54 protein-coding genes and 1 pseudogene (1 of these 55 only partly in view) are annotated in these 55,525 nt (G+C 64.9%); 36 read left to right on the top strand and 19 right to left on the bottom strand.

Translation table 11 applies throughout. From position 1 onward, the window contains the following. Positions 1-19: 19 nt before the first annotated feature. The 4 genes from prpC (at position 20) to prpD (ending at position 6,870) form a co-directional block, all read left to right on the top strand. Positions 20-1,147 carry a bifunctional 2-methylcitrate synthase/citrate synthase gene (gene prpC, locus P5705_RS08275; RefSeq protein ID WP_277460357.1) on the top strand — a complete coding sequence of 376 codons (1,128 nt, stop codon included), beginning with the start codon at positions 20-22 and terminating at the stop codon, positions 1,145-1,147. A gap of 157 nt (positions 1,148-1,304) precedes the next feature. Further along, positions 1,305-3,893, top strand: coding sequence for a Fe/S-dependent 2-methylisocitrate dehydratase AcnD (gene acnD / locus P5705_RS08280; RefSeq protein WP_277460358.1), 2,589 nt, complete (start codon positions 1,305-1,307; stop codon positions 3,891-3,893). A gap of 151 nt (positions 3,894-4,044) precedes the next feature. Beyond that, positions 4,045-5,235, top strand: a complete 1,191-nt coding sequence (gene prpF, locus P5705_RS08285; protein WP_277460359.1) for a 2-methylaconitate cis-trans isomerase PrpF — start codon at positions 4,045-4,047, stop codon at positions 5,233-5,235. A 150-nt stretch (positions 5,236-5,385) separates the two neighbouring features. Then, positions 5,386-6,870, top strand: coding sequence for a 2-methylcitrate dehydratase (prpD, locus tag P5705_RS08290; protein WP_277460360.1), 1,485 nt, complete (start codon positions 5,386-5,388; stop codon positions 6,868-6,870). Positions 6,871-6,987: 117 nt separating this feature from the next. On the opposite strand, the gene acnB is transcribed toward prpD, so the two are convergent. Continuing rightward, a complete protein-coding gene (acnB, locus tag P5705_RS08295) occupies positions 6,988-9,597 on the bottom strand; it encodes a bifunctional aconitate hydratase 2/2-methylisocitrate dehydratase (RefSeq protein WP_277460428.1) in 2,610 nt (869 codons plus the stop codon). A gap of 409 nt (positions 9,598-10,006) precedes the next feature. On the opposite strand from acnB, the gene P5705_RS08300 reads away from it, so the two are divergent. Continuing rightward, positions 10,007-10,489: a DUF1289 domain-containing protein gene (locus tag P5705_RS08300; RefSeq protein WP_277460361.1), complete on the top strand. Its 483-nt coding sequence runs from the start codon at positions 10,007-10,009 to the stop codon at positions 10,487-10,489. A gap of 83 nt (positions 10,490-10,572) precedes the next feature. Here the strand turns inward: P5705_RS08300 and queD are convergent, their stop codons facing one another. Together queD and P5705_RS08310 are read right to left on the bottom strand one after the other, a co-directional pair. Further along, complete coding sequence (gene queD, locus P5705_RS08305) at positions 10,573-10,929, bottom strand: 6-carboxytetrahydropterin synthase QueD (protein ID WP_011533154.1); 357 nt, start codon at positions 10,927-10,929, stop codon at positions 10,573-10,575. A 53-nt stretch (positions 10,930-10,982) separates the two neighbouring features. After that, positions 10,983-12,062 carry a patatin-like phospholipase family protein gene (locus P5705_RS08310; RefSeq protein WP_277460362.1) on the bottom strand — a complete coding sequence of 360 codons (1,080 nt, stop codon included), beginning with the start codon at positions 12,060-12,062 and terminating at the stop codon, positions 10,983-10,985. A 216-nt stretch (positions 12,063-12,278) separates the two neighbouring features. On the opposite strand from P5705_RS08310, the gene P5705_RS08315 reads away from it, so the two are divergent. The 5 genes from P5705_RS08315 (at position 12,279) to P5705_RS08335 (ending at position 16,351) form a co-directional block, all read left to right on the top strand. Continuing rightward, positions 12,279-12,587: a PepSY domain-containing protein gene (locus P5705_RS08315; RefSeq protein WP_277460363.1), complete on the top strand. Its 309-nt coding sequence runs from the start codon at positions 12,279-12,281 to the stop codon at positions 12,585-12,587. Further along, positions 12,587-12,901, top strand: coding sequence for a PepSY domain-containing protein (locus P5705_RS08320; protein WP_277460364.1), 315 nt, complete (start codon positions 12,587-12,589; stop codon positions 12,899-12,901). The genes P5705_RS08315 and P5705_RS08320 overlap by 1 nt, the downstream gene beginning before the upstream one ends. After that, positions 12,902-13,570, top strand: coding sequence for a response regulator transcription factor (locus tag P5705_RS08325; protein ID WP_277460365.1), 669 nt, complete (start codon positions 12,902-12,904; stop codon positions 13,568-13,570). It begins immediately after the preceding gene. Further along, entirely contained in the window at positions 13,567-14,889 is a 1,323-nt protein-coding gene (locus tag P5705_RS08330; protein WP_277460366.1) for a sensor histidine kinase, read from the top strand. The genes P5705_RS08325 and P5705_RS08330 overlap by 4 nt, the downstream gene beginning before the upstream one ends. Positions 14,890-15,193: 304 nt before the next feature. Next, a complete protein-coding gene (locus tag P5705_RS08335; RefSeq protein WP_277460367.1) occupies positions 15,194-16,351 on the top strand; it encodes an HPP family protein in 1,158 nt (385 codons plus the stop codon). Here the strand turns inward: P5705_RS08335 and P5705_RS08340 are convergent. Together P5705_RS08340 and P5705_RS08345 are read right to left on the bottom strand one after the other, a co-directional pair. After that, positions 16,325-17,191 (bottom strand): LysR family transcriptional regulator, encoded by an 867-nt coding sequence (locus P5705_RS08340; RefSeq protein WP_277460368.1) that lies wholly within the window; start codon positions 17,189-17,191, stop codon positions 16,325-16,327. The genes P5705_RS08335 and P5705_RS08340 overlap by 27 nt on opposite strands. 62 nt (positions 17,192-17,253) lie before the next feature. Then, a complete protein-coding gene (locus tag P5705_RS08345; RefSeq protein WP_277460369.1) occupies positions 17,254-18,522 on the bottom strand; it encodes a leucine-rich repeat-containing protein kinase family protein in 1,269 nt (422 codons plus the stop codon). Positions 18,523-18,676: 154 nt separating this feature from the next. Between P5705_RS08345 and P5705_RS08350 the strand changes: the two genes are divergently transcribed. Next, on the top strand, positions 18,677-20,566 hold the full coding sequence (locus P5705_RS08350; protein ID WP_277460370.1) for a propionyl-CoA synthetase: 1,890 nt from the start codon (positions 18,677-18,679) through the stop codon (positions 20,564-20,566). A gap of 117 nt (positions 20,567-20,683) precedes the next feature. Here the strand turns inward: P5705_RS08350 and zapE are convergent, their stop codons facing one another. Beyond that, positions 20,684-21,757 (bottom strand): cell division protein ZapE, encoded by a 1,074-nt coding sequence (zapE, locus tag P5705_RS08355; protein ID WP_277460371.1) that lies wholly within the window; start codon positions 21,755-21,757, stop codon positions 20,684-20,686. A gap of 157 nt (positions 21,758-21,914) precedes the next feature. After that, complete coding sequence (locus P5705_RS08360) at positions 21,915-22,826, bottom strand: AraC family transcriptional regulator (protein ID WP_277460372.1); 912 nt, start codon at positions 22,824-22,826, stop codon at positions 21,915-21,917. A 102-nt stretch (positions 22,827-22,928) separates the two neighbouring features. Between P5705_RS08360 and P5705_RS08365 the strand changes: the two genes are divergently transcribed. Genes P5705_RS08365 through P5705_RS08385 form a run of 5 tightly spaced genes read left to right on the top strand, consistent with a single transcriptional unit; the run spans position 22,929 to position 27,365 of the window. After that, positions 22,929-23,489, top strand: a complete 561-nt coding sequence (locus tag P5705_RS08365) for a carboxymuconolactone decarboxylase family protein (RefSeq protein WP_277460373.1) — start codon at positions 22,929-22,931, stop codon at positions 23,487-23,489. A gap of 46 nt (positions 23,490-23,535) precedes the next feature. Then, entirely contained in the window at positions 23,536-24,600 is a 1,065-nt protein-coding gene (locus P5705_RS08370) for an acyl-CoA dehydrogenase family protein (RefSeq protein ID WP_277460374.1), read from the top strand. Next, a complete protein-coding gene (locus P5705_RS08375) occupies positions 24,597-25,418 on the top strand; it encodes an ABC transporter ATP-binding protein (RefSeq protein ID WP_277460375.1) in 822 nt (273 codons plus the stop codon). Before P5705_RS08370 ends, P5705_RS08375 begins: the two co-directional genes overlap by 4 nt. Then, a complete protein-coding gene (locus P5705_RS08380; protein WP_277460376.1) occupies positions 25,405-26,610 on the top strand; it encodes an ABC transporter substrate-binding protein in 1,206 nt (401 codons plus the stop codon). The genes P5705_RS08375 and P5705_RS08380 overlap by 14 nt, the downstream gene beginning before the upstream one ends. Then, positions 26,610-27,365, top strand: a complete 756-nt coding sequence (locus tag P5705_RS08385; protein WP_277460377.1) for an ABC transporter permease — start codon at positions 26,610-26,612, stop codon at positions 27,363-27,365. Before P5705_RS08380 ends, P5705_RS08385 begins: the two co-directional genes overlap by 1 nt. 314 nt (positions 27,366-27,679) lie before the next feature. On the opposite strand, the gene P5705_RS08390 is transcribed toward P5705_RS08385, so the two are convergent. The 4 genes from P5705_RS08390 to argC all read right to left on the bottom strand — a co-directional run bounded on the left by P5705_RS08390 (position 27,680) and on the right by argC (position 31,069). Then, the gene (locus P5705_RS08390) at positions 27,680-28,039 is read right to left on the bottom strand and encodes a hypothetical protein (protein WP_277460378.1); all 360 of its coding nucleotides are present in this window, start codon (positions 28,037-28,039) and stop codon (positions 27,680-27,682) included. Between the two features lie 34 nt (positions 28,040-28,073). Further along, positions 28,074-29,201: a hypothetical protein gene (locus tag P5705_RS08395; protein ID WP_277460379.1), complete on the bottom strand. Its 1,128-nt coding sequence runs from the start codon at positions 29,199-29,201 to the stop codon at positions 28,074-28,076. Between the two features lie 116 nt (positions 29,202-29,317). Next, on the bottom strand, positions 29,318-30,004 hold the full coding sequence (locus tag P5705_RS08400; RefSeq protein ID WP_277460380.1) for a GNAT family N-acetyltransferase: 687 nt from the start codon (positions 30,002-30,004) through the stop codon (positions 29,318-29,320). 138 nt (positions 30,005-30,142) lie between these two features. After that, positions 30,143-31,069, bottom strand: coding sequence for an N-acetyl-gamma-glutamyl-phosphate reductase (gene argC / locus P5705_RS08405; RefSeq protein ID WP_277460383.1), 927 nt, complete (start codon positions 31,067-31,069; stop codon positions 30,143-30,145). Positions 31,070-31,310: 241 nt separating this feature from the next. Here argC and P5705_RS08410 point away from each other — a divergent pair, with 241 nt between their 5' ends. The 5 genes and pseudogenes from P5705_RS08410 to P5705_RS08430 all read left to right on the top strand — a co-directional run bounded on the left by P5705_RS08410 (position 31,311) and on the right by P5705_RS08430 (position 34,601). Continuing rightward, positions 31,311-32,204, top strand: coding sequence for a LysR family transcriptional regulator (locus P5705_RS08410; protein WP_277460384.1), 894 nt, complete (start codon positions 31,311-31,313; stop codon positions 32,202-32,204). A 34-nt stretch (positions 32,205-32,238) separates the two neighbouring features. Continuing rightward, positions 32,239-32,484, top strand: a pseudogene (locus P5705_RS08415) (LysR substrate-binding domain-containing protein); the annotation flags it as partial. 101 nt (positions 32,485-32,585) lie between these two features. Beyond that, positions 32,586-32,855: a hypothetical protein gene (locus tag P5705_RS08420; protein WP_277460386.1), complete on the top strand. Its 270-nt coding sequence runs from the start codon at positions 32,586-32,588 to the stop codon at positions 32,853-32,855. Between the two features lie 70 nt (positions 32,856-32,925). Further along, positions 32,926-33,624 (top strand): MOSC domain-containing protein, encoded by a 699-nt coding sequence (locus P5705_RS08425; protein WP_277460388.1) that lies wholly within the window; start codon positions 32,926-32,928, stop codon positions 33,622-33,624. Between the two features lie 41 nt (positions 33,625-33,665). Further along, positions 33,666-34,601, top strand: coding sequence for a 5'-nucleotidase (locus P5705_RS08430; RefSeq protein WP_277460389.1), 936 nt, complete (start codon positions 33,666-33,668; stop codon positions 34,599-34,601). A gap of 101 nt (positions 34,602-34,702) precedes the next feature. Here the strand turns inward: P5705_RS08430 and P5705_RS08435 are convergent, their stop codons facing one another. Then, positions 34,703-35,353, bottom strand: a complete 651-nt coding sequence (locus tag P5705_RS08435) for a TIGR04211 family SH3 domain-containing protein (RefSeq protein ID WP_277460390.1) — start codon at positions 35,351-35,353, stop codon at positions 34,703-34,705. Between the two features lie 197 nt (positions 35,354-35,550). Continuing rightward, entirely contained in the window at positions 35,551-35,718 is a 168-nt protein-coding gene (locus P5705_RS08440; RefSeq protein WP_277460391.1) for a DUF6026 family protein, read from the bottom strand. 176 nt (positions 35,719-35,894) lie between these two features. Here P5705_RS08440 and gnd point away from each other — a divergent pair, with 176 nt between their 5' ends. The 3 genes from gnd (at position 35,895) to P5705_RS08455 (ending at position 40,346) form a co-directional block, all read left to right on the top strand. Then, entirely contained in the window at positions 35,895-36,899 is a 1,005-nt protein-coding gene (gene gnd / locus P5705_RS08445) for a phosphogluconate dehydrogenase (NAD(+)-dependent, decarboxylating) (RefSeq protein ID WP_277460429.1), read from the top strand. Then, positions 36,896-38,392 carry a glucose-6-phosphate dehydrogenase gene (gene zwf / locus P5705_RS08450; RefSeq protein ID WP_277460393.1) on the top strand — a complete coding sequence of 499 codons (1,497 nt, stop codon included), beginning with the start codon at positions 36,896-36,898 and terminating at the stop codon, positions 38,390-38,392. Before gnd ends, zwf begins: the two co-directional genes overlap by 4 nt. Positions 38,393-38,552: 160 nt before the next feature. Continuing rightward, a complete protein-coding gene (locus P5705_RS08455) occupies positions 38,553-40,346 on the top strand; it encodes a glycoside hydrolase family 15 protein (RefSeq protein WP_277460394.1) in 1,794 nt (597 codons plus the stop codon). Between the two features lie 64 nt (positions 40,347-40,410). On the opposite strand, the gene P5705_RS08460 is transcribed toward P5705_RS08455, so the two are convergent. After that, positions 40,411-41,487, bottom strand: a complete 1,077-nt coding sequence (locus tag P5705_RS08460) for a type I restriction endonuclease (protein ID WP_277460395.1) — start codon at positions 41,485-41,487, stop codon at positions 40,411-40,413. 637 nt (positions 41,488-42,124) lie between these two features. On the opposite strand from P5705_RS08460, the gene P5705_RS08465 reads away from it, so the two are divergent. From P5705_RS08465 to P5705_RS08480, 4 genes are all read left to right on the top strand, one after another. Beyond that, positions 42,125-42,334: a DUF1737 domain-containing protein gene (locus tag P5705_RS08465; RefSeq protein WP_277460396.1), complete on the top strand. Its 210-nt coding sequence runs from the start codon at positions 42,125-42,127 to the stop codon at positions 42,332-42,334. Between the two features lie 5 nt (positions 42,335-42,339). Further along, positions 42,340-42,573, top strand: a complete 234-nt coding sequence (locus P5705_RS08470) for a hypothetical protein (protein WP_277460397.1) — start codon at positions 42,340-42,342, stop codon at positions 42,571-42,573. Positions 42,574-43,018: 445 nt separating this feature from the next. Next, positions 43,019-43,297: a type II toxin-antitoxin system RelE/ParE family toxin gene (locus P5705_RS08475; RefSeq protein WP_277460398.1), complete on the top strand. Its 279-nt coding sequence runs from the start codon at positions 43,019-43,021 to the stop codon at positions 43,295-43,297. Between the two features lie 14 nt (positions 43,298-43,311). Beyond that, on the top strand, positions 43,312-43,599 hold the full coding sequence (locus P5705_RS08480) for a HigA family addiction module antitoxin (protein ID WP_213660449.1): 288 nt from the start codon (positions 43,312-43,314) through the stop codon (positions 43,597-43,599). Between the two features lie 56 nt (positions 43,600-43,655). Here P5705_RS08480 and glpT read toward each other — a convergent pair whose 3' ends face one another. Beyond that, the gene (gene glpT, locus P5705_RS08485) at positions 43,656-45,008 is read right to left on the bottom strand and encodes a glycerol-3-phosphate transporter (protein WP_277460399.1); all 1,353 of its coding nucleotides are present in this window, start codon (positions 45,006-45,008) and stop codon (positions 43,656-43,658) included. 185 nt (positions 45,009-45,193) lie between these two features. Here glpT and P5705_RS08490 point away from each other — a divergent pair, with 185 nt between their 5' ends. After that, a complete protein-coding gene (locus P5705_RS08490; RefSeq protein ID WP_277460430.1) occupies positions 45,194-45,619 on the top strand; it encodes a GTP pyrophosphokinase in 426 nt (141 codons plus the stop codon). 6 nt (positions 45,620-45,625) lie between these two features. Here P5705_RS08490 and P5705_RS08495 read toward each other — a convergent pair whose 3' ends face one another. From P5705_RS08495 to P5705_RS08505, 3 genes are all read right to left on the bottom strand, one after another. Then, entirely contained in the window at positions 45,626-46,315 is a 690-nt protein-coding gene (locus tag P5705_RS08495) for an endonuclease (RefSeq protein ID WP_248919506.1), read from the bottom strand. Positions 46,316-46,321: 6 nt separating this feature from the next. Next, complete coding sequence (locus P5705_RS08500; RefSeq protein ID WP_248919507.1) at positions 46,322-46,564, bottom strand: DUF1654 domain-containing protein; 243 nt, start codon at positions 46,562-46,564, stop codon at positions 46,322-46,324. A gap of 230 nt (positions 46,565-46,794) precedes the next feature. Next, a complete protein-coding gene (locus P5705_RS08505) occupies positions 46,795-47,883 on the bottom strand; it encodes an asparaginase (protein ID WP_277460400.1) in 1,089 nt (362 codons plus the stop codon). A gap of 344 nt (positions 47,884-48,227) precedes the next feature. Here P5705_RS08505 and P5705_RS08510 point away from each other — a divergent pair, with 344 nt between their 5' ends. From P5705_RS08510 to P5705_RS08540, 7 genes are all read left to right on the top strand, one after another. Next, positions 48,228-49,175, top strand: a complete 948-nt coding sequence (locus tag P5705_RS08510; protein ID WP_277460401.1) for a sugar ABC transporter substrate-binding protein — start codon at positions 48,228-48,230, stop codon at positions 49,173-49,175. 130 nt (positions 49,176-49,305) lie between these two features. After that, positions 49,306-50,859, top strand: coding sequence for a sugar ABC transporter ATP-binding protein (locus P5705_RS08515; protein ID WP_277460402.1), 1,554 nt, complete (start codon positions 49,306-49,308; stop codon positions 50,857-50,859). Further along, positions 50,856-51,848: an ABC transporter permease gene (locus P5705_RS08520; protein ID WP_277460403.1), complete on the top strand. Its 993-nt coding sequence runs from the start codon at positions 50,856-50,858 to the stop codon at positions 51,846-51,848. Before P5705_RS08515 ends, P5705_RS08520 begins: the two co-directional genes overlap by 4 nt. 4 nt (positions 51,849-51,852) lie before the next feature. Continuing rightward, positions 51,853-52,875, top strand: coding sequence for a LacI family DNA-binding transcriptional regulator (locus P5705_RS08525; protein WP_277460404.1), 1,023 nt, complete (start codon positions 51,853-51,855; stop codon positions 52,873-52,875). 9 nt (positions 52,876-52,884) lie between these two features. After that, a complete protein-coding gene (rbsK, locus tag P5705_RS08530; protein WP_277460405.1) occupies positions 52,885-53,793 on the top strand; it encodes a ribokinase in 909 nt (302 codons plus the stop codon). Next, positions 53,790-54,194 (top strand): D-ribose pyranase, encoded by a 405-nt coding sequence (gene rbsD, locus P5705_RS08535; protein WP_277460406.1) that lies wholly within the window; start codon positions 53,790-53,792, stop codon positions 54,192-54,194. The genes rbsK and rbsD overlap by 4 nt, the downstream gene beginning before the upstream one ends. 146 nt (positions 54,195-54,340) lie before the next feature. Further along, entirely contained in the window at positions 54,341-55,351 is a 1,011-nt protein-coding gene (locus P5705_RS08540) for a nucleoside hydrolase (RefSeq protein WP_277460407.1), read from the top strand. On the opposite strand, the gene P5705_RS08545 is transcribed toward P5705_RS08540, so the two are convergent. After that, on the bottom strand, positions 55,323-55,525 hold the 3' portion of the coding sequence (locus tag P5705_RS08545; protein ID WP_277460408.1) for a hypothetical protein. It continues 10 nt past the right edge of the window; only the last 203 of its 213 coding nucleotides appear in the window; the start codon falls outside the window, past its right edge; it ends in the stop codon at positions 55,323-55,325. The genes P5705_RS08540 and P5705_RS08545 overlap by 29 nt on opposite strands.

Raw genomic sequence — 55,525 nt, forward strand, 5'->3', positions numbered from 1 at the left:
TCAAGAAAGGAGAAACACCATGGCCGAAGCAAAAGTACTCAGTGGCGCAGGCCTGCGCGGCCAGGTGGCCGGGCAGACCGCGCTGTCGACCGTCGGCCAGGCCGGTGCCGGCCTGACCTACCGCGGCTATGACGTGCGCGACCTGGCCGCCGGCGCCGAGTTCGAGGAAGTCGCCTACCTGCTGCTGTACGGTGAGCTGCCGAGCAAGGCCGAGCTCGCCGACTACAAGCGCAAGCTCAAGGGCTTGCGTGACCTGCCGCAAGCGCTGAAGGAAGTCCTCGAGCGCATCCCGCGCGATGCCCACCCGATGGACGTGATGCGCACCGGCTGCTCGGTGCTCGGCACTCTGGAACCGGAGCTGGCCTTCGATGCCCAGCACGACAAGACCGACCGCCTGCTGGCGCTGTTCCCGGCGGTGATGTGCTACTGGTACCGCTTCACCCACCACGGTGTACGCATCGATTGCACCAGCGATGAAGACACGATTGGCGGCCACTTCCTGCATCTATTGCATGGCAAGAAACCAAGCGACCTGCACGTCAAGGTGATGAACGTCTCGCTGATCCTGTACGCGGAGCACGAGTTCAACGCCTCGACCTTCACCGCCCGGGTCTGCGCCTCGACCCTGTCCGACCTGTACTCCTGCGTGACCGCCGCCATCGGTTCGCTGCGCGGCCCGCTGCACGGTGGCGCCAACGAGGCGGCGATGGAGCTGATCGAACGCTTCCAGACGCCACAGGAGGCCACTGCCGAGCTGCTGCGCATGCTCGAGCGCAAGGACAAGATCATGGGCTTCGGCCATGCGATCTACAAAGAGTCCGATCCGCGCAACGAGGTGATCAAGGGCTGGTCGAAGAAGCTCGCCGACGAAGTGGGCGACAGCGTGCTGTACCCGGTATCTGAAGCCATCGACAAGACCATGTGGGAGCAGAAGCGCCTGTTCCCCAACGCTGACTTCTACCATGCCTCGGCGTACCACTTCATGGGTATCCCGACCAAGCTGTTCACCCCGATCTTCGTTTGCTCGCGCCTGACCGGCTGGGCCGCGCACGTGTTCGAACAGCGCGCCAACAACCGCATCATCCGCCCGAGCGCCGAGTATGTCGGCGTCGAGCAGCGCCAGTTCGTGCCGATCGAGCAACGCTGAGCCAGCCCGCGATCCTTGTAGGAGCCAGCCTTGCTGGCGAACCCTGGCGACGCCGGGGCTGGGGGTGCTTCGCACCCCATCGCCAGCAAGGCTGGCTCCTACAGGAAGCAGGGCGGCCGCAACAGCACCGACCTTACCGTGATTGAGTCCCTGTGCCATGAATACAGAATTCCGCAAGCCCCTGCCAGGCACCGCCCTGGACTATTTCGACGCCCGCGCCGCGGTCGAGGCGATCAAGCCCGGCGCTTATGACGGCCTGCCGTACACCTCCCGCGTGCTGGCCGAAAATCTGGTGCGCCGCTGCGCCCCAGCCACCCTCAACGCCTCGCTTGAACAGCTGATCGAGCGCAAGCGCGACCTCGACTTCCCCTGGTTCCCGGCCCGCGTCGTGTGCCACGACATCCTCGGCCAGACCGCGCTGGTGGACCTGGCCGGCCTGCGCGACGCCATCGCCGACAAGGGCGGCGACCCGGCCCAGGTCAACCCGGTGGTGCCGGTGCAACTGATCGTCGACCACTCGCTGGCCGTGGAGTGCGGCGGCTTCGATCCGCAGGCATTCGAGAAGAACCGTGCCATCGAGGATCGCCGCAACGAGGACCGTTTCCACTTCATCAACTGGACCAAGCAGGCGTTCAAGAATGTCGACGTGATCCAGCCGGGCAACGGCATCATGCACCAGATCAACCTGGAAAAGATGTCGCCGGTGATCCACAACGACCATGGCGTCGCCTACCCGGACACGTGCGTCGGCACCGACAGCCACACCCCGCACGTCGATGCCTTGGGTGTGATCGCCATCGGCGTCGGTGGCCTGGAGGCCGAGAACGTGATGCTGGGGCGTGCTTCGTGGATGCGCCTGCCGGAAATCGTCGGCGTCGAGCTGACGGGCCGCCTGGCTCCCAACATCACCGCCACCGACCTGGTGCTGGCACTCACCGAGTTCCTGCGCAAGCAGAAAGTGGTCGGCGCCTACTTGGAGTTCCACGGTGCTGGCGCCAGCGTGCTGACCCTGGGCGACCGCGCCACCATCTCCAACATGGCCCCGGAATACGGCGCCACCGCGGCGATGTTCGCCATCGACCAGCAGACCATCGATTACCTCAAGCTCACCGGTCGCGACGAGCAGCAGGTGCAGTTGGTGGAGACCTACGCCAAGGTTGCAGGCCTGTGGGCCGACAGCCTGGCCAAGGCCGAGTACGAACGCACCCTGAGCTTCGACCTGTCGAGCGTGGTGCGCAACATGGCCGGCCCGTCGAACCCGCACGCCCGGGTGTCCACCAGCGACCTGGCGGCCAAGGGCATTGCCGGCCAGTGGCAAGAAGTGCCGGGGCAGATGCCGGATGGCGCGGTGATCATCGCCGCCATCACCAGTTGCACCAACACCAGCAACCCGCGCAACGTGATCGCCGCGGGCCTGCTGGCGCGCAATGCCAACAAGCTCGGGCTTGCCCGCAAACCCTGGGTGAAGTCGTCACTGGCGCCCGGCTCCAAGACCGTGCAGTTGTACCTGAAGGAAGCGGGGCTGGAGCAGGAGCTGGAGCAGTTGGGCTTTGGCATCGTCGCCTTTGCCTGCACCACCTGCAACGGCATGTCTGGCGCGCTGGACCCGGTGATCCAGCAGGAGATCATCGACCGCGACCTGTACGCCACCGCTGTGTTGTCGGGCAACCGCAACTTCGACGGGCGCATCCACCCCTACGCCAAGCAGGCCTTCCTGGCCTCGCCACCGCTGGTGGTTGCCTACGCCATCGCCGGCACCATCCGCTTCGATATCGAGAAGGATGTGCTGGGCGTGGTCGATGGCAAGGAGATCCGCCTGAAGGATATCTGGCCGAGCGATGAAGAAATCGACGCCGTGGTGCGTGCGTCGGTGAAGCCGGAGCAATTCCGCCAGGTGTACATCCCCATGTTCGCCATCGAAGAGGACAGGGGGCCGAAGGTCGCGCCGCTGTATGAGTGGCGTCCGATGAGTACCTATATCCGCCGCCCGCCCTATTGGGAAGGCGCCCTGGCCGGTGAGCGCACCTTGCGCGGCATGCGCCCGCTGGCGGTGCTGCCGGACAACATCACCACCGACCACCTGTCGCCGTCCAACGCCATCATGCTCGACAGCGCCGCTGGCGAGTACCTGGCGAAGATGGGCCTGCCGGAGGAGGACTTCAACTCCTACGCCACCCACCGCGGCGACCACCTGACCGCGCAGCGCGCCACCTTCGCCAACCCCAAGCTGTTCAACGAGATGGTGCGCAAGGACGACGGCAGCGTGAAGCAGGGTTCGCTGGCGCGCATCGAGCCGGAAGGCAAGGTGACGCGCATGTGGGAGGCGATCGAAACCTACATGCAGCGCAAGCAACCGCTGATCATCGTCGCCGGTGCCGACTACGGCCAGGGCTCGTCCCGCGACTGGGCGGCCAAGGGCGTGCGCCTGGCGGGGGTCGAGGCGATCGTCGCCGAAGGCTTCGAGCGCATCCATCGCACCAACCTGGTGGGCATGGGCGTGCTGCCGCTTGAGTTCAAGCCGGGCACCGACCGCAAGACCCTGGGGCTGGACGGTAGCGAGACCTATGACGTGCTTGGTGAGCGCACGCCGCGTTCAACCTTGACGCTGGTGGTCACGCGGCGCACTGGCGAACGTGTCGAGGTGCCGGTGACCTGCCGCCTGGATACCGCCGAAGAAGTGTCGATCTACGAGGCGGGTGGGGTGCTGCAGCGCTTTGCCCAGGACTTCCTGGAAGGCGTGGCCTGAGGAGCGGGGGCCGCTTCGCGGCCCTTTCGCGGCACAAGGCCGCTCCTACAGGCGATCGCGTGTCTCTGTAGGAGCGGCCTTGTGCCGCGAAAGGGCTGCGAAGCAGCCCCGGGGATGTTCGCCGAAACGAAAAGATCAGGAAATCACAACAATGGCACACGTACCTCAAATCAAAATCCCCGCCACCTACCTCCGTGGCGGTACCAGCAAAGGCGTGTTCTTTCGCCTCCAGGACCTGCCCGAACAAGCCCAGGTCCCTGGCCCATCCCGCGACGCTCTGCTGTTGCGGGTGATCGGTAGCCCCGACCCATACGGCAAGCAGATCGACGGCATGGGCGGCGCCACCTCCAGCACCAGCAAGACAGTGATCCTGTCGAAAAGCATCAAGGCCGACCACGACGTCGACTACCTGTTCGGCCAGGTGTCGATCGACAAGGCCTTTGTCGACTGGAGCGGCAACTGCGGCAACCTCTCCGCCGCGGTCGGCTCGTTCGCCATCGCCAGCGGCCTGGTCGATACCGCGCGCCTGCCACGCAACGGCATCGCCACCGTGCGTATCTGGCAGGCCAATATTGGCAAGACCATCATCGCCCATGTGCCGATCACCGAAGGCGAGGTGCAGGAAACCGGCGACTTCGAACTTGACGGCGTAACCTTCCCGGCCGCCGAGGTGCAGCTGGAGTTCCTCGACCCTGCGGCCGACGAAGACGGCGACGGCGGGGCGATGTTCCCCACCGGCAACCTGGTGGACGACCTCGAGGTGCCGGGCGTCGGTACCTTCAAGGCAACCCTGATCAACGCCGGCATCCCGACCATCTTCGTCAATGCCGCCGACCTCGGCTATTCCGGTACCGAGCTGCAGGAAGCCATCAACGGTGATGTTGTCGCATTGCAGCGTTTCGAGACCATCCGCGCCCATGGCGCGGTGCGCATGGGCTTGATCGAACACGTCGATCAGGCTGCCGGGCGTCAGCACACACCCAAGGTGGCCTTCGTCGCGGCGCCGACCACCTACACTGCTTCCAGTGGCAAGGCGGTCAATGCCGAGGAGGTCGACCTGCTGGTGCGCGCGCTGTCGATGGGCAAGCTGCACCACGCGATGATGGGCACCGCTGCGGTGGCCATCGGCACGGCGGCGGCGATTCCCGGAACGCTGGTCAACCTCGCGGCCGGTGGGGGAGCGCGCAGTGCCGTGCGCTTCGGGCATCCATCCGGCACGTTGCGGGTCGGCGCCGAGGCGCGGCAGGTGGACGGGCAGTGGACCGTGACCAAGGCCATCATGAGCCGTAGCGCTCGGGTGCTGATGGAGGGCTGGGTGCGCGTGCCTGGCGACAGCTTCTAACGCAGCATCGGCGCACGGCTTTCGTTGAGCGGGGCCGCTGTGCGGCCCTTCGCGGGGCAAGCCCGCTCCTACAGGATTTGCGCGGATCTGTAGGAGCGGGCTTGTCCCGCGAAGGGCTGCACAGCAGCCCCCGTTATCAAGGAGCCGCCAATGAGCGCCAATGTCGACTTCAACACTCGCCCCGACTACGACCAGATCCTGCAGGCTATCGCCGACTACGTCCTCGACTATCAGGTCGACTCCCGCGAAGCCCTCGACACCGCCCGCAACTGCCTGATGGACACGCTGGGCTGCGGCCTGCTGGCCCTGCGCTTCCCCGAGTGCACCAAGCTGCTGGGCCCGCTGGTCGAGGGCACCGTGGTCCCCCATGGCGCACGGGTGCCCGGCACCAGCTACCGCCTGGACCCGGTCAAGGCCGCCTGGGACATCGGCTGTACCGTCCGCTGGCTGGACTACAACGACACCTGGCTAGCTGCGGAATGGGCCCACCCCTCGGACAACCTTGGCGGCATCCTCGCCGTCGCCGACCATCTTTCGCAAAAGCATGTGGCCGCTGGCGAGGCGCCGCTGACCATGCGCAGCGTGCTCGATGCGATGGTCATGGCCCATGAGGTCCAGGGCGTGCTGGCGCTGGAGAACGCGTTCAACCGGGTCGGCCTGGATCATGTGTTGCTGGTCAAGGTGGCTTCCACGGCGGTCTGCGCCAAGCTGATGGGCGCCAATCGCGAACAACTGCTGTCGGCACTGTCCCATGCCTTCGTCGACGGCCAGGCCTTGCGCACCTACCGTCACGCGCCCAATGCCGGCTCGCGCAAGTCGTGGGCGGCGGGGGATGCCTCCAGTCGTGGCGTGCGCCTGGCCGATATCGCCATGCGTGGCGAAATGGGCGTGCCCAGCGTGCTGACGGCGGCGCAATGGGGCTTCTACGACGTGTCGTTCAGCCACACCAACAAGGACCTGGCGCTCAAACCTGACGAGCAGCAGGCACTGCGCCTGCCCCAGGCCTTTGCCAGCTACGTGATGGAGAACGTGCTGTTCAAGGTCAGTTTTCCCGCCGAGTTCCACGCGCAGACCGCCTGCGAGGCCGCGCTGGTCCTGCACCCACAGGTGCGCAACCGCTTGCATGAAGTCACGCGAATCGTCATCACCACCCAGGAGTCGGCGATCCGCATCATCTCCAAGGAAGGCCCGCTGGCCAACGCCGCCGACCGTGATCATTGCCTGCAGTACATGACCGCCGTGCCGCTGATCTTCGGCAGCCTGGTGGCCGAGCATTACGAGGATGCTTTCCACGCGGCGCACCCGAGCATCGACCGTCTGCGCGAGAAGATGGAGGTGGTCGAGGAGCCGCGTTTCAGCCGCGAATACCTCGAGCCCGACAAGCGTTCGATCGCCAATGGCCTGCAGGTGTTCTTCAAGGATGGCAGCCATACCCGGGAGGTGGTGGTGGAGTACCCGGTCGGCCATCGTCGGCGCAGGGCAGAGGGGATACCGTTGCTGGAGGCCAAGTTCAGGGAGAACCTGGCGACACGGTTTGTTCGGCAGCGGTGTGAGCAGATTCTGGCGCTGTGCAAGGACCAGGCTGCGCTTGAAGCCATGCCGGTGCACAGCTTCGTGGATCTGTTCGTGATCTGAAAAGCTTCGCCGGCAAGCCGGCTCCTACAGGTGGGAGCCGGCTTGCCGGCGAAGGGGGCGGAACGAAAAAGCCCCGGTATTGCTACCGGGGCTTTCTTTTACAGCGTACTGCTCAGCTTACGCCTGGACCACCGGGATCTTGGCGTTGGCCGCGGCTTCGCGGAACTCGGCGATCTGGTCGAAGCTCAGGTAGCGGTAGACGTCGGCAGCCATGCTGTCGATGTCTTTCGCGTACTGCATGTACTCCTCGACGGTCGGCAGCTTGCCGATGATCGAAGCGACTGCGGCCAGTTCGGCCGAGGCCAGGTACACGTTGGTCGCGTCGCCCAGGCGGTTCGGGAAGTTACGGGTCGAGGTGGAGACCACGGTCGAACCGGTCTGCACACGTGCCTGGTTACCCATGCACAGCGAGCAGCCTGGCATTTCCATGCGCGCGCCAGCCTTGCCGTAGATGCCGTAGTAGCCTTCCTCGGTCAGCTGGTGGGCGTCCATCTTGGTTGGCGGGGCCAGCCACAGGCGGGTCGGGATACCGCCCTTGACCTTGTCCAGCAGCTTGCCGGCGGCGCGGAAGTGGCCGATGTTGGTCATGCACGAACCGATGAACACTTCGTCGATCTTCTCGCCCTGTACCGAAGACAGCAGGCGGGCATCGTCCGGGTCGTTCGGTGCGCAGAGCACAGGCTCTTTCACGTCGGCCAGGTCGATCTCGATGATCTCGGCGTATTCGGCGTCTGCGTCAGCCGACAGCAGCTCAGGCTTGGCCAGCCAGGCTTCCATCGCTTGCGCGCGGCGCTCCAGGGTGCGGGCATCGCCGTAGCCTTCGCCGATCATCCAGCGCAGCAGGGTGATGTTGGACTGCAGGTACTCGGCGATGGCCTTCTCTGGCAGCTTGATGGTGCAACCGGCGGCGGAGCGTTCGGCCGAGGCGTCGGACAGCTCGAAGGCTTGCTCGACGGTCAGGTCGTTCAGGCCTTCGATCTCCAGGATGCGGCCGGAGAAGGCGTTCTTCTTGCCTTTCTTCTCGACGGTCAGCAGGCCTTTCTGGATGGCGTAGTAAGGGATTGCATGCACCAGGTCACGCAGGGTGATGCCAGGCTGCAGCTTGCCCTTGAAGCGCACCAGGATCGACTCCGGCATGTCCAGCGGCATGACGCCGGTGGCGGCGGCGAAGGCCACCAGGCCGGAACCGGCCGGGAACGAGATGCCGATCGGGAAGCGGGTGTGCGAGTCGCCACCGGTACCGACGGTGTCAGGCATCAGCATGCGGTTCAGCCAGCTGTGGATGATGCCGTCGCCCGGGCGCAGCGACACGCCGCCACGGGTGCGGATGAAGTCTGGCAGGGTGTGGTGGGTGGTGACGTCGATCGGCTTCGGATAGGCCGCGGTGTGGCAGAACGACTGCATCACCAGGTCAGCGGAGAAGCCCAGGCACGCCAGGTCTTTCAGCTCGTCGCGGGTCATCGGGCCAGTGGTGTCCTGGGAGCCGACGGTGGTCATCTTCGGCTCGCAGTAGGCACCTGGGCGCACGCCCTGGCCTTCCGGCAGGCCGCAGGCACGGCCGACCATCTTCTGCGCCAGGGTGAAGCCCTTGGTCGAAGCGGCAGGCTGCTCGGGTTTCTTGAACAGGTCCGAAGCACCCAGGCCCAGTTCGGCGCGGGCTTTCTCGGTCAGGCCACGGCCGACGATCAGCGGGATACGGCCACCGGCGCGGACTTCGTCCAGCAGTACTTCGGTCTTCAGCTCGAAGCTGGTGACCAGTTCGTCGCTGCCTTGACGGCGCACTTCGCCCTTGAACGGGTAGACGTCGATGACGTCGCCCATGCCCAGGTTGGTGCAGTCGAATTCGATCGGCAGGGCGCCGGCGTCTTCCATGGTGTTGTAGAAGATCGGGGCGATCTTGGTGCCGAAGCAGAAGCCACCGGCGCGCTTGTTGGGGACGTACGGGATGTCGTCGCCGAAGAACCACAGCACCGAGTTGGTGGCGGATTTACGCGAGGAACCGGTACCGACCACGTCGCCGACGTAGGCGACCGGGAAGCCCTTGGCTTTCACGGCTTCGATCTGGGCCAGCGGGCCGACCGAACCAGGCTGCGAAGGCTCGATGCCGTCGCGGGCCATCTTCAGCATGGCCAGGGCGTGCAGCGGGATGTCAGGGCGCGACCAGGCGTCCGGAGCAGGGGACAGGTCGTCGGTGTTGGTTTCGCCAGGCACCTTGAACACGGTCAGGGTGTACTTGTCGGCGATGGCCGGGCGGGCGGTGAACCACTCGCCGGCGGCCCAGGATTCCAGCACGGCCTTGGCGTGGACATTGCCAGCCTTGGCTTTTTCAGCCACGTCGTGGAAGGCATCGAACATCAGCAGGGTGTGCTTGAGCTGTTCGGCCGCGACGGCGCCCAGTTCGGCGTCGTCCAGCAGCGCGACCAGCGTTTCGATGTTGTAGCCGCCCTGCATGGTGCCCAGCAGTTCGGTGGCGCGCTTGCGGTCGATCAGCGGCGACTTGGCTTCGCCCTTGGCGACGGCGGAGAGGAACGCGGCCTTGACGTAGGCGGCTTCGTCCACCCCTGGCGGAACGCGGTTGGTGATCAGGTCTACGAGGAAGGCTTCTTCGCCGGCCGGCGGGTTTTTCAGCAGCTCGACCAGGCCTGCGGTTTGTTCGGCGTTCAGCGGCTGGGGCACGATACCCAGAGCGGCACGCTCTTCGATGTGTTTGCGGTAGGCTTCAAGCACAGTTATTACCCTCATCAGTGGTCCCTAAAGGGAGTCCGGGACGCTCATCCAGCATTCCCATGCACCCATGCGCTAATGGCGGCTTTTTGGGCCGGCAAGCCAGGGTCGCAGAGAATCCTTACAGAAGCTGCTTTCAAAGTTTTACGCCTGTAGAACGGAAGGCTGATGAGGGGTTGGCCATGGACATGCGCGTTTGCATGGACAGGGCCAACGCCGTTCTACCGGATGAACTGTGCTCGTGACGCTTTGAAAACAGCTTCCAACGGACATTGTTGCCTTGAAAAGGCGGAGTGATTCTACGGTAAAAATCAGCCGAAGGTAAGGCGGCGAAGATGACTTTAACGGGTGACCCTGGTTAGACAAAGGGCTAACATGAACCGGTGTTCCCCCGCCAAGCCGTTGTTTCTACATGTCCAACCAATCCATCAAGACGCCTTGCGTCGGCCTCTGCTCCACGGTGTACGGAGACCTGGTGTGCCGCGGCTGCAAGCGCTTCCACCACGAAGTGATCCACTGGAACGGCTACGACGACGCGCAGAAGCGCGCGGTCTGGCTGCGCCTGGAGCAACTGCTGGTGCAGGTGATGATGGCCAAGCTGGAGGTGTTCGACAAAGCGCTGCTGCGCCAGCAGCTGGAGCAGCGCTCGATCCGCTTCGTGGCGCAGCAGTCGGAGTACTGCTGGGCGTACCAGCTGATCGCCCGAGGGGCGCGGGTGATCCGTGATCTGGAGGCCTATGGGATGGCGTTGCTGCCGGAGTTCCGCGACTGGGACCTGCCGCAGTTGCGCGATGCCATCGACCGGGAGTTTTTCTTGCTCTCGGAGGCGCATTACCAGCGCTATATCGCCCCGAGCTTCCTGCGGGATGCCCTGGAGAGCGGGCAGCGGGGCTGAGGCTTTGCGGCCCTATCGCGGATCAATCCGCTCCTACAGGCAGGCGCGTGTAGGCGCGGATTCATCCGCGATAGGGCATTCGATCAGTCGCCGGTGTACTCGCAACCGCTGGTGCAGGTCTCGTGGATGCGCACCTTCGACAGCTCCGGCAGCAACGGCTTGACCTGCTCCCAGATCCACTTGGCGATCACTTCGCTGGTGGGGTTCTCAAGGCCTGGAATGTCGTTCAGGTAGTTGTGGTCGAGCTGCTCGTAGATCGGCTTGAAGATCGCCTTGATCTCGGAGAAATCGCGGATCCAGCCGGTGTGCGGATCGAGCGGGCCGGTCAGGTGCAGGGCGACCTTGAACGAATGGCCATGCAGGCGGCCGCACTTGTGCCCAGCCGGGACGTTAGGCAGGCGGTGAGCCGATTCGAAAGTAAACTCTTTGAAGATTTCCACGCTGGCATAACTCTGTGTGAATCAATGATGCGCGCAGTCTACCAGCATGCCCGCTACAAGGCTTGCAGGCGATCCTGCAACCGCCCGGTGGCGATCAGTTCGAGCAACTCGTCGCCCAGGCGCCGGCTTTCGGCGATGGCCTGGTACCAGTAGCGCTTGCGGCTGGGGGCATCGCCCATGAAGCGCTTGAAGTCGTTGCGGTCGGGCAGCTTGCCGTAGGGCAGGGCGGCGAGGTACTGCGGCGAGGGTGTCATCAGCAGCACGTTGCGCAGGCGCGTGGCGTCGCCCTTGCGCCAGGGCAGGGCCTTGTCGAACCAGCCGGGCACCACCTTGTCGGTGAAATGCGGGTAGAGCACCAGGTCGTCGCCGCGGTAGGGCAGGTCGAGGTGGTAGTCGAGCAGGCCGCCGTCGCGGTAGGTGCCGGCACCCGCGCCGGGGATGTCGCGCACGCCTTCCATGACCATCGGGATCGAGCCTGAGGCGAGCAGGGCGTGGCGCAGGTTGGCCAGGTCCAGCGGCAGGTTGCGCGAGGGGAAGTCGGTGAGCGCCTCCAGTGGCGGGGCCTCGCGTACATCATGCAGGATGACTCTTTCGAAGTGCCGCCCAAGGCGCTCGCGCCCCAGCAGGTTGCTGGCGATCACCGAGCCAAGCCCCATGCCCAGGCGGCCACGGTGGTCGTGGGCCAGCTGGCCATGGCTCTTCACCACCAGGATGTTCAAGCGGTAGTGCGGGTTGCCGAGGATTTGCCCATCGCGGCCTTGCAGCAGGTCGTCGAGCATGCGTTGGCTGCTCTGGCTGATCTCTTTGGGTGTCACGCCCTTGGCGAAATCCTGTTCGGTGTACAGCTCGCCGAGGCGGCGCAGGCCAGCGACCGGGTCGTCGAGGCAGGCGCTGGCGAAGCGCCAGGAGCCAATCGAAGCACCGATCAGCGCGCGCTGGCGTGGCGCCGACGGTAGCCATTCACCGAACAAAGCCAGGTCCAGGCCCTGGATGCCCAGGGGCTTGGGGCCGCCGGCCGCGCCCGGCAGCACGCCGACATCGGCCGCCCGCAGGCCGCGCTCGCGGATCTGCCGCAGCGCGCGGTGGCCGGCCTTGAAGGTCAGGGCGGGGTACTTGATGTGGATGGCGCTCATGGCAGGGTCTCGAGCAATACAGGCGGCTCATTATAGGGGCAGATGGCCCATCGCGGATGAACACGCCCCGTAGGAGCGGATTCATCCGCGATGAGGCCGGTACAGGCCTGCCAGCCAACTGCGCTATCATGCGGCCAGCTGTTTTCAGGTTGAGTTAAGGACCCCTGGTTAGTCTTGATCCCGTAGACAACTTGCACACCCCGATGGAGTGACCCCATGAAAACTTTGACTGCCCTGTTCACCGCCGCCACCCTCGCTTTCGCTGCCAACGCCGCCCTCGCCAAGGACGTACAGCCCGATGAAGTGGTCAAGCTGGTCAACGCCAAGACCATCAAGTCGCTGGACGAGCTGAAGGCCGCCGCCGTGGCCAAGCACCCGGGCGCCACCGTCACCGACAGCGAGCTCGAAGACGAGTACGGCCGCTACATCTACAAGGTCGAACTGCGCGACGCACAGAACGTCGAGTGGGATGTCGACCTGGACGCCAAGACCGGTGAAGTGTTGAAGGACGCGCGAGACAACTGATGCGTGAGCTACCGCGAACGGCGCGCTACCTGGCCCTGGTCCTGATGGCCGCCTGTTCGCTGGCCGCCGCCCGCGACCTGGACCAGGACGAGGCCTTGGCGCTGCGCCAGCAAGGCATCATCCTGCCCCTCGAGCAACTGCTCGAGGCCGCCCTGGGGCGTTACCCCGGGGCGCGCCTGCTGGAGGCGGAGCTGGAAGAGAAGCACGAGCGCTACGAATACGAAGTCGAACTGTTGACCCCCGAGGGCGTGGTGCGCGAGATCAAGCTCGACGCGCGCACGGGCGCGCTGCTCAAAGACGAGGAAGACGACTGAATGCGCCTGCTGCTGGTCGAAGACAATGTGCCCCTGGCCGACGAACTGACGGCCGCGCTGCAGCGCCAGGGCTATGCCGTGGACTGGCTGGCCGATGGCCGCGACGCGGTGTACCAGGGCCAGAGCGAGCCCTATGACCTGATCGTGCTCGACCTCGGCCTGCCGGGCCTGCCTGGGCTCGAGGTGTTGGCGCAATGGCGTGCCGCGAACCTGGTCACCCCGGTGTTGATCCTGACCGCGCGCGGTTCCTGGGCCGAGCGCATCGAAGGGCTCAAGGCCGGGGCCGACGACTACCTGACCAAACCCTTCCACCCGGAAGAGCTGCAACTGCGCATTCAGGCCCTGCTGCGCCGCGCCAAGGGGTTGGCCAACCAACCCACGCTGGAGGCCGCCGGCCTGCACCTGGACGAGTCGCGCCAGTGCGTCAGCCGCGAGGGTGTCGATATCCAGCTGACCGCCGCCGAGTTTCGCCTGTTGCGCTACTTCATGCTGCACCCGGGCCAGGTGCTGTCCAAGAGTCACCTGGCTGAGCACCTCTACGATGGCGAGACCGAGCGTGATTCCAACGTGCTCGAAGTGCACGTCAATCACCTGCGACGCAAGCTCGGGCGCAGTGTGATCGAGACCCGTCGCGGCCAAGGCTACGTGTACGCCGGGAGTGCGGCGTGAAGTCGATCCAGGCGCGGCTGAGCCTGGGGCTGGTGGCGGTGCTGGTGGTGGTTGGCGTGGCGTTGGCGCAACTGACCCTGTGGCTGTTCGAGGCCGGCCTGCAACGTTACCTGGAAACCGGCCTGCGCCAGGAAAGCGAAAACCTGCTGGTGGCGCTGGTGCGCGGGCCGTCCGGTTTGCAGCTGGACGAGCGGCGCATCTCCTCGGCGTACCAGCGGCCGTTCTCGGGCTATTACTTCCGCATCGACTTCGACCAGGGCACCTGGCGCTCACGCTCGTTGTGGGACCTGGACATGCCCAAGCCCGGCAAGCCCGGGCTGGACGATGGCCATGAACTGGGCCCGGAAGGCCAGCAGTTGTTGGCCTATCGTGGTGATTACCGACGCCTGGGGCAGGATATTTCCATCAGCGTCGCCCAGGATTATTCCCCCGTGCGCGAAGGCTTCCGGCGCATGCAGCAGATCGGCCTGGGCATGGGGCTGGTGGCGCTGTTGCTGGTGCTGGTGCTGCAGCGCATCACCGTGACCCGCTCGTTGCGCCCGCTGGAGCGGGCACGCCAGCAGATCGCCCAGTTGCAGCAGGGGCAGCGTTCGCAACTGGATGCCGAGGTGCCCAGCGAGCTGCAACCGCTGGTCGACCAGATCAACCATCTGCTGGCCCATACCGAAGACAGCCTGCGGCGTTCGCGCAATGCCCTGGGCAACCTTGGGCATGCGCTGAAAACGCCGCTGGCGGTGCTGCTCAGCCTGGCGTCCAGTGAGCGTTTGCAGGCGCTGCCCGAGGTCCGCGCGCAGATGCGCGAGCAGCTGGAGCAGATCCAGCAGCGCCTGGCCCGCGAGCTCAACCGCGCTCGCCTGGCGGGGGATGCGTTGCCCGGCGCGCAGTTCGATTGCGACGCCGAGCTGCCGGGGTTGCTGGCCACCCTGGGCATGATCCATGGCGAAGGCTTGTTGCTCGAACGTGACGTGCCGCCAGGCCTGCTGTTGCCCTGGGACCGCGAGGACCTGCTGGAACTGCTCGGCAACCTGCTGGACAACGCCTGCAAGTGGGCCGACAGCGAGGTGCGGGTGGGCATTGCACCGACGCAAGCGGGCTACCGGTTGTGGGTTGATGACGATGGTCCGGGCATCCCCGAGTCGCAGCGCCTGCAAGTGCTCGAACGGGGTTCGCGGCTGGATGAGCAGGTTGATGGCCATGGTCTTGGGCTGGGGATCGTGCGCGACATCGTCGAGGCCTGGGGCGGGCAAATCGCGTTGCTGGAAAGCCCGCAAGGCGGCTTGCGGGTCAGTATCGAATTGCCGCGCAAGGGTTCTCTGTAGGAGCGGCTTCAGCCGCGATAGCGGCTCCCCCCGGTGATGTGTGGCACCCGCTGCACGGGTGATCGCGGCTGAAGCCGCTCCTACAGGGACGCGGATCAATCCTGCAAAAAAATTGCAGTACAGCCGCAGTTTTTTGAATTGGCCGTCCCGGCACCTGCCCGGCAAAATCCGCTGCCATGAAACCTTCCGGTTTCCATCTCTCCATGGACGGAGCCCCTTGCGCCACTGCATTGCGCAACACAGGGCCCAGGCCGGTCGCGCTGGGCTTTCTTTTTAATCAGAAGAACACGACCCGAATACCCCGATGCCTGCCTCGCGTCCCGAAACCCGCTTGCAGCGCCTGCTCCCGGCGCCCTTGAACATCCCCCCAAAAGAATGGTTGCGCGCCGGCATTGGCGCGCTGCTCGGCCTGTTCCTCGCCGGTTACCTGTGCAGCCTGGCCTATGGCCCGTCCATCGCCTTGCACCTGCTCGGCCCGCTGGCGGCCTCGGCGGTGCTGGTGTTCGCCGTGCACTCCGGGCCCTTGGCCCAGCCCTGGCCGGTGCTGGGCAGTTACGCCCTGGCCGCTGTCGTGGGGTTGGCCATGCGCCAGGGTTTTGGCGACGGACTATGGGTGGCGGCGGCTGCGCTGGGCATCGCGATCCTGGTGATGTGCCTGTTGCGCTGCCTGCACCCGCCCGGTGGTGGCGTCGCCGTGAGCGCGGTGCTGGCCGACCCGGGGCTGGTGGCACTGGGTGACCATCTGCTTGAGCCGGTGCTGCTCAACGCGTTGGTGTTGGTCGCCGTGGCGGTGCTCTACAACCGCCTCACGGGTGTGCGCTACCCCAAGGGCGCGGCGCCGCGCAAGGATCTGCACCACACCCGCGACCCACTGCCCAGCGAACGGGTCGGTATCAGCAGTGCCGACCTCGACCTGGCCCTGGCGGAAATCGGTGAGTTCGTCGATGTCACCCGCGACGAGCTCGAACGTATTGTCCTGGCCACCGAGCAGCATGCCTTGCAGCGCAGCCTGGGCGGCATCGATGCCGGGGCGCTGATGTCCCGCGATGTGCAGGTGGCAACGCCGGGCACGACCCTTGAACAGGCCTGGAAGCTGCTGGCCAGTCATCACCTGCAGACCTTGCCGGTGCTGGACGAGGGGCGCCTGGTGGGCCTCGTCGGTGTTGCCGATCTGGTCGAGGCGGCCATGGCCCGTGGCCGCCTCCGCTGGCGCAACCTGTTGCGACGCCAGCCCGTGCGCCTGGAGCAGGTGATGAACCGCCAGGTGGTCAGCATTACCCCCCGGCACCCGCTGGAACGCCTGTTGCCCTTGCTCGGTGAGCAGGGCCGGCACTGCCTGCCAGTGCTGGACGGCGAGCGTCTGGTCGGGGTGATCACCCAGACCGACCTGATCGCCGGCCTCAAGCGGCACCTGCTTACGGCCGCCGCGCAGGGCTCAGATCAGCGGGTCCCAGCGTTGTGACCAGTCGCTCTCGCCGGCCGCGACCAGCCGGCGCAGGATGGCGAAGGCCTGTTGCAGGGCCGCGCTGTCACGCTCGCGGGCATAGACCAGGTAGGTCGGGTAGGTGAACTCCGGCGCCTGGGGCACCCGCTCGAACACCCCGTTCTGCAGGTAGGCCTGCACCACGCGCGTGCGGAAGTAACCGCTGCCGCCACGGTCGAGGATGAACTGCAGCGCCAGCGGCCCGAGGTTGAAGCTTAGCGGCGCGCGCGCCAGGTCGGGCAGGGCGGCGTCGTGGCGGCGGCGGAAGGCGGCGCCCCAGTCGATGTAGACATACGGCTCGGGCTGGTCGACCCGGCGGATGCGGATCAGCTTTTCCTCCATCAACTGCTCCACCTGCAGGCCCGGGCCGTACGTTGGCTGGTAGACCAGCGCGGCATCCAGCAGGCCCATCTCCACCTTGCGCAACAGCGACTCACCGTCGCTGACTTCGCTGCGGATGGCATGGTTGGGCATCTCCTGGTGCAGGGCGCTGACCCAGTCGAGCATCATCGGGTTGCCCAGGCTCACCTCGCCGCCCACATGCAACACCTGCTGGCATCCCTGGGGCAGCGGCAGGTCGCGGCGTGCGGCTTCCCAGGTCTGCACCAGCTGGTTGGCGTAGCTGACGAATGCCTCGCCGTCGGCGGTCAGGCTGGCGCCGCTGCGGCTGCGCACGAACAGCTGGCAGCCCAGTTGCTGCTCCAGGCGCTGCACGCGGGCGGTGATGGCGGTCTGCGACACGAACAGGCGTTCGGCGGCGGCCACCAGGCTGCCGCAGCGGACGATTTCCAGGAAAGTACGCGCCTGATCGATGTCCATGGCGGGCTCTAGAGGGGAGGGGCATCCATTCTAGAGGGTTTGCCCCGAAATGGGGCAGGCAATCAGTCCGACAGCTTTTCCAGCAGTTCGCTGAACAGCGGCCGATGCGTTACGTCGGGGTGCTGGCAACGCCGGGCCAGGGCGTGCAGCACCTTGTCGTTTTCCGGGCAATGCGCCAGCAGCTCTTCCAGCAGGATGCCAAAGGCACGGACTTCCAGGCGCTCAAGGGCCTGCGCCTGGGGGTGAAAAGACGCCGCGCCGAAGTCGCCCAGAAGGCACTGGCCGTCGTCGTCGAACAGTATGTTGTGGGCATACAGGTCGCCATGGCTCAGGCCGCGCCCGTGCAGGTGCGCGCACACCGAGGCGATGCCGCTGGCCAGTCGACGCACACCGGCCAGGGGCAGTGTGATCGTTTCGGCATAGCGGTCGCGAGTGCAGCTGTCGAGGCTCGGTGGGCCGGCAAGGTTGCGCCAGTGCGGCGCGATCAGGTGCATCACCAGGGCCGGCAGCTGTTGTGGATGATCATCGATGCGGCCAGCCAGGCGCACCAGGTTCGGATGATCGCCGGCAGCGATGCAGGCGCTCATTTCCGCCAGGGGCGAGCCATCGCTGGTGAGCGCGCCCTTGTACAGCTTGACCGCCATCGGCGCATCCTGGCACATGGCACGGTGGATCACGCCGGAAGCACCTTGGCCCAACACCTGTTCGAGGTGAACATCCCGCCAGGCGATCCGTGGGCAGTGGCCCTCGTCGGCGGGCGCGACGAAGCCCTCCGGCATCGGGTTGTCGGCATAGGCCAGCCAGGCCAGGCTGGGCATGCGCAGCAGCCAGTCGGGCAGGGCCGGCAAGCGATTGCTGGCGATGCGCAGCAGTTCAAGCCGTTCGCAACGGGCGAGGCCCTTGGGCAGGACGCCGAGGCGGTTGCCGGCGAGCATCAGCTTTTGCAGCCAGACGCAGTCGCCCAAGGCATCCGGCAGTGTCTCCAGTGCGTTTTCGGTGAGGATCAGTGCCCGCAGGTTGGCAGGCAGCGCCTGCGCGGTGACGAGCTGGATCTGGTTGTCGCGAAAACCCACCGTTTCGAGGTTCGCGCAACGTCCCAGCGCCGATGGCAGCTCGGTGAAGCGATTGCCGGAGCAAAACAGCACCTTCAGCCGCGTCAGGCGATGCAGGTCGTCGGGCAATTCGCTCAGGGCGTTATTGCTGAGGTTGAGCACCTCCAGGCTGTCGGCCAGCGTGAAGATTTCGCGGGGGAATTCGCTCACGCCCAACTCAAGGTCAAGGCGGGTGATGCCGCGCAGGCGGCCGGCGCGGAGGTCGTCGAGGTTGTGCATGGAACGGGTCTGGAATCGGCGGGCGGCCATTCTAGCCAGATGACCACTGCAAATCTGCATATGGGTTGCGACTTAAGTCAAATGGCGGCTCGCAGGCACCGGTCCATACTCAAGGTTCGCCCTTCTATAACAACAAGTACCGGGTTGCGAACCAATGACCTACCAGCACAGCTACGCCCGCTCCATCAGCGATCCCGCCGCCTTCTGGCAAGCCCAGGCCGAACAGCTGGCCTGGCAGCGCAAGCCCTCGCTCACCCTGCAGGAAAACCCCGACGGTACCCACCGCTGGTTTGCCGACGGCCGGCTGAACTGCTGCCACCTGGCCCTCGACCACCAGATCGAGCAGGGCCGTGGTGAGCAACTGGCGCTGATTTACGACTCGCCCGTGACCGGCGTGCAGCAGACGTTCACCTACAACCGGTTGCGGGACGAAGTCGCGCGCCTGGCTGGCCTGCTGCGCTCGCTGGGTGTGAACAAGGGCGATGGGGTGATCATCTACATGCCCATGGTGCCGCAGGCGGCGATGGCCATGCTCGCCTGCGCGCGAATCGGCGCGGTGCACTCGGTGGTGTTTGGTGGTTTTGCCGCCAACGAACTGGCCCTGCGCATCGACGATGCGCGGCCGACGTTGCTGCTCACGGCCTCGTGCGGGCTGGAGTTTGACCGGGTCATCGAATACAAGCCGCTGGTCGACCGCGCGCTGCAACTGGCCCGGCACCAGCCTCGGCAGGTGCTGGTGCTACAGCGGCCCCAGGCGAAGGCCGAGCTGCAAGCGGGGCGCGACCTGGACTGGGCGTCGGCATTGACGGGCGTCGCGCCGGTCGCCCCGGTGGAGCTGGACGCGGGCGACCCGCTGTACATCATGTATACCTCCGGCACCACCGGAAAACCCAAGGGCATCGTGCGTGAGAACGGCGGCAACGCCGTGGCCCTGTGCTATGCCATGCGCCACGTCTATGGCATGCAGGCGGGCGATGTGTGGTGGGGGATTTCCGATGTGGGCTGGGTGGTCGGCCATTCGCTGATCGTCTATGGGCCGCTGATGAGCGGCTGCACCACGGTGTTCTACGAAGGCAAGCCGATCCGCACCCCGGACGCCTCGGCCTATTGGCGGGTGGTGGAGCAGTACAAGGTCAATGGCTTGTTCTGCGCGCCCACCGCGATGCGGGCGATCCGCAAGGAAGACCCGGACGGCGAGCTGCTCCGCCGTCACGACCTGGGGTCGCTGCGCCAATTGTTCCTGGCGGGCGAGAAGCTCGATTCCAGCACCCATGAATGGCTGGAGCGGGTCAGCGGCAAGCCGGTGCACGACCATTGGTGGCAGACCGAGACCGGTTGGCCGGTGACCGCGCCCTGCGTGGGGTTGGCGGGCAGTGCCGCCCGGCCAGGGTCCAGCAACCGTGCGGTGCCGGGGTACCACGTGCAGGTGCTGGATGACGAAGGCAAGCTTCTGGGGCCCAACCAGCAGGGTGCCATCGTGATCGCCTTGCCGCTGCCGCCCGGTTGCAGCCAGACACTCTGGGGCGATCACCCACGCTATCTGGAAGCCTACCTGCGCAGCTATCCGGGCTATTACCACACCGGCGACGGTGGCTACCTGGATGACGACGGTTTCGTCTACATCATGGGGCGCACCGATGACGTGATAAATGTCTCCGGCCATCGCCTGTCCACGGGCGAGATGGAGGACCTGGTGGCGCGTCATCCGGCGGTGGCCGAGTGCGCGGTGATCGGTGTGCATGACGAAATCAAGGGGCAGGTGCCGCTGGCGCTGGTGGTGCTCAAGGACGGGCAGGGCATCAGTGAGGCACAGTTGCAGGGCGAGCTGGTGGCCGGTGTGCGCGAGCAGATCGGCGCGCTGGCCTGCTTCAACCGCGTGCGGCAGGTCAAGCGCCTGCCCAAGACCCGCTCGGGCAAGATCCTGCGGGCGGTGCTGCGCAAGATAGCCGACGGGCAGGACTATGTGGCGCCCTCGACCCTGGACGACCCGGCGGTGCTGGGGGAGATCGAAGGGGTGCTGGCGGATTTGCCGAGGGCGGGTTGAACCCTTTGGCCTGATACGACCTCTGTAGGAGCGGCTTCAGCCGCGATCACCCGCGAAGCGGGTGCCAGGCACCGCGATGCCTGCATCGCGGCTGAAGCCGCTCCTACAGGGATGAAGTCAGGTCGGGCCAATCCGATGCAGCTGCCCCAGTCGGCTTCGTGTACGCATCAAATCGGTGAGCGCCCCGCCAAGGCTCTGCTCCAGCGGCCGCTGGCTGATCACTGTCACCTGGCGATCCTGGTCATACAGCACATCCACCAGGTTGACGAACCGCTGCTGCGCGGCGAGCGAGCACTCGGCCAGGTCGTCCAGGCCATCGATGATCCAGTGCTCGTAACGTTCGGCCAGTGCCAGGTAGTCGATCACTGCGGTGGGCTGCTCGCACAGGTCGTCGAAGGCGAACATCACTTGCCGATCTTCGCAGGCCAAGACGCGCAGCGGCCGTTTGTTGATGTCCAGCACACATGGCGATGTTGTCGGCAGCGCCAGTGCCTGGCGCTGCTCCGGGGTGCCAGGCCAGACGTAATGCCCCCGGGTGAAGCGCTGGTGTTCACGGTTGGCCGGCAAGCTGCGAAAATCCGTGGCGCCCCCGACTTCCAGTACCTGCATGCGGCTGTTGATCAGGCGGATCACCGGCAGGAAGCGTTCGTGGTACAGCGGGTTGGGCAGCAGCCCTTCGGGGGCGTAGTTGGAGGTCACCAGCAGGAGCACGCCGCGCTGGAACAGGGCGCTGAACAGCCGGGTGAGGAGCATGGCATCGCCGATATCGTGCACATGGAACTCATCGAAGCACAGCACCCGGCAATCACCCAGCAACACGTCGAGCGTCGCCCCCAGCGCATCGTCCAACGCCCGGTGGCGGTGCATGCCCTGGTGCAGGCGAGCGAAGAAGTCATGGAAGTGCAGGCGTCGCTTGGCGGGCGTGGGCACCGCCTGGAAGAAGCCATCGAGCAGCCAGCTCTTGCCGCGCCCCACCGCGCCATGCAGGTACAGGCTGCGCGGCTGATCGGTGTCGAGCGTGGCCAGTGTGCGGGCCATGGCCTCGATCACCCGGTTCTGGCTGTCGCTCAGGGTGTAGCCGCGCTCGATCGCTTTTTGCCGGAAGTGGCCCGGCAGCGCGCTGTTCACGACGGACTCGCTGCGCCAGCGCTGGCTGAATTGGCGCAGTGGAGCGGGAAGCCAGGTGGGCAAGGGGCAGGTTCCTCGAACAGGTACGGGCAGGGCGCAGCTTGCGCGAGCGCGGGCATTTTGACCAATCGAGAATGTGCCGGGCAATGATCGTGAAATGCGATAGGTAGCCGGCGTGTTTCAGCCTTCGTCAAAATCCAACCGCTGAAAGCCGAAGCCTTCACGGCTCATTGCGCTGCCTGCGATAAGCGCCCGGTTGCACCCCCACCGCCTTGGCAAACGCCCGCGTAAACGCGGCCACCGATTGATACCCCACCTGCGCCCCCACCTGCTCGACGGTACTCCCCGCCTTGAGCAACTGGCAGGCATGGCGCATGCGCAGCGCCAGCAGCACCTGCCCCGGCGACTGCCCGGCCAGTTCGTTGAAGCGTTTGAAGAACGCCGAGCGTGAAAGCCCCGCGCAGGCCGCCATGCTCTCCAGCGTCCAGGCCCGCCCAGGCTGCTCGATCATCTGCTCCAGCAACCCGGCGAAGGCCGGCTGGCGGGCGAGGGCGACCAGGCCACCGAGCGCGAGCCCTTCATGCACCTGCTGGCGCAGCACGTAGAGGAACAACAGGTGAGTCAGCCGTTCGAGCAACGTGGCCGACGGTTGAGGCGCGCGCCGACACTCTTCCAGGATCAGCTCGAACAGCGCCCGCGCAGCGCTTCCGGCCGGGTCCCCGGCACGGAGCAGGACCCAGCCCGGCAGCCCCTCGACGATCAGCGTCGACAGCCCTGTCTGGAAATGGAAGAACCCGCACACCAGCCCGACGCCATCACCCGCTTCCAGCTCCAGCCCCTGCATCGTCTGGCGTGGTTGTGCGCAGGCATCGGTTGCGTTGCGGTCACTTGACAGTCGATAGCCCAGGTCACGCAGCAGGAACACCGCGTCGCCGCTTTCCAGCCGCAGCGCCTCGGGCTGGCCATCGATATGCAGCCAGCAATGCCCCTGCACCACCAGGTGGAAACTGGCCCGGCCCATGCCCTGGGTGCTGGCATGCCAGCCACCGCAGTAGCGGCCGACATGGAACAGGCTGGCGTCGAGTTCCAGGCCTTCTAATAACCAATCGACGAGGTGGCTGGATGAAATCATCTAATGCAAGGACTCTGGAGCAAGGAAAGGCGACTGATGAATATGGATGCTACTTCTTATAACCAACAGACTGTAGCGACCTACATCAAAGGAGACCACTCCATGTCCGCGCGCATCACTCTACACAGCCTGCAGACCGCTCCGGAAGCCGCGCGTCCGTTCCTCGAGAACGCGCAGAAGAACTCAGGCTTCATCCCCAACCTGCTGGGCATCCTCGCCAACGCCCCCGCCGCCCTGGAAACCTACGTCACGGTGTCGGCGCTCAACGGCAAGTCGGAACTGACCCTGGCCGAGCGCGAAGTGGTGCAGTTGATCGCCGCCACCCAGCACGGTTGCGACTTCTGCGTGGCCGGCCATACCGCCGTGGCGCTGAACAAGGCCAAGCTGCCGCAAGAGGTGGTCGATGCGCTGCGCGCCCGCGGTGAATTGCCGGATGCCCGCTTCGAGACCCTGGCCGAGTTCGCCCGTGAAGTGATCGCCACCCGCGGCAATGTCAGCGATGCCACCTACCAGGCCTTCCGCGACGCCGGTTTCACCGAGGGCAACGCCCTGGAAGTGATCCTTGGCGTGAGCCTCGCAACCCTGTGCAACTTTGCTAATGTGTTCGCCCAGACGCCGCTCAACGACGAGCTGGGCAAGTACCGCTGGCAGCCTTCGGCGTAAACCACGCCCGGTGCCGGCGTGGCCGGCGTTTCAAAGGAGTAGGGACATGCTTGATTCCGCATTTCGCCACTGGCTGGATGCCAATGCCGAGGCCATCGACCAGGGCCGGTGCGACCCGCACCTGGTGCTGGCGCACATCGCCGAGTCGCAACTGTTGCGCGTCGGCGTCGACCCAGCCCTCGGCGGCTCGGGCGGCGACGTCACCGAGGCGGTGGAAGCCATCGCCGCCATCGCCAGCCGCTCACTGGCCGCGGCCTTCGTCTGCTGGGGGCAGCGCGCCTTCATCGAATACCTGTTGCAAAGCCCCAACCAGGCCGTGCGCGAGCGCTTGCTCCCCGACCTGCTCAAGGGTGAGCTGGCCGGCGCCACGGGGTTGTCCAACGCCATGAAGTTCCTGTCCGGCATCGAGGCCCTGCAAGTACGTGGACGGCCCACAACGGATGGCTGGACCCTGGAAGGCCGCCTGCACTGGGTGACCAACCTGCGCAAATGCGGCTTCGTGGTGGCCGCGGCCATCGAGGACGATGCCGGTGGCCCGCCGTTCGTGGTCGCGATTCCGTCCACCGCTACTGGCCTGGAACGTTCCGACGACCTGCAACTGATGGGGCTGCAATCGAGCAACACCGCGGCACTGGCCTTCCACCAGGTGGGATTGGCCCGCGACTGGCTGCTGCACGACAATGCCCGCGAATTCCTGCCCAAGGTACGCCCGGCGTTCCTCGCCTTGCAGTGCGGCATGGCCATCGGCCTGGCACGGCGCGCCCTGGACGAGGTACAGGAGCACCTGCAAGGCCGTGGCTCGTTCCTCGAAGAGGCCCGCCTGGTGCTCAAGGAGCGCCTGGAAAACACTGTTGGTGAGCTCAAGCAGGGCCTGCTCGACGGGCGCTTCCTCAAGCAGCCGGCAGCCCTGTTCAAGCTGCGCATCACCCTCGCCGAAAGCGCCGCCGACGCCGTGCAGCTGGAACTGCAGGCCAGCGGTGGCAAAGCGTACCTGACGGCCTATGGCGAAGGGTTCGCCCGCCGCTGGCGCGAGTCGGCGTTCGTGCCGATCGTCACCCCGAGCCTGGTGCAACTGCGCGCCGAGTTGCAACGCCAGGCGGCCACGGCATGAGTGAAGCGTTGCTCGAGGCCCGGGACATCAGCCTTGGCTACCCCCGCGAGGGTGGCTGGCAGGCCGTGTTGGCGCAGTTCGACCTGACCCTGGCCGCTGGCGAGGTGGTCACCCTTCTCGGCCCCAGCGGGGTGGGCAAGTCCAGCCTGCTGCGGGTGCTGGCGGGTTTGCAGCAACCGCGTGGCGGCGTCGTCACGTTGCATGGCGAGGTGTTGCAGGGGCCGCACCCGCGCCTGGCGGTGGCGTTCCAGGACCCGAGCCTGCTGCCCTGGCTCAGCCTGGAAAAGAATGTCGCCTTCGGTCTCGATTTCGCTCGCCAGCCCAAACTCTCGAGCAGCGAACGCCGCGCGCGGATCGAGCATGCCATCGACGCCGTCGGCCTGGCCCATGCACGCGGTCAGTATCCGGCCCAGTTGTCCGGTGGCATGGCCCAGCGCACCGCGCTGGCCCGTTGCCTGGCCCGCCAACCTGAAGTTTTGTTGCTCGACGAGCCGTTCGGTGCGCTGGACGAGGTGACCCGTGCCGATATGCAGCAACTGCTGCTGCAACTGATCGCCACCCACAACACCGCCGCCGTGCTGATCACCCACGACATCGACGAAGCCCTGCTGCTGTCCGATCGCGTGCTGCTACTGGGCGACCACCCGGCGCGCACCCTCGGCCAGTGGCGTATCGACCTGCCGCAGCCGCGCGCGCAGCGGGTCGAGGAGCTGGGCGCCTTGCGTATCGACATCCTGAAAACCCTGCGGCGGGCAAGCCGTGTAGCCGAACCCACCCCATCCCCCTTGCCCTCGGAGGCTGTCCATGTGCATGGATGACTGCTGTTCCTCGACGTCCCGTCGCGATTTTCTCAAGTTGAGCGCCATGCTCACCGCCGCCGGTGCCGTGCCGTTGCTGTCCAGCCTGCAGGCCCGCGCCGCCGCCGAACCGGATGCGCCGGTGCGCATCGGCTACCTGCCGATCACCGACGCCACGCCGCTGCTGGTGGCGCACAACAACGGCCTGTTCGAGGCCGAGGGCATCAAGGCCGAGCGCCCGGTGCTGCTGCGCAGTTGGGCCCAGGTGATCGAGGCGTTCATCTCCGGCCAGGTCAACGTCATCCACCTGCTGTCGCCGATGACCGTCTGGGCGCGTTACGGCAGCAAGGTGCCGGCCAAGGTCGTGGCGTGGAACCACGTCGGTGGCTCGGGCCTGACCGTGGCCCCGGACATCACCGACATGAAACAGCTTGGCGGCAAGACCGTGGCCATTCCGTTCTGGTACTCGATCCACAACGTGGTGCTGCAGCAGATGCTCGCCGACAACGGCCTGAAGGCGGTGTCGAAGCCTGCCACCGCGCAGCTGGCCGCCAACGAAGTCAACCTGTTGGTGCTGCCGCCCTCGGACATGCCACCGGCCCTGGCCAGCAAGCGCATCGCCGGCTACATCGTCGCCGAGCCGTTCAACGCTCTGGCCGAGAACCTCAAGGTCGGCCGCGTGCAGCGTTTCACCGGCGATGTCTGGCGCAACCATGCCTGCTGCGTGGTGTTCATGCATGAGCACGACCTCAACAACCGCCCCGAGTGGTCGCAGAAGGTGGTCAATGCCATCGTCAAGGCCCAGCAATGGACCCGCGAGCACCGCGCCGAGGCGGCCGCGTTGCTGTCCAAGGCTGGCCCCAACAAATACACCCCACACGAGCCGGCGGTGCTCACCCGGGTGCTGGCACCGTCTGCCGACGACCGCGCCGGCTATATCGCCAGCGGCGCCATCCAGCACCAGCAGTGGGATGAAAAGCGCATCGACTTCCAGCCGTACCCATACCCCAGCTACACCGAGGAGCTGGTCAAGCGCCTGAAGAACACCCTGATCGAAGGCGAGAACGGTTTCCTCGCCGATCTTGACCCGGCCCATGCCGCTCGCGACCTGGTCGACGACCGCTTCGTGCGCAACGCCATTGCGGCTGTCGGCGGCCCGGCGACGTTCGGCATCGCCGAGAACTTCCAGCGTAGCGAGGAGTTCGCGGTCTGATGCGCAAGCACGTCGTACATGGTGCCCTGGGCCTTGCCGGCCTGGCAGTGCTGTTGTTGCTGTGGTGGCTGGGGGTGCGGGTGTTCGGCGAGGCCGACGGTTTGTCTGCGCGCTTTTCGCCCCAGGCCACCTTGCACAGCCTGGTGGAGTTGCTGGGGCAGGGCGAGGTGTACGGGCATGTCTGGGTGAGCCTCAAGCGCATCCTGGTCGGCCTGGTGCTGGCGCTGCTGATCGGTGTGCCGCTGGGGTTGCTGGTGGGCAGCTACCGGCACCTGGAGGCAGCGACCACGCCAGCGTTCCAGTTCCTGCGCATGATCTCGCCGCTGTCGTGGATGCCGGTGGTGGTGATGCTGATGGGGGTGGGCGACCAGCCGATCTATTTCCTGCTGGCCTTTGCCGCGCTGTGGCCGATCCTGCTCAACACGGCGGCGGGCGTGCGTCAGCTCGACCCGCGCTGGTTGCAGTTGAGCCGCAGCCTCAGCGCCACGCGCTGGGAGACCTTGTGCAAGGTGATCGTTCCCGGGGTGATCGGCCATGTGCTGACCGGGGTGCGCCTGGCCATCGGCATCCTGTGGATCGTGCTGGTGCCGTGCGAGATGCTTGGGGTGAGCGCGGGGCTGGGCTACTTCATTCTCGATACCCGTGATCGGCTGGCGTACTCCGAGCTGATGGCGATGGTGCTGCTGATCGGCGTGCTCGGCTTCATGCTCGATGCAGCTGCGCGGGGGCTGCATCGTCGCTGGGTGCATGCCTGAGCAGACCGATCCTGGGGGCGGTTCAGCGATTTGCCGCGCCCTGGATCGATTCGATCAGTTGCTGGGTTGTCTTGTCGTCGCTTTTCACAAGCTTGGCCGCATCAGCGGCTTTTTCCTTTTGCAGCTTGTTGGCCGAGGTAGCGTCTGGTCGATGATCAAAAGCTGCGCGCTCCAGTCTATAGGGGCGGCATTCGCTTTGGAGATTTCATTCAGCGACACAAGTGCTCCCAGTTGAGAGCGATAAGTGGCTTCGGGCTTCTGAGGTTCGGTGAGTAATGGGAGTAATGGCCTTATGGCGGAGATGCCCTGCTGACCTAGACACCAATGACGCCAATGGCAATCAGCGCTTTCAGGATGACATCGACTATTCCAAGCGCTTGAGTGACCTTTTCTGTGATCTTGGTTGCCTCGGCCATTTCCCGACGGACCTTGACCAACTCCTGGACTTGCACGCTCAATTGGTTGAGCGTGTCGCGGACTGACGCACTGTCAATCAGCGTTCTGATATCGGCGACAATGAGTTTTTCCTGCTTTCTTGAAAGGCGCTTATATTCATTGAGTAGTGCCTCGCGCTCAGAGCCCACGGCTGTCAGCGCACGACTTCGAATAGTGGCCATTGCCATACCCAATTCGTCGCTTGCACTGGTTACGATGTCATTCGAGGAAAACGTCATGCGGGTCTCCTTGTGCCAGTAAAGCGCCTGGTTATCAGGACGCCGCGGCCTTGGCCTTTTCAGCGGCATCCCGAGCCGATCTTATTGCCTGGGCTTTTTCGGCGAAGTTGGCGATTGCTGCCTGCACGGATTCGTATTGGGTCGAAGGGTCTGCCAGCGCATTGGCAAGGGCGTGATGCGCATCAGCCATAGCCTTCAACGCAGCGCCGGGGTTGTTGTCGAAGCGTGCCAGGTAGTTATCGCGAACAGCGCGTGTATTTTCATATTGCAACTGCCAGGCCTTGGCGTCATTGGTGGGTTGCCCTGGGGGGTGGGCGAAGAGCGCGTCAGCAGCGAACTTGAGTTCGAGTTGTGTCATGTATGCGCCAATATTCGAGAGTTCGACAGCGGCTTGAGTAACGACGCCATCGGCGGCGGCAGTCACTTTTTTGAGCGCCTCGGTTCGACGTGCTTCCAGCAGCGCTGTGAGCAATGACTGTCCCAGTGTTACTACTGGGCCTGCCACTGCGGTGCGGGCAGACGTCTTGCCATCGCGTTCGTCTATCGATTTTGCGAGTTGCTCTATTTGCGCTTTAGACTTATCGAAAGATTTTTGTAGTGCTTCTTTGTCCGTGGCATCGACGATACCCACCAAGGCATTGGAATATGCTTGCAGCCCAGCAAGCAATTGCCCGTCATCCAAAGGTGCTGGCTGGGCCTCGGAATAGTGAAGTTTTCCATTGATCAGCATGCCAAGCTGGCAGTGCTTGGTTTCTTTTGCTTTCAATTCATCTATTGAGTAAATGCGTGGTTGGCCATCTTTTACCTGAGCGGAAGCGTTCTGGCACGTTGCCGGCATCACAGAAGAGGCGGGGTGTTGCTCGCGCGATGCAGACCAGGCAAGGAGGCAGGCTCTGTCCTGATTGAGCTGGCCTAGAGTCGCACCACCCGTGCAGTCAGAGGGAATAGTAAAGGGTGTGGTGGCTGTCGCGCGCTCCTCTATCCAATGGGTATATAGCGTATCGTTTACACGTTTCTGCTGCGCAGTTATTGCCCGTGCGGTTTCTTTTATCGAAGCATCGAAGTCTTGGATGTCTTGCTTGTAAGGAGTGGTGGAACACCCTGCAAGAAACAATATGGACATGACAATGCCCGCCGTCATTCCCTCGATACGGTTATGCATGTTTGCTGGCCTGCTGCTGTGTTTAGTGGGCAGTTTTATTTTTTCAGGCTAGCAGTGTGATATCACCTTGCAAGGTGGGCTAAATAACATTGCGCAATAAATTACCAGCCAACCCTTCAATGTATGTTCTTACGCTGGCGCATCACGGCTTGCGCTTGCAGTTGGAGTTCATCCAGCCGCTGATCTCGTTGCCGCTCCGCCTCGACCATCGCTTCTTCCCCGTGCTGTTTGAGCAGGTACGCATGAATCTGCCTTACTTCGACGGTCTGGTAGATCGGCGCGATGTCCAGCCGCCCGATCAACGCTCCGCTGGCCCGCCCGGTGCTGCTCATCAATACCTGCGGCCCGGCGCTGGCCACCACTTGCAGGCCCATGGCTTCGAACCACGGTACCTGTGCGGCGAAGGCGCTCAGCTCGACACAGCCATAACGTGCGCGCAGGTCTTCCAACAGGCCGCGGGCGATGCCTTGGCGGCGATGGTGAGGATCCACGGCAAGATAGGCCAGGGCACAGGCTTGTGGGTTGTCTTGTGCCGGTAGCACCAGGGCGAAGCCCAGCAGTTGGTCCGGGGCCTCGGCGTCCAGCGCCAGGGTCAGCTCCACGGCCAGGCCACGGGTACCGTCCAGGGCCATCAGGTATTGGTGCACCTCCAGCCCCACGCCGTACTGGTACAGCGGGTAGAGCGGATTGTCCGCGCTGATGGCGACACTGCTGAGCTGGCCGACATGGTCGATCACCAGCTGGCGGATCTGGTTCTGGAAGGATTCGGGCGGCACGCCGTCGAGGCGGCGGAGGATGAACATCGCGGGCAGGGCTCCGGTTGGCACGTGACGAAGCGGCCATTCTACCCGCTATGCAGCCAGGTGTAGGAGCCGGCGTTGCCGGCGATGCAAGGCGCGGCCTTACCCGCTGTCAAAGCGGTTCGCCAGCAAGGCTGGCTCCTACAAGGCGGCGAGCATCAGGTCGAGGTTCTGTACCGCAGCACCCGAGGCGCCCTTGCCCAGGTTGTCGAACACGGCGGTCAGCAGCACCTGGCCATGCTCGGGGTTGGCGTACACGGCCAGGCGCAGGTCATTGCTGTCGTTCAGTGCCTGTGGGTCCAGCGCGGTGGCCGGGCCATGCAGGTGCAGTGGCATCACCTGGACATGGCGGGCGCCCTGGTAGTGCTGTTCCAGGCAGGCCTGCAACTGCTCGACAGCGACACCCGGGAGCAGGCGCAGCTGCAGCGGGATGCTCAGCACGATGCCCTGGCGGTAGGCGCCGTAGCCCGGCACGAACACCGGGCGCGCGCTGAGCCCGGCGTGCTGCTGGATCTCCGGCACATGCTTGTGCGCCAGCTCCAGGCCATATAACTGCAGGGTCGGCAGGTAGCCTTCGCTCGGCTGTTCATGGCGCTCGACTGCGGCGCGGCCGCCACCGGAGTAGCCGGAGATGGCGTGGATGCTCAGCGGGTAGTCCGCCGGCAGCAACCCAGCCTCGACCAGCGGGCGCAGCAAGGCGATGGCGCCGGTGGGGTAGCAGCCGGGGTTGCTCACCCGCTTGGCCTGGGCGATGCGCTCGGCTTGCTGGGCGTTCAGTTCCGCCAGGCCGTAGACCCAACCCGGGCTGGTACGGTGGGCGGAGCTGGCGTCGATCACCCGCACCGCCGGGTTGTGGATCGTCGCCACGGCGTCGCGGGCTGCATCATCGGGCAGGCAGAGCAGGGCGATGTCGGCGCTGTTGATGGCCTCGGCGCGGCGCGCCGGATTCTTGCGGTCGGTGTCGGGCAGGGTGAGCAGGCGCAGGTCCTGGCGGCCGTTGAGGCGGGCGTGGATCTGCAGGCCGGTGGTGCCTTGGTCGCCGTCGATGAAAACGAGGGGGAGGTGCATGTCGGGTGTCCGTAGAGGAGGGGAACAGGGATATCCTCGCCTGCGGCTGGACGAAAGAAAATTTGAATATCATGATGTTCAAATTCAGAAAAAATGAACAATTTCAAAGCCGGCCCAGCGCCCTTTAGGAGCGGGTTTACCCGCGAACACCGGCGAAGCCGGTGCCATGCACCGTATTGCCTGATTCGCGGGCAAGCCCGTTCCTGCAGAGGACCGTGTCATCCGCGATATGCGAGACCCCATGCGAGAAATCAGCCTCGACCGCCTGCGCACCCTGGTGGTGATCGTCGACCTCGGCTCGTTCGCCGACGCCGCCCGCCAGCTCAGCCTGGCGCCGCCGACCATCAGCCTGCATATCGCCGAACTGGAGGCGCGGATCGGCGCGCCCTTGCTCACCCGTACCCGTGGCCAAGTGCGGCCCACCGCCGTCGGCGAAACGTTGCTGGCCCGCGCCCGACGCTTGCTGGCTGACGCCGACCAGGCGCTGGACGAGGTGCGCCGGCAGGTCGAGGGCCTGACCGGCCGAGTGCGCCTGGGCGCTTCGACCGGCGCCATCGCCCACTTGCTGCCCCAAGCCCTGGAAGCCTTGCGCGTGGATCACCCAGGGATCGACGTGCAGGTCCAGGTACTCACCTCGCAAGCTTCGCTGGCGCGCCTGCGCGAGGGCACCCTGGACATCGGCCTGGTGGCGCTGCCACAGGTGGCGGGCAAAGGGCTGAAGGTCACCCCCTGGCGACGCGACCCGATCATGGCCTACGTGCCCGCCGACTGGCGGCCGCCGGCGCGGGTCACGCCGGGCTGGCTGGCCGGGCGGGCGTTGATCCTCAACGACAGCACCACGCAGTTGTCGCGGGTGACGTCGGAGTGGTTCGCGGCTGCCGGGTTGTACCCCGAGCCGCGTATCGAACTGAACTACAACGATGCGATCAAGAGCCTGGTGGCGGCAGGGTACGGGGCGACGCTGCTGCCGCAGGAGGGCGAGGTGCAGCAGCACAACCCGCGGATCGCGCAACGGCCGTTGCGGCCGGGGTTGTGGCGGCAGTTGGGGATCGCCTGCCGCCAGGGCGAGGTGGAGCGGGCGACGGGCCATGTGCTGGCTGCACTGCAGACGCTGAGCATGGCGCGCCACCTGTAGGCGCCAGCCTTGCAGGCGAACGGCATCACACGAATTCACCTGCCTGGGCGACTTTCCCGCCACCAGCACCTTGGCCAGGCATGGTGGCGGCTTGATGCAGGCCTACCGCTTCACCGTGCGGGACGCCCTGGACAGCGGTGAGCTGGTGGAGGTGCTGGGCGACTACGGCGGGACGTCGCGGCCGTTCATGCTGGTCTACCCCCAGGCCCGGCACATGCCCCTGAAAGTGCGGGTGTTCATCGACTTTCTGCTGGCGGCGGTTGCCCGACCGTTGGGCTGAAGCCGCGTCGACCGCGCCCTGGCTGACTATCCTTGTTGCTGCGTCGGCGACCCGACCGGCGCTCATCCCGGCAGTCCGGTCATTTCCCAGGAGAACGCTCCATGAAATCCATGACACTGCTTGTGATCGCGTCCGTGCTCAGTTTCGCCGCCCACGCCGAAGACAGCGCGGCGACCAACTGCGACGCCAAGATCAAGGACCTCGAGTACATCAGCAAGAGCGATGGCCAGGCGCTGCATGGCGGCATGGCCCACGACTATCATGAGTTGCTCAAGCAGGCCAAGGCCGCCCAAACCAAGGGTGACATGGAGACCTGCATGAGCCAGGCCGATCGCGCCAAGACCATCTACAACAAGGCCCGCGGCAAGTAGCCGACGGTAATTTTCCGAACGCGGCCAGGTCTCGTGTAAGCTCGCGCCCGACCTTCCACGAGACCGCCGCATGAACCCGACCCCTCCGCGCCTCGACAGCCTGCTCACCGGCAGCGCCCGGCCGTTCACCCGCCCAGGCTCGCACAGCGCCATCGACAAGCAGCCACGCGAGGGCGCCTTGCGCGTGACCTACCTGGGTATCGCCGGGGATGAACAGGGCGACCTGCGCGTGCACGGTGGTGTCGAGAAGGCCATCCATCACTATCCCCGCGACCACTACCCGGACTGGGCCGCCGAACTCGGCGATCACCCGTTGTTGGCCAAGCCAGGCGCCTTCGGCGAGAACTTCAGCAGCCGTGGCTGGCGTGAAGCCGACGTCTGCCTGGGTGACCGCATCCGTGTCGGCACGGCGCTGCTGGAGATCTCCCAGGGCCGCATGCCGTGCTGGAAACTCAACGATCGCTTCGACGTGGCGCAGATGGCACTGCGGGTGCAGCAGAGCGGGCGTACCGGTTGGTATTACCGGGTGCTGGAGGAGGGGGTGGTCGCGGCGGGCGATACACTGGAGCTGGTCGAGCGACCTCATGGCCAGTGGTCGGTGGCGCGCCTGTCGGCGGTACTGTTCGACAAGCGCCTGGAGCCCGAACTGCTGTGCGAATGCCTCGAGCTGCCGCTGGTGCCGAGCTGGCGCCGCACCCTGGAGAAACGCCTGGAGCAGCACCAGGTCGAGGATTGGACATCACGCCTGCAAGGCCGTACCGACGCCTGAGCCCAGGCGCTTGCAACCGTTTTCAAGACAAGGACTGCCCCATGCCTTTCGAACTGGATGACCGCCTGGTGATTGGCGTCGCCTCTAGCGCGGTGTTCGACCTGAGCGAGTCCGACGCGGTGTTTCGCCGCGACGGCGAGGCCCAGTACCGCAAATACCAGGAGCAGCACCTCGCGGTGCCCTTGGGCAAAGGCATTGCTTACCCCTTCATCAAGCGCTTGCTGGCCCTCAACGACCTGCGCGATGACCCGGAAGATCCGCTGGTGGAAGTGGTGCTGCTGTCGCAGAACGACCCGGACACCGGCTTGCGGGTGATGAAGACCATCGGCCATTACGGGCTCAACATGACCCGGGCCATCTTCACCCAGGGCCGCTCGCCCTACGAATACATCCCGGCGTTGAACATCGCGCTGTTCCTGTCCGCCGACAAGCAGCACGTCGACGCGGCCATCAAGGCGGGTTACCCCGCGGGCCAGGTGCTCGACTCCAAGTTCGATGACGACGAAAGCGACGACAACCTGCGCATCGCCTTCGACTTCGACGGCGTGTTGGCGGGAGACGAGTCGGAAGCGGTGATGCAATCGGGCGGGCTGGACAGCTTTCACGCCCACGAAGTGATGAACGTCGCCCAGCCGCACAATCCGGGGCCATTGAAGGAGTTCTTCGTGCGCATCGCGCGCATCCAGGCGGCGGAGGAGCAGTACAAACTCGAGCACCCCGGCTACGAGAACCGCTTGCGGGTATCGATCGTCACCGCGCGCAACGCGCCTTCCCATGAACGTGCGCTGAACACCCTGAAAAGCTGGGGGGTGATGGCCAACGACGCGTTCTTCCTCGGGGGTATCGAGAAGCGGCGGGTGTTGCAAGTACTCAAGCCACACATCTTCTTCGATGACCAGTCGGGGCACCTGAAGAGCACCAGCACCGTGGTGCCCTCGGTACACATCCCCTTCGGCGTGACCAACCGATCACGGTAGGAGCCAGCCTTGCTGGCGAACCGGGCCAATGCCGATCTCTGGTCCGTGCGCGAAGCTGTTCGCCAGCAAGGCTGGCTCCTACAGGGGGGGCATGCCTGGTTTCAGAACCAGCGATCATTGCGCTTGCGGCCACGGGTCAGCGCCGGCAGGATCAACCCCACCAGCAGCCCGGCACCGGCGATGCTGCCACCGTAGACCATGTAGCGCATCATCACCTGCTTGTTCTCATCGCCCAGGCGCGCCTGGGTATCGCGCAGGGTCGACTGGCTTTGTTCCAGCTGTTCGTTGAGTGCCTTGTTGCGGGTTTCCAGCTCGTCGATCAGCGCCTTGCGCGAATCAAGGGTTTCCTGCATGCCCTGCACACGGCTCTTCCAACTGTCATCGATGGTCTTGAGCTGGCCGGACAACTCCGCCACCTGGGCGTCGAGCTGTGGCAGGCGCTCGTTCTGCCCCGGGACCGCCTGCAGGTCGCTGGTGAGGATCCACACCAGGTCGCCGCTTTGCCCACGCACCTGGCTGTAGTTGCCCTGGGTGGTCTGCAGCGTGACCTTCTGCCCGGACTTGAGCGTGCCGACAATGCGGTGGCCATCGGTGGGGCCACTGCGCACATAGGTGCTCAGGCTGTCGCTGACCCAGCGCGCATCGCTGGCCGGTTCTTCGGCGTGGGCGGGCGCGGCCAGGGCGATCAGGGCGGCGATCAGGCCGCCGCGCAGGGCGGGCAGGGCGGAGGAGGCAGGCTGGTTTTCTGGCATGGTGATCTTCGCTGCAACAGGACAAATAAAGGCCCGATGACTGGGCCGGCGATCCGGTCGGGTGGGTTGACCGTCAGCGAAAGACCGCATTTTTGTAGGCAGGTTCACTGCTTGCGGCGGGAATTGTCTGCAGAATGTTGCTTGATGCGATGCATGCGGGGGCACGGTGGGCGCCATCAAGCGCCCACGGCGGGGTATCAGCGGGTGGCGGACTTGCCATCCAGGCGGGCCTGCTCCAGCAGCAGGTTCAGTTGCGCGACCTGCTGGCGCAACTGGTCACGTTCATCCTTCAGTTGGCGCAGTTCGTCACGGCGCACGGTCACATAGAGGGTCTGGGTGGGAGTGGCAGGCATCAAGGTACCCATTGGCACACCTCGCTTGGCTGGTGACATTCAAAAGCGTAGACGCTTCAGGCGGCGCGCATTCTGAATTCTTTGCAGGCCCTTTGGAACTTTTTTGTTTATCGTTGTCACCCCGTTCGTCGGTGAACCCTCGAGCGGATCGCTGGACTAATCTGAAATCTTCAAATGTTGTCATCCAAATCCAAGGGGAGCGTCGGCACATGCAACTGGGAATCATCGGGCTGGGCCGCATGGGCGGCAATATCGCAAGGCGCCTGATGCGCGATGGCCATCGCACCGTGGTCCATGATCGCAGCCGCGAGGCCATCACCGCGTTGGAAGGCGAGGGCGCGCAAGGGGCCCACGACCTCGGCGCGCTGGTGCAGAAGCTCAAGGCGCCACGCGCGGTGTGGGTCATGCTGCCCGCTGGCGAGCCTACCGAGCAGACCATCGCCCAACTGGCCGAGCTGCTCGAGCCGGGCGACGCGATCATCGATGGCGGCAACACCTTCTACAAGGATGACGTGCGCCGTGCCGCCGAGCTGGCCAAGCGCGGCCTGCACTACCTCGACGTCGGCACCTCTGGCGGCGTGTGGGGCCTGGACCGCGGCTACTGCATGATGATCGGTGGCGAGAAGGCGGTGTTCGAACGTCTGGAACCGCTGTTCAAGACCCTGGCCCCCGGTGTCGGCGATATCCCGCGCACCCAGGGGCGCACGGGCGAGCATGACCGCGCCGAGCACGGCTACATCCATGCCGGCCCGCCCGGCGCCGGCCACTACGTGAAAATGGTCCACAACGGTATCGAGTACGGCCTGATGCAGGCCTACGCAGAAGGCTTCGACCTGTTGCGCAGCAAGGGCGGCAACGAGCTGCCGGAAGACCAGCGCTTCGACCTCAACGTGGCGGAAATCGCCGAGGTGTGGCGCCGTGGCAGCGTGGTCACCTCCTGGCTGCTGGACTTGACCGCCGATGCGCTGGTCGCCGATCCGCAGCTCAGCGAATTCAGCGGCTCGGTCTCCGACAGCGGCGAAGGGCGCTGGACCATCGATGCCGCCGTCGAGCAGGCCGTACCGGTACCGGTATTGTCCAGCGCACTGTTCGCCCGCTTCCGTTCGCGCCAGCAACAGGGCACCTACGGCGACAAGATCCTCTCCGCCATGCGCCTGGGCTTTGGCGGCCACGTCGAGAAGAAGGGCGAATGACCAAGCAGACGATCCCTGCCGCGCCGCCTTGCACGCTGTTCCTGTTCGGCGCCAATGGCGACCTGGTCAAGCGCCTGCTGATGCCGGCGCTGTACAACCTGGCCCGCGATGGCCTGCTCGACCGCAACCTGCGTATCGTCGGGGTCGACCACAATCCCGCTACCGCCGAAGCTTTCGCCGAGCGCCTGCATGCCTTCATGCAGGAGCGCGACAAGGGGCGTGAAGGTGATGAGCGCTGCCTCGATGCCGCGCTCTGGGAGCGCCTGGCCAAGCGCATCGACTACCAGACCGGTGATTTTCTCGACCCCGAGACTTACCAGGCCTTGGCGGCGCGCATCGACGCGACCCGCCACGGCAACGCCATCTTCTACCTGGCCACCTCGCCACGCTTCTTCCCCGAGGTGGCCCAGCGCCTGGGCGCGGCCGGCCTGCTCGACGAGTCCGCCGGCGGTTTTCGCCGGGTGGTGGTGGAGAAACCCTTCGGCACCGACCTGGCCAGTGCCGAGGCGCTCAACGCTTGCCTGCTCAAGGTGATGAGCGAGCGGCAGATCTACCGTATCGACCATTACCTCGGTAAAGAGACGGTACAGAACATCCTGGTCAGCCGTTTCTCCAACGGCCTGTTCGAGGCGTTCTGGAACAACCACTACATCGATCACGTGCAGATCACCGCCGCCGAGACCGTCGGCGTCGAGACCCGTGGCGCCTTCTACGACAGTACCGGCGCTTTGCGCGACATGGTGCCCAACCACCTGTTCCAGTTGCTGGCGATGGTCGCGATGGAGCCGCCCGCTGCGTTCGGCGCCGACGCCGTGCGTGGCGAGAAGGCCAAGGTGATCGGTGCCATTCGCCCCTGGTCGGCGAAGATGGCCTTGAAGAACTCCGTGCGTGGCCAGTACACCGCGGGCAAGCAACTGCCGGGCTACCGTGAAGAACCTAACGTCGACAAGGGCAGCCAGACCGAAACCTATGTCGCGCTCAAGGTGATGATCGACAACTGGCGCTGGGCCGGGGTGCCGTTCTACCTGCGCACCGGCAAACGCATGAGCGTGCGCGACACCGAGATCGCCATCTGCTTCAAGCCCGCGCCCTATGCCCAGTTCCGCGAAAGCGAGCTGGAGCGGCCCAAGCCCAACTACCTGAAGATCCAGATCCAGCCCAACGAGGGTATGTGGTTCGACCTGCAGGCCAAGCGCCCGGGGCCGGAGCTGGTGATGGAGAACGTCGAGCTGGGGTTCGCCTACAAGGACTTCTTCAAGATGACCCCGGCGACCGGGTACGAAACCCTGATCTACGACTGCCTCACCGGCGACCAGACCCTGTTCCAGCGTGCCGACAACATCGAGAACGGTTGGCGCGCCGTGCAGCCGTTCCTCGATGCCTGGGCGGGCGAGGGCAGCGAGGTGCATGGTTATCCGGCAGGCGAGGATGGCCCGCAGGCGGGCAACGAGCTGCTGGCGCGCGACAAGCGCGAGTGGCACACGTTGGGCTGAAGTACCTGTTCGCCGGCAAGCCGGCTCCTGCAAAACGACGCGCAACCTGCAGGCGCCGGCTTGCCGGCGAACCGCCCTCGAGCGCAACGCGCTCACTCAAGCGGAACACCCACCCGATCCAGGCATCCAACACTCCAGGTGCACGCCACCAGGAGCCCGGATGCCTGCCCCGATCGAAGACTACGCCCTCATCGGCAACTGCCGCAGCGCCGCCCTGGTCAACCGCGACGGCGCCCTCGACTGGCTGTGCCTGCCGCGCTTCGACGCCCCGGCCGTGTTCGCGGCACTGCTGGGCAACGAAGAAAACGGCCGCTGGCGCCTGGCCCCCAGCGACCCGGTCGAGCGCACCACCCGCCAATACCTCGAAGACACCCTGGTGCTGGAAACCAGCTGGACCACTGCCAGCGGCCACGCCCGGGTGCTCGATTGCATGCCCCTGGGCGATGGCAACGCCGTGCTGCGCATCGTTGAAGGCCTGGCCGGCGAAACCGCCTTCGAGATGGACCTGGTGCTGCGCTTCGACTACGGCCGCAGCGTGCCCTGGGTGGAAAAGCTCGACGCGTTGACCCTCAGCGCCGTCGCCGGCCCCGATCGCCTGGTCCTGCGCAGTACCACCGAAACCCACGGCCGCGACCAACACAGCGTCGCGCGTTTTCGCGTCCGCGCCGGCGAGCGCCAGGTCTTCAGCCTTTGCCACCAGCCTTCGCACCTGCCTGTGCAGCCTGGCTTGGATGCCGACCACGCCCTGGCGCAGACCATCGATCAGTGGCAGGCCTTCGCCGCCCGCTGCCCCGACGTCGGCCCCCACACCGCCCTGGTGCGCCGCTCATTGCTGACGCTCAAGGCCATGACCTACGCACCCACTGGCGGCATGGTCGCCGCCGTCACCACCTCGTTGCCCGAGCGCGTCGGCGGCGAGCGCAACTGGGACTACCGCTACTGCTGGCTGCGCGACGCCACCATGACCCTGCTGGCGTTCATGAACCTCGGTTACTTCGACGAAGCCCAGGCCTGGCGCGAATGGCTGCTGCGCTCGGTGGCCGGCAATCCCGAGCAGATGCAGATCATGTATGGCCTGGCGGGGGAGCGCGACCTGCCCGAGTTCACCTTGCCCTGGCTGGCGGGCTACGAGCGCTCGCAGCCCGTGCGCGTGGGCAACGCCGCCTCCGAGCAGCGCCAGCTCGACATCTACGGCGAACTTGCCGATGCCATGGCCCAGGCGATCAAGGGAGGCTTGCCACGTCACCCGCGCAGCGCTGCCATCTCCCGGGCGATCCTGCCCTGGGTGGAGCGCATCTGGCGCGAGCCCGACGAAGGTCTGTGGGAAGTGCGCGGCGGTCGCCAGCACTTCGTCCACTCCAAGGTCATGGCTTGGGTTGCCTTCGACCGCGCCGCGGGGCTGGCCGATACCACCGAGGACGGTCGCGAGCACAGCCGCCACTATCGCCAGGTGGCCGACGAGATCCATCGCGAGGTCTGCGCCCTTGGTCTGGACACCCAGGGCAGGTTCTTCGTGCAGGCCTACGGTTCGGCCGAACTTGACGCCAGTCTGTTGCAGATCGCACTGACCGGGTTCCTGCCGGCCGATGATCCCAGGTTCCTGCACACCCTCGAGCAAATCGAGCGGCGGTTGCTACGTAACGGGTTGCTGCTGCGCTATGACAGCGACAGCTGCAGCGACGGCCTGACGCCGGGGGAGGGGACGTTCCTGGTGTGTTCTTTCTGGCTGGCGGATGTGTATGTGCTGCTGGGGCGACGGGAGGAGGCCCAGGCGTTGTATGCGCGGTTGACGGGGTTGTGCAACGACGTCGGCTTGCTGGCCGAACAGTACGACCCGGCGGGCAAGCGGATGCTGGGGAATTTCCCGCAGGCGTTCAGCCATATAGGAATCATTAATACGGCGTTGAACCTGCACCGGGCGCAGTGTCCGGTGCGGGATCGGGTAAATCGATAGCGCAAACAGGGAGACTACCTGGCTCTCCAACTCGGTCGAGTAGAAAAGTCCAATGAGGCAACTACTACTCGTAGTAGCCCACCGTGTCTCTCAAGCGGTCAGCGAATTCGTAGATGTCATCCAGGGAGCTGATGGGGTGGCGTGTTTCGTTTTTGTCTTTGTCGAAAATACCAATGTATTTTTGTGAGCGATTGAAGTGGAGCCGTGTAATAGGTTTTCGGTTGTTATCATCGAGCAGGATGCCGAAGTAACTTTGGGTGTCACGGTGTACGACGCGCTTGGCATCAACCGCCGTTCGAACAATGGCCTTCACAATGTGAAAACCCTCAAGCTCTTCCATGGTCGTCTGAACGCGGTCTTCTGCGGCGTTGGGCTCTCCACCCTGAGCTTCGGAAACCACTTGTTCGGCAGGGGTCGGATAGGAAACGCCACTCATCGCTGACTTCAATCGATCATTGATCTGGTCATTCAGGAACTGAGAGGCTGCCTTGCGCGTCAGAAGGCTGAACTGTTCTCGGACCTTTTGCGTGATTACTCCGTCATAGACCCGCGAAGCGAAGAATTTTATAAAGTCGTCGTCCGGCTGACTGAATTGTGACGCAATGACACGCTTTATTTGGCCGACGTACTTTAGTTCACCGGCGGCATTGATAATGGAGTCGACGTCGAAAGCAGACTTCGTAAGTTTCTGGAGCTCAGGAATGACATGCTCGTCAATATCGAGAAGGTCGATTTCCAAGAAGGGCTTCTCATCCATCTTGTTGGGGGCGTCAAGGTCGGTGAAAAAGCGATAGTGCCGGCCGTTTGTCAGGATAGAGATTCGCGCTGTTGTAACATGGAAGTATCGGAATAGCTGGCTTGCATGGTTGATGTTAAGCGGCTCACCAATTTTTTTGGTCTCGATCAGAATCTGAATTTCACCATTCTTCAGAATGGCGTAGTCAATCTTTTCACCTTTCTTGGTACCGACGTCGCAAACGTATTCCGGCACAACCTCCGATGGGTCAAAGACGTCATAGCCGAGGACAGAGTGGATGAAGGGCATGACAAAAGCTGTTTTGGTAGCTTCTTCGGTCTGAATGGTGGCTGCCAGTTGATTGACCTTCGCTGCCATTGAGTTGAGGCGTTCTACAAATTCCATTTGCGCTCCAATACGTGCCGCCCACCCGGGCGATAAAGGCAAGACGCTACTACGGCATGCATTAATACCGCTACTGTCAATTTATACATGCTGGATAACCGGCCAGCCAATGAGGATGGGTATCATTGCTTGCAATATCACTGTATCGAAGCATGGGGAGTAAAAAATTCTCATTGCTTGTGGTCCGTGTCTGAACCATTAGTTTGCCAGCTTTGCGCCATTCCTATGGTTCCCTTGCAATCTAGCCCTCTTCAATTTCTTCGAGCCCGAATTAAAGCAGCAGGACGCCGTTGCCTAGCTACGGCATATTAGTATTTCGTTGGATTGGCCCTTTGATGGCAGAGTACTGGAGCTCCTAGGTCTGCCGGTTCTCTTCTTCTGCTCAGCAAATTTGTGGATGCCAGCCTGGCTAAATTTATGTGCCAATGGATTTCCTGTGGTGACCAGCGCCTTGTCGCACTCTTCGCGGGTAAGCCCGTCACCACAAGGAGCGGCGGAGGTTTCCACCGCTGGATGCTGCTGCCAATGTCTGGTCTGTGCTGATGACCGATTCCCTCATCGGTAGCGTGTCTTTTGGGGCGGTATGTCATCATGCGTGGCCTCACGCTATGACGCCCGAACCGAAAAGGACCGCTCCATGACCTTGACGCCACCCAACGGCCTGCCAGCCTACCGCCTGATCACCGGCAAGGACGACGCCAGCTTCTGCCAGCGTATTTCAGCGATCCTTGCAATGGGCTACCAGCTGTATGGTTCGCCCAGCGTAACCTTCGACGCCACCCAAGGGCATGTAGTTGCCGCCCAGGCGGTGCTGTGGCCGGGGCATGGTGTGGCTAAGCAGGATTGAGCGTCATGCACGGCACAATCACCTTGCGCTCGGCTGTGGTCGAGGATGTCACCGAGATGAGCGCGCTGGTCGCCGAAGCCTATGCTCCCTATGTCGCCAGGATCGGTCGCAAGCCGGCGCCGATGCTGGATGACTATGCACAGGGAAGCGTGACGACAAGGTGTTCGTGGCCGTGCAGCACACACGTATCGTCGGTGTGCTTGTGTTGCAGCGTGAGGGGCGCGAGTTTCTTCTGGTGAACGTTGCCGTGCTGGCAGCGTGCAAAGGGCAGGTATAGGCCATTTGTTGATGGCCTGGACCTCGACCCGCGCCTGGGGGGCCTGTACCAGCGAGTTGATCACCGGGATCCTCCAGTTCCAGTAGCACTCCATGCCAGGGCGAGGATGGAATTCGCCCTCGAAGGTCGACGCCAATACTCCAGAGCCCGCAGGTGGCGGGGGATGTTGCGCGGTTTCTAGTTGCTCAGGCTGAGTCGTCGCAAGGGCGGTCCTTCTCAGGGCCATGAAATGGCAGGCGATTATGCGGGCTGCTACAGGCTGATCAAATCCTGTTCATTGACTCGAGCACGGTAATTTTTTTGTGAGTGGATGTTGTGACGCATCGGGTCACATATGGTACTTTGCGATCTGTGACGCATAGAGTCACACTCGTCCATCCGCACTGAACGGATACGGTGTGCTCCACATGATCATCAGCTTTCGTCACAAAGGATTGCGGCTGTTCCACGAAACGGGCAATGCCCGTGGCATCCAGGTTGCCCACACCCAGCGCTTGAGGCGGCAATTGCAGTTTCTCGACAGTGCCATGGCCGCCGACGACATGGCAGTTCCAGGCTGGCAGTTGCACCCACTAAAAGGCGGGCTCTCGGGCTTCTGGTCGATCAGCGTGTCAGGCAACTGGCGGTTGGTTTTCCGTTTTGCGGGTGGCGACGTCGAACTGGTCGATTATCTCGACTATCACTGATCAGGAGGCTCTTCATGGCCATGCACAACCCGCCGCATCCCGGCGAAACCCTGCGAGAGGATGTCCTGCCCGCACTGGGCCTGACGGTAAAAGCCTTCGCCGCGCACCTGGGCTTTTCGCGCGAGGCGCTGTCCCGCGTCTTGCACGGCCGCGCGGCGGTTTCCCCCGACCTGGCGGTGCGCCTGGAAATGGCCGGCATCAGCACCGCGCGGTTGTGGTTGACGATCCAGGTGGACTACGACATCTGGCAAGCTCGGCAGCGGCAGCAGCCAGCCATCACGCGGCTGTTCCAGGCCGCCTGAAAGCACAAAGCCCGGGGCGAAACCCCGGGCTTTGTCATTTACACCTGCTTCACGCGTCAGGCCAGCGCTTCACGCCCGTTGCTGGCGACCTTGGTATGGCGCAAGGTCGGCAACAGGAAGGCGATGGCCAGCACGCACGCGCTCACCAGCAGCACGAAGCCACCGTCCCAACCGAAGTGGTCGACGGTGTAGCCCATTGCCGCACTGGCTGCGACCGAGCCGCCCAGGTAACCGAACAGGCCGGTGAAGCCTGCTGCGGTGCCGGCGGCCTTTTTCGGTGCCAGCTCCAGCGCCTGCAGGCCAATCAGCATGACTGGCCCGTAGATCAGGAAACCGATGGAGAACAGCGCGATCATGTCGACCGTCGGGTTGCCCGGCGGGTTGAGCCAGTACACCAGGGTGGCGACGGTCACCAGCGCCATGAACACGATGCCGGTCAGGCCACGGTTGCCACGGAAGATCTTGTCGGACATCCAGCCGCACAGCAGGGTGCCGGGGATGCCGGCCCACTCGTAGAAGAAGTACGCCCACGAGGTGGTATCGACGCTGAAGTGCTTGGCCTCTTTCAGGTAGGTCGGCGCCCAGTCCAGCACGCCATAGCGCAGCAGGTAGACGAACACGTTGGCCAGGGCGATGTACCACAGCAGTTTGTTGCGCAGCACGTACTCGACGAAGATCTGCTTGGCGCTGAACTCCTGCTCGTGGCTCTCGTCGTAGCCTTCGGGGTAGTCGTTCTTGTACTGCTCCACCGGTGGCAAACCGACCGATTGCGGGGTGTCGCGCATCATGGCGAAGGCGAAGACCGCCACCAGCACCGCCACGGCGGCAGGTACGTAGAAGGCCGCGTGCCAGTCGTTGGTCCAGCCCAGGCCCAGCAGGAACAGCGGGCCGATCAGGCCGCCGCCGACGTTGTGGGCGACGTTCCACACCGACACCACGCCGCCGCGCTCTTTCTGCGACCACCAGTGGACCATGGTCCGCCCGCTCGGCGGCCAGCCCATGCCTTGGGCCCAGCCGTTGATGAACAGCAGCGTGAACATGATCGCCACGCTGGAGGTGGCCCAATGCGCGAAACCGAAAATGAACATCACCCCGGCCGAGATCAGCAGGCCGAAAGGCAGGAAGTAGCGCGGGTTGGAACGGTCCGAGACCAGCCCCATGAGGAACTTGGACAGCCCGTAGGCAATGGCGATGGCCGAGATGGCCAGGCCCAGCTGGCCACGGGTGTAGCCCTCTTCCTCGATGAGGTAGGGCATGGCCAGGGAGAAGTTCTTGCGCAGCAGGTAGTAGCCGGCATAGCCGAAGAAGATCCCGGCGAAGATCTGCCAGCGCAGGCGGCGGTACGTGCTGTCGACGTGCTCGTCGGGCAGCGGCGCCCGGTGCGGGGCAGGGCGGAAGAAGGCAAGCATCTGAAGCTCCAAGCTTGTTATAGGTATGCGAATGCGAATATTACATTTTCGTTACAGAAAAAATATCGCTTTTATTGCGCAAGCTTGTTGGTTTATGAACCTTTTACCGGGTGAAGGCCCGGCTGTCGCAGCGGCGAGGGCGCGGCTATGCTGTCTAGGGCGGGGGTTGAATGGGGGATCACTTCATGGCGACGCTGGAGCGGGCCATTGCGATGGCCATCAAGGCACATGAAGGGCAGTTCGACAAAGGCGGTGCGGCTTACATCCTTCATCCGCTGCGGGTGATGGAACGGGTGATCACCCCGGAGCAACGTATCGTCGCGGTGCTGCACGATGTGCTGGAAGATACGCCGCTCACGCTGTCCGACTTGGCCCGCGAGGGCTTCCCGCTGAAGATCCTCGCTGCGCTGCTGGCCCTGAGCCGCCGTGAAGGCGAAAGCTACGAGGCGTTCGTCATCCGCTTGGGCGTCGACCCCCTGGCCCGCCAGGTCAAGCTGGCGGACCTGGCTGACAACAGCGACCTGTCGCGCATTGCCCACCCCGGCCCGGCGGACATGGCGCGGCTTTCCCGCTACCGGCAGGCCAGCGCCTATCTGCAGACGCTGGCCTGACAGCGCTCAGCCGCAGGCCTTGAGGTTGACCGGGCCGACGAACTCGTTGCCACGGCCCATCACGCAGGCCACCTGCTGGTTGCGCTGCAGCTCCCAGGCTTGCGGCGGGTAGGTCTTGTTCCAGGCCTCGAACAGCTGCCGGTCCTGCCTGGACAGGCGCAGGTCGTACTGCTTGCTCATATAGAAGTAGGTGCGCGCGATCATGCCGCGGATCGAGGGGCGTGGCATCACCTTCTTGGCCTTGAAGTCGACCTGGGTCAGGCAACTGCCGTACTGGCCGTGCTGCTCGGGCAACCAGCCGAAGCTGAAGTTGCTGCGATCGCCGTTGACCTCGCCGATGCTCGGGACCAGGTTGTGCAGGTCAGCCTCGGCGCGCTGGTAGACCTTGTCATTGCGCGAGCAGTTCTTGCGCCCGCCGTCCTGCCAGCACTGGCGCTGGTGGCCGATCTGCCAGGCCGGGACGATATGTTCCCACTCGATGCGCGAGGCGCGGTTGAGGTTCTTGCGTGGTTCATAGCCACAGGAGGCCAGGTCGACCTTGTTGCCCTTGTACTTGCAGCCGCAGTAGAACTCGGTGGACTGCGGCGCATACAGCTTCCAGGCGACCTTCTTGGCCTCCTGGAAGGTGCGTGGGGCGTCGGCGTGGGCGAAAGGGGTGATCAGCAGCAGGCAGGCGGTGAAAAGTGAAGCTCTCATGCGCGGTCAATCTTCCTTCGGCACGGTCCAGAAAATCTGCACGCCGCCATCGTCGCGGTGGGCGAGGGTGACGTTGTCGTTCTCGGCGATTTCCTCGAGCAAGGTTTCCCAGTCGTCGGGCGACTCGTGCTCCAGGCGGAAGATCAGCGCGGCGCGGCTGCGCTGGGCGATCGGGCTGTTGATGATCTTCTGGATGCGCTGACCCAGTTGCTCATAACTGCTTGGCGAGGCGGAAGAGGGGTTGGCCACGGGGCTGTTCCTTGTTTTGCTGTATGTGCATACAGTATTTGACTGTAGGCCATTTCGCAACATCAGGTAGGGCGAAAGCCCTATAAGACCGTGGTAGCGGGATTGGTTCCCTGCGCGGGGCGTTCGCCGGCAAGCCGGCTCCTACGGGTGTGGCGCAATCCCCTGTAGGAGCCGGCTTTGCCGGCGAACCGGCCGGAGCAAACAACGCCCCGGTTTAACTCAAGCGCCGATCAATATTCCCAGAAGATCCGCTGCAGCTCTTTGCTGTCCTGGGTCTTGGTCATCGCCACCATCGCCAGGATCCGCGCCTTCTGCGGGTTCAGGTCATGGGCCACGACCCAGTCGTTCTTGTCGTCAGGCTGCTCGGCGTTACGCAGTACGAAACCACCCTGGTTGACGTGGGACGAACGGATGATCTGCACGCCGTCCTTGCGCAGCTCTTGCAGGGCCGGCACCACGCGCGACGACACCGAGCCATTGCCGGTACCGGCATGGATGATCGCCTTGGCGCCACCCTGGGCCAGGGCCTTGTAGGCAGTGTCGGTGACGTTGCCGTAGCCATAGGCGATGTCCACGGCCGGCAGGCTGCTGATGGTCTTGATGTCGAACTCGGAGTTCAGCGTGTGGCGCTTGGCCGGCAGGCGGAAGAAGTACGACTTGCCTTCCACGACCATGCCCAGCGGGCCCCACTGGCTCTTGAAGGCTTCGGTCTTGATGTTGACCGCCTTGCTCACGTCGCGACCCGACTGGATCTCGTCGTTCATCGTGACCAGCACGCCCTTGCCGCGGGCATCCTTGCTGCTGGCCACGGCCACGGCGTTGTACAGGTTGAGCATGCCGTCGGCGGACATGGCGGTGCCGGGGCGCATGGAACCGACCACGATGATCGGCTTGTCGGTCTTCTCTACCAGGTTGAGGAAGTAGGCGGTCTCTTCCAGGGTGTCGGTGCCGTGGGTGATGACGATGCCATCGACATCCTTGCTGTCGGCCAGTTCGGCGACGCGCTTGCCCAGTTTCAACAGGTCGTCATTGCCGATGCTTTCGGAGGCGATCTGCATCACCTGCTCGCCGCGGACGTTAGCCAGGTCCTGCAACTCCGGCACGCCGGCGATCAGCTTGTCGATGCCCAGCTTGGCGGCCTGGTAGGTGGCGCTGTTGGCGGCGCTGGCACCGGCGCCGGCGATGGTGCCGCCGGTGGCCAGGATCACCACGTTGGCGAGCTTCTGTTGTTGCGCGGCTTCCTTGGCGGATACCGAGGCTGGCAGGACCAGCAGCAGGGCCAGGGCGCCCGGTGCGAAGGTGTGGAATGCGGATTTCATCATTTCTGCTTCTCTCTTCCTGGGTGAGATGTACGTTATTTCGCACTTCTGGTAAGGCAGATTTCGTACCAGCAACTACCGTTCGTCGCATTTCATCTTGAAACCCCCTGAAGAGACTGGGGATATCAAGAGCTGACCACAAAGTCATCAAGGTCGCGCAAGTTCGGTTTCCCGAACAATCCCAGGAAAAGTTGTTCGGTTTTCCGGATAAATTGCGGATAATCCGACCGGCGTAGCCAGGGGCGGCCTGCGCATGGATTTGACAAAAGCGGCGCCTGTTTCCATAGTTGCTCACCGCAAACGTTTGCGATCCGATAAAAACCACAAGATTCGGAGTCATTTCCATGAAACTGCCGTTCTCCGGCCGTCCGCTGGCCCTTGCCGTACTGTCTTCGCTGATCTTCTCCATGTCCGCCGCCCACGCCGAGGACGCGCCCAAAGTTGCCCTGGTGATGAAATCCCTGGCCAACGAGTTCTTCCGCACCATGGAAGACGGCGCCAAGGCCTACCAGAAAGACCACCCGAAGGACTTCGAACTGGTGGCCAACGGCATCAAGGACGAGACCGACACCGGCAACCAGATCCGCATCGTCGAGCAGATGATCGCCACCGGCGCCAAGGCCCTGGTCATCGCCCCCGCCGACTCCAAGGCGCTGGTGCCGGTGATCAAGAAGGCCATGGACGCCGGCATCACCGTGGTCAACATCGACAACCGCCTCGACCCCGAGGTGCTCAAGAGCAAGGGCATCAGCGTACCGTTCGTAGGCCCGGACAACCGCAAGGGCGCACGCCTGGTCGGTGACTACCTCGCCAAGCAGAAGCTCAAGGCCGGTGACCAGGTCGGCATCATCGAAGGCGTGCCGACCACCACCAACGCCCAGCAGCGCACCGCCGGCTTCAAGGACGCCATGGAAGCCGCGCAGATGAAGATCGTCTCGGTGCAGTCCGGCAACTGGGAGATCGACAAGGGCAACGCGGTGGCCGCCTCGATGCTCAACGAATACCCCGAATTGAAGGCGCTGCTGGCCGGCAACGACAGCATGGCCCTGGGCGCCGTCTCGGCCGTGCGCGCCGCCGGCAAGGCCGGCCAGGTGCAGGTGGTCGGCTACGACAACATCAATGCCATCAAACCGATGCTCAAGGACGGTCGCGTGCTGGCCACCCTCGACCAGGCGGCCAGCCAGCAGGCGGTGTTCGGCATCCAGGCGGCGTTGAAGATGCTCAAGGGCGAGAAACCCGGCGTGGATGCCGACAACGTCATCCAGACCCCGGTCGAGTTGATCACCCAGTGATGTTGCGATCCCTGTAGGAGCGGGCTTGCCCCGCGATCACCGGCGTAGCCGGTGCCACGCACCGCGTCGACTGCTTCGCGGGGCAAGCCCGCTCCTACAGGGGTGTTGTGCCAACCTAGGAGAAATGGCCATGTCAGTACCGGCCAATGAAACCGTGCTAGCCGTCAGCGGCCTGGGCAAGACCTACGCCCAGCCCGTGCTCGGCGACGTCACCCTCGAGCTGCGCGGCGGCGAGGTGCTGGCCCTGACCGGCGAGAACGGCGCGGGCAAGTCGACCCTGTCCAAGCTGATCAGCGGCCTGGAGATCCCCACCGCCGGGCAGATGCTCTATCGCGGCCAGCCCTACAGCCCCGGCAGCCGCGCCGAAGCCGAGCGCCTGGGCGTGCGCATGGTGATGCAGGAACTCAACCTGCTGCCCACCCTGACCGTGGCCGAGAACCTGTTCCTCGACAACCTGCCCAGCCGGCTCGGCTGGGTCAACCAGAAGCGCCTGCGCCAGTTGGCTGGCGCGGCCATGGCCCAGGTCGGCCTGGACGCCATCGACCCGGACACGCCGGTCGGCGAGCTTGGCATCGGCCACCAGCAAATGGTCGAGATCGCCCGTAACCTGATCGGCGACTGCCATGTGCTGATCTTCGACGAACCCACGGCCATGCTCACCGCCCGCGAGGTGGAGCTGCTGTTCACCCAGATCGAGCGCCTGCGCCAGCGCGGCGTGGCCATCGTCTATATCTCCCACCGCCTTGAAGAGCTGCAGCGCGTGGCCCAGCGCATCGCCGTACTGCGCGACGGCAAGCTGGTGTGCGCCGAGCCGATCCAGCGCTACAACAGCGAACAACTGGTCAACCTGATGGTCGGCCGCGAGCTGGGCGAGCATATCGACCTGGGCCAGCGCACGATCGGCGCGCCGCTGCTCAAGGTCGACAAGCTCAGCCGTGGCGACAAGGTGCGCGAGGTGTCGTTCGAGGTCAGGGCAGGGGAGATCTTCGGTGTCTCCGGCCTGATCGGTGCCGGGCGCACCGAGCTGCTGCGCCTGATCTACGGCGCCGACCGCGCCGACAGCGGCCAGGTCGCCCTTGGCCAACCACCGGTGCCCGTGACCATCGACTCGCCCAAGGCCGCGGTCAGGGCTGGCATCGCCCTGATCACCGAGGACCGCAAGGGCGAAGGCCTGCTGCTGACCCAGTCGATCAGCGCCAACATCGCCCTGGGTAACCTCGGCGCCGTGTCCCGCGCCGGTGTGCTCGACAGCAACGCCGAACGTGAACTGGCCGAGCGCCAGATCGGCGCCATGCGCATCCGCAGCGCCAGCCCCGCGCAGGCGGTGGGCGAGCTGTCCGGCGGCAATCAGCAGAAGGTGGTGATTGGCCGTTGGCTGGAGCGCGACTGCCAGGTGCTGCTGTTCGACGAGCCCACCCGCGGCATCGACGTCGGCGCCAAGTTCGACATCTATGGCCTGCTCGCCGAGCTCGCCCGCCAGGGCAAGGCCATTGTCGTGGTGTCCAGCGACCTGCGCGAACTGATGCTGATCTGCGACCGCATCGCCGTGCTCTCGGCCGGGCGCCTGATCGACACCTTCGAGCGCGACCACTGGAGCCAGGACCAGCTCCTCGCCGCCGCCTTTGCCGGCTACCAGAAACGTGATGCCCTGCTGCACGACGCAGCCCCCAGGATGGACGCATGAAAACCACACTCGACACCCCATGCGCAGCGCCCGCCCGCCGCAGCGGCAACTACTACGGCCTGGGCACCTACCTGGGCCTGGCCGGCGCCTTGCTGGCGATGATCGTGCTGTTCTCGATGCTGAGCAGCCACTTCCTCTCCTATGCCACCTTCAGCACCCTGGCCAACCAGATCCCCGACCTGATGGTGCTGGCGGTGGGCATGACCTTCGTGCTGATCATCGGCGGCATCGACCTGTCGGTGGGCTCGGTGCTGGCCCTGGCCGCCTCGGCCGTCAGCGTGGCCATCCTCGGCTGGGGTTGGAGCGTGCTGCCCGCCGCCTTGCTCGGCATGGCCGTGGCGGCGCTGGCCGGCAGTATCACCGGCAGCATCACCGTGGCCTGGCGCATCCCCTCGTTCATCGTCTCGCTGGGTGTGCTGGAGATGGCCCGGGGCCTGGCCTACCAGTTCACCGACTCGCGCACCGCCTACATCGGCGATGCCTTCGCCTGGTTCTCCAACCCCATCGCCTTCGGTATCTCGCCGGCCTTCATCATCGCCTTGCTGGTGATCGTGCTGGCCCAGCTGGTGCTGACCCGCACCGTGTTCGGCCGCTACCTGATCGGCATCGGCACCAACGAAGAGGCCGTGCGCCTGGCCGGCATCGACCCGCGCCCGTACAAGATCCTGGTGTTCACCCTGATGGGCGTGCTCGCCGGCCTGGCCGCGCTGTTCCAGATCTCGCGCCTGGAGGCCGCCGACCCGAATGCCGGCGCCGGCCTCGAACTGCAGGTGATTGCCGCCGTGGTGATCGGCGGCACCAGCCTGATGGGCGGGCGTGGCTCGGTCATCAGCACCTTCTTCGGTGTGCTGATCATCTCGGTGCTGGCCGCGGGCCTGGCCCAGATCGGCGCTTCGGAACCCACCAAACGCATCATCACCGGGGCGGTCATCGTCATCGCCGTGGTGCTCGACACTTACCGTAGCCGGCGCGCGAACCGGCGGAACTGAATCCATGGCAACCATCAAAGATGTCGCGGCACTGGCGGGTATCTCCTACACCACCGTGTCCCATGTACTGAACAAGACCCGCCCGGTCAGCGAGCCCGTGCGGCTCAAGGTCGAGGCGGCGATCGCTGAGCTCGACTACGTGCCCAGCGCCGTGGCCCGTTCGCTCAAGGCGCGCAGCACCGCCACCATTGGGTTGCTGGTGCCCAACAGCGTCAACCCGTACTTCGCCGAACTGGCCCGGGGTATCGAGGACGCCTGCGAGCGCAATGGCTACTGCGTGATCCTGTGCAACTCCGACGACAATCCGCAAAAGCAGCGCAGCTACCTGCGCGTGCTGCTGGAAAAACGCATCGACGGCTTGATCGTCGCCTCGGTGGGCGAGGACCAGGATCTGCTCGACAGCCTCGGCGGCGTGCGCACGCCCATGGTCATCGTCGACCGTGCCCTGGACGGCGTGGCCGCCGACCTGGTGCGCATCGACCATGAACATGGCGCTTACCTGGCCACCCGCCATCTGCTGGAGCTGGGCCATCGCGAGATCGCCACCATCGCCGGCCCCGCCGACACCGGCGTGAGCCAGCTGCGCCTGGCGGGCTTCCGTCGCGCCATGGCCGAGGCCGGGGTGGCGGTGGCCAAGGGGCATGTGCTGCACAGCGACTTCACCAGCCCCGGCGGCCATGCCGCGGCGGCGCGGCTGCTCGATGGCGAGCGGCCCACGGCGATCTTCGCCGCCAACGACATGATCGGCTTCGGCGTGCTGCGCGCCGCCGCCGAGCGCAACATCGACGTGCCGGGCGAGCTGTCGGTGATCGGCTTCGACGACATCGAGCTCAGCCGCTACGTGTACCCGGCACTGACCACGGTCGGCCAGTCGATCCGCGAGCTGGGCGAAAGCGCCGCGAGCCTGCTGCTGTCACGCATCGGTGCGCGTCAGCACGAGGGGGCGGAACAGCGCATCGTCGCCCCGCGCATCGTCCTGCGCGAATCCACCGGGCCGCGCCCGGACCTGTTCAACGATTACCGTTAAGGAATACCCATGGATGCCAAGGTGGTAGTGGTCGGCAGCCTCAACATGGACCTGGTGGCCCGCGCCCAGCGCCTGCCCCGGGGGGGCGAGACCCTGGCCGGCGAGAGTTTCTTCACCGCCCCTGGTGGCAAGGGCGCCAACCAGGCCGTGGCCGTGGCCCGGCTGGGCGCCAGCGTGGCGATGGTCGGCAATGTCGGTGACGACGCCTACGGTCAGCAGTTGCGCCAGGCCCTGCAGACCGAGGGTGTCGATTGCCAGGGCGTGAGTGTGTGCGAGGGTGTGTCCAGTGGCGTGGCGCTGATCGTGGTGGATGCTGCCAGCCAGAACGCCATTGTCATCATTCCAGGCGGCAACGGCCTGCTCGGGCCAGAGTCGGTACGCCGCTTCGACAGCCTGCTGCAACAGGCCGAGGTGATCATCTGCCAGCTGGAGGTGCCTAGCGCCACCGTGGCCTGGACCCTGGCCCGTGGCCGTGAACTGGGCAAGACGGTGATCCTCAATCCGGCGCCGGCCAGCGGCCCGCTGCCGTCGGAGTGGTTCGCCCATATCGACTACCTGATCCCCAACGAGAGCGAGGCCGAGGCCCTGGCCGGCGTGCCGGTCAGCGACCAGGACAGCGCCCGTCGCGCCGCCGAGCGCATGCGCCAGCTGGGGGCGGGCAAGGTGATCGTCACCCTGGGCGCCGACGGCGCGCTGCTGGTCGATGCCGCCGGCAGCCGGCATTTCCCGGCCCCTCGCGTGCAGCCACTGGACACCACGGCGGCGGGGGATACCTTTGTCGGCGGCTTTGCCGCTGGCCTGGCGCGCGGCCTGTCGGAAGAGCAAGCCATCGGCTTTGGCCAGCGCGCCGCCGCATTGTCGGTGACCCGTGCCGGTGCGCAGCCGTCGATTCCCTACCTGAAGGAGTTGGCGCCATGAAAAAGACGCCGCTGCTGAATATCGCCCTGTCGCGGACCATCGCCGGCCTGGGGCATGGCGACATCCTGGTGATTGGTGACGCCGGCTTGCCGGTGCCGCCTGGCGTGGAACTCATCGACCTGGCGCTGACCCCAGGCATCCCGGACTTCACCAGCGTGCTGCGCGTGGTGCTGAGCGAGATGCAGGTGGAGCGGCATGTGCTGGCCGAGGAAATGTTCCAGGCCGCGCCGCTGGGCCTGATCGAAGTCGAACAGATGCATGCCCGTGGCGAGATCGGCCAGCGTGAAGTGATGAACCATGCCGATTTCAAGACGCTGTGCCGGCAGGCGCGGGCCGTGGTTCGTACCGGTGAGTGCCGGCCCTACAGCAATATCGCGGTGGTGGCCGGCGTCACCTTCTGAGAGCGATTGCGAGGGCTGCGCCCTCGATCGCGGCACAAGGCCGCTCCTACAGGGGCGATGCGGTTCCTGTAGGAGCGGCCTTGTGCCGCGAAAGGGCCGCAAGGCGGCCCCTGTTGAATCCATCCCCTAGCAACAAGGAGTGCTGAATGTCCCTCAAACGCCTGCTCCAAGGAGCCGTCCTCATGTCCGCGCTAGCCGCCACCGCCCTGCAGGCCGCCCCCCGCGACCTGATCATCGACACCGACCCCGGCGCCGACGACGTGGTGGCATTGCTGCTGGCCATGGCTTCCCCTGACGAGCTGAAGATCCGCGCCATCACCACCGTCGCCGGCAACGTGCGCCTGGAAAAAACCTCGCGCAACGCCCGGCTGGCCCGCGAATGGGGTGGCCGCGAAGAGATCCCGGTCTACGCTGGGGCAGGGCGCCCACTGGTGCGCACGCCCATCTACGCGGCCAACGTGCATGGCGAAGAAGGCCTCACCGGCGTGCAGGTCCACGAACCGAAGAAGCCCCTGGCCAAGGGCAACGCCGTGCAGTACCTGATCGACACCCTGGGCGCCGCCGAGCCCCACAGCATCACCATCGCCATGCTTGGCCCACAGACCAACCTGGCCCTGGCATTGATCCAGAAGCCCGAGATCGTCAATGGCATCAAGGAAGTGGTGGTGATGGGCGGTGCCCACTTCAACGGCGGCAACATCACCCCGGCCGCCGAGTTCAACCTGTTCGCCGACCCCCATGCCGCCGAAGTGGTGCTGGCCAGCGGCGTCAAGCTCACCTACCTGCCGCTGGACGTCACCCACAAGGTGCTCACCAGCGAGGCGCGCCTCAAGCAACTGGCCGCGGTGAACAACCACGCCAGCAAGCTGGTGGTGGACATTCTCAATGCCTACATCAAGTACGACATGGACACCTACGGCATCCCCGGCGGCCCGGTGCACGACGCCAGCGTCATCGCCTACCTGCTCAAGCCCGAGCTGTTCAAGGGGCGCCAGGTGCACCTGGCGGTCGACAGTCGTGAAGGCCCGACCTTCGGCCAGACCGTCGCCGACTGGTACGGCGTGCTCAAGCAGCCGGCCAATGTGATGTGGGTGAAGGAGGGCGATGCCCAGGGCTTCTTCGACCTGCTCAGCGCACGCTTGGCTCGATTGAAATAGCCCCCTGCGGCGCGTGGTGTTCGAGCACCTGCTCGATGAAGCTGCGCGCCGCCTCGCCGCCCAGGTCGCGTACCAGCAGGTCGATGGCGATCAGTACCAGTTCTTCGGGCGTGCCGGGGCTGTAGGCGCTCTGGCCTTCGTCCCACTTGACCTTGATGTCGGCATCGATGCTGT

Source organism: Pseudomonas entomophila, assembly GCF_029478665.1.
Classification (GTDB): domain Bacteria; phylum Pseudomonadota; class Gammaproteobacteria; order Pseudomonadales; family Pseudomonadaceae; genus Aquipseudomonas; species Aquipseudomonas entomophila_F.

Coding starts and splice junctions, on each gene's coding strand:
- prpC (WP_277460357.1), top strand. CDS start 20: ATGGCCGAAGCAAAAGTACTCAGTGGCGCAGGCCTGCGCGGCCAGGTG.
- acnD (WP_277460358.1), top strand. CDS start 1,305: ATGAATACAGAATTCCGCAAGCCCCTGCCAGGCACCGCCCTGGACTAT.
- prpF (WP_277460359.1), top strand. CDS start 4,045: ATGGCACACGTACCTCAAATCAAAATCCCCGCCACCTACCTCCGTGGC.
- prpD (WP_277460360.1), top strand. CDS start 5,386: ATGAGCGCCAATGTCGACTTCAACACTCGCCCCGACTACGACCAGATC.
- P5705_RS08300 (WP_277460361.1), top strand. CDS start 10,007: ATGTCCAACCAATCCATCAAGACGCCTTGCGTCGGCCTCTGCTCCACG.
- P5705_RS08310 (WP_277460362.1), bottom strand. CDS start 12,062: ATGAGCGCCATCCACATCAAGTACCCCGCCCTGACCTTCAAGGCCGGC.
- P5705_RS08315 (WP_277460363.1), top strand. CDS start 12,279: ATGAAAACTTTGACTGCCCTGTTCACCGCCGCCACCCTCGCTTTCGCT.
- P5705_RS08320 (WP_277460364.1), top strand. CDS start 12,587: ATGCGTGAGCTACCGCGAACGGCGCGCTACCTGGCCCTGGTCCTGATG.
- P5705_RS08325 (WP_277460365.1), top strand. CDS start 12,902: ATGCGCCTGCTGCTGGTCGAAGACAATGTGCCCCTGGCCGACGAACTG.
- P5705_RS08335 (WP_277460367.1), top strand. CDS start 15,194: ATGCCTGCCTCGCGTCCCGAAACCCGCTTGCAGCGCCTGCTCCCGGCG.
- P5705_RS08340 (WP_277460368.1), bottom strand. CDS start 17,191: ATGGACATCGATCAGGCGCGTACTTTCCTGGAAATCGTCCGCTGCGGC.
- P5705_RS08345 (WP_277460369.1), bottom strand. CDS start 18,522: ATGCACAACCTCGACGACCTCCGCGCCGGCCGCCTGCGCGGCATCACC.
- P5705_RS08350 (WP_277460370.1), top strand. CDS start 18,677: ATGACCTACCAGCACAGCTACGCCCGCTCCATCAGCGATCCCGCCGCC.
- P5705_RS08360 (WP_277460372.1), bottom strand. CDS start 22,826: ATGATTTCATCCAGCCACCTCGTCGATTGGTTATTAGAAGGCCTGGAA.
- P5705_RS08365 (WP_277460373.1), top strand. CDS start 22,929: ATGTCCGCGCGCATCACTCTACACAGCCTGCAGACCGCTCCGGAAGCC.
- P5705_RS08370 (WP_277460374.1), top strand. CDS start 23,536: ATGCTTGATTCCGCATTTCGCCACTGGCTGGATGCCAATGCCGAGGCC.
- P5705_RS08375 (WP_277460375.1), top strand. CDS start 24,597: ATGAGTGAAGCGTTGCTCGAGGCCCGGGACATCAGCCTTGGCTACCCC.
- P5705_RS08380 (WP_277460376.1), top strand. CDS start 25,405: ATGTGCATGGATGACTGCTGTTCCTCGACGTCCCGTCGCGATTTTCTC.
- P5705_RS08385 (WP_277460377.1), top strand. CDS start 26,610: ATGCGCAAGCACGTCGTACATGGTGCCCTGGGCCTTGCCGGCCTGGCA.
- P5705_RS08390 (WP_277460378.1), bottom strand. CDS start 28,039: ATGACGTTTTCCTCGAATGACATCGTAACCAGTGCAAGCGACGAATTG.
- P5705_RS08395 (WP_277460379.1), bottom strand. CDS start 29,201: ATGCATAACCGTATCGAGGGAATGACGGCGGGCATTGTCATGTCCATA.
- P5705_RS08400 (WP_277460380.1), bottom strand. CDS start 30,004: ATGTTCATCCTCCGCCGCCTCGACGGCGTGCCGCCCGAATCCTTCCAG.
- argC (WP_277460383.1), bottom strand. CDS start 31,069: ATGCACCTCCCCCTCGTTTTCATCGACGGCGACCAAGGCACCACCGGC.
- P5705_RS08410 (WP_277460384.1), top strand. CDS start 31,311: ATGCGAGAAATCAGCCTCGACCGCCTGCGCACCCTGGTGGTGATCGTC.
- P5705_RS08420 (WP_277460386.1), top strand. CDS start 32,586: ATGAAATCCATGACACTGCTTGTGATCGCGTCCGTGCTCAGTTTCGCC.
- P5705_RS08425 (WP_277460388.1), top strand. CDS start 32,926: ATGAACCCGACCCCTCCGCGCCTCGACAGCCTGCTCACCGGCAGCGCC.
- P5705_RS08430 (WP_277460389.1), top strand. CDS start 33,666: ATGCCTTTCGAACTGGATGACCGCCTGGTGATTGGCGTCGCCTCTAGC.
- P5705_RS08435 (WP_277460390.1), bottom strand. CDS start 35,353: ATGCCAGAAAACCAGCCTGCCTCCTCCGCCCTGCCCGCCCTGCGCGGC.
- P5705_RS08440 (WP_277460391.1), bottom strand. CDS start 35,718: ATGGGTACCTTGATGCCTGCCACTCCCACCCAGACCCTCTATGTGACC.
- zwf (WP_277460393.1), top strand. CDS start 36,896: ATGACCAAGCAGACGATCCCTGCCGCGCCGCCTTGCACGCTGTTCCTG.
- P5705_RS08455 (WP_277460394.1), top strand. CDS start 38,553: ATGCCTGCCCCGATCGAAGACTACGCCCTCATCGGCAACTGCCGCAGC.
- P5705_RS08460 (WP_277460395.1), bottom strand. CDS start 41,487: ATGGAATTTGTAGAACGCCTCAACTCAATGGCAGCGAAGGTCAATCAA.
- P5705_RS08465 (WP_277460396.1), top strand. CDS start 42,125: ATGACCTTGACGCCACCCAACGGCCTGCCAGCCTACCGCCTGATCACC.
- P5705_RS08470 (WP_277460397.1), top strand. CDS start 42,340: ATGCACGGCACAATCACCTTGCGCTCGGCTGTGGTCGAGGATGTCACC.
- P5705_RS08475 (WP_277460398.1), top strand. CDS start 43,019: ATGATCATCAGCTTTCGTCACAAAGGATTGCGGCTGTTCCACGAAACG.
- P5705_RS08480 (WP_213660449.1), top strand. CDS start 43,312: ATGGCCATGCACAACCCGCCGCATCCCGGCGAAACCCTGCGAGAGGAT.
- glpT (WP_277460399.1), bottom strand. CDS start 45,008: ATGCTTGCCTTCTTCCGCCCTGCCCCGCACCGGGCGCCGCTGCCCGAC.
- P5705_RS08490 (WP_277460430.1), top strand. CDS start 45,194: ATGGCGACGCTGGAGCGGGCCATTGCGATGGCCATCAAGGCACATGAA.
- P5705_RS08495 (WP_248919506.1), bottom strand. CDS start 46,315: ATGAGAGCTTCACTTTTCACCGCCTGCCTGCTGCTGATCACCCCTTTC.
- P5705_RS08505 (WP_277460400.1), bottom strand. CDS start 47,883: ATGAAATCCGCATTCCACACCTTCGCACCGGGCGCCCTGGCCCTGCTG.
- P5705_RS08510 (WP_277460401.1), top strand. CDS start 48,228: ATGAAACTGCCGTTCTCCGGCCGTCCGCTGGCCCTTGCCGTACTGTCT.
- P5705_RS08515 (WP_277460402.1), top strand. CDS start 49,306: ATGTCAGTACCGGCCAATGAAACCGTGCTAGCCGTCAGCGGCCTGGGC.
- P5705_RS08520 (WP_277460403.1), top strand. CDS start 50,856: ATGAAAACCACACTCGACACCCCATGCGCAGCGCCCGCCCGCCGCAGC.
- P5705_RS08525 (WP_277460404.1), top strand. CDS start 51,853: ATGGCAACCATCAAAGATGTCGCGGCACTGGCGGGTATCTCCTACACC.
- rbsK (WP_277460405.1), top strand. CDS start 52,885: ATGGATGCCAAGGTGGTAGTGGTCGGCAGCCTCAACATGGACCTGGTG.
- rbsD (WP_277460406.1), top strand. CDS start 53,790: ATGAAAAAGACGCCGCTGCTGAATATCGCCCTGTCGCGGACCATCGCC.
- P5705_RS08540 (WP_277460407.1), top strand. CDS start 54,341: ATGTCCCTCAAACGCCTGCTCCAAGGAGCCGTCCTCATGTCCGCGCTA.